The organism is Pseudohalocynthiibacter sp. F2068, assembly GCF_023015645.1.
Taxonomy (GTDB): domain Bacteria; phylum Pseudomonadota; class Alphaproteobacteria; order Rhodobacterales; family Rhodobacteraceae; genus Pseudohalocynthiibacter; species Pseudohalocynthiibacter aestuariivivens.
This window is the reverse complement of the sequence record NZ_JALKAK010000009.1, coordinates 1-56,174: the sequence shown is the minus strand read 5'-3', so window position 1 is coordinate 56,174 and position 56,174 is coordinate 1. Positions and strand designations below refer to the sequence as shown.

At 53.7% G+C, this 56,174-nt stretch carries 56 protein-coding genes and 3 tRNA genes (1 of these 59 running past the window's edge); 24 read left to right on the top strand and 35 right to left on the bottom strand.

The features are described 5' to 3' along the window. From MWU63_RS11760 to MWU63_RS11750, 3 genes are all read left to right on the top strand, one after another. Window positions 1-128, top strand: the 3' end of a protein-coding gene (locus MWU63_RS11760; protein WP_213890007.1) for an SCP2 sterol-binding domain-containing protein. The gene continues 160 nt to the left of window position 1, outside the view; the window shows 128 of its 288 coding nt (coding positions 161-288); the start codon falls outside the window, past its left edge; its stop codon occupies window positions 126-128. 3 nt (window positions 129-131) lie between these two features. Then, window positions 132-1,064: an alpha/beta hydrolase gene (locus MWU63_RS11755; RefSeq protein WP_213890014.1), complete on the top strand. Its 933-nt coding sequence runs from the start codon at window positions 132-134 to the stop codon at window positions 1,062-1,064. A gap of 95 nt (window positions 1,065-1,159) precedes the next feature. Further along, on the top strand, window positions 1,160-2,986 hold the full coding sequence (locus tag MWU63_RS11750) for a M3 family oligoendopeptidase (RefSeq protein WP_247077962.1): 1,827 nt from the start codon (window positions 1,160-1,162) through the stop codon (window positions 2,984-2,986). 89 nt (window positions 2,987-3,075) lie between these two features. On the opposite strand, the gene rpoH is transcribed toward MWU63_RS11750, so the two are convergent. After that, a complete protein-coding gene (rpoH, locus tag MWU63_RS11745; protein ID WP_247077961.1) occupies window positions 3,076-3,972 on the bottom strand; it encodes an RNA polymerase sigma factor RpoH in 897 nt (298 codons plus the stop codon). Between the two features lie 158 nt (window positions 3,973-4,130). Next, window positions 4,131-5,189: an RluA family pseudouridine synthase gene (locus MWU63_RS11740; RefSeq protein ID WP_213890017.1), complete on the bottom strand. Its 1,059-nt coding sequence runs from the start codon at window positions 5,187-5,189 to the stop codon at window positions 4,131-4,133. On the opposite strand from MWU63_RS11740, the gene MWU63_RS11735 reads away from it, so the two are divergent. Beyond that, window positions 5,188-5,499 (top strand): DUF6476 family protein, encoded by a 312-nt coding sequence (locus MWU63_RS11735; RefSeq protein ID WP_213890018.1) that lies wholly within the window; start codon window positions 5,188-5,190, stop codon window positions 5,497-5,499. The genes MWU63_RS11740 and MWU63_RS11735 overlap by 2 nt on opposite strands. Here MWU63_RS11735 and MWU63_RS11730 read toward each other — a convergent pair. The 3 genes from MWU63_RS11730 to MWU63_RS20480 all read right to left on the bottom strand — a co-directional run bounded on the left by MWU63_RS11730 (window position 5,496) and on the right by MWU63_RS20480 (window position 8,841). After that, complete coding sequence (locus tag MWU63_RS11730; RefSeq protein ID WP_246531743.1) at window positions 5,496-7,670, bottom strand: DEAD/DEAH box helicase; 2,175 nt, start codon at window positions 7,668-7,670, stop codon at window positions 5,496-5,498. The genes MWU63_RS11735 and MWU63_RS11730 overlap by 4 nt on opposite strands. Before the next feature lie 117 nt (window positions 7,671-7,787). Then, window positions 7,788-7,864 (bottom strand) — tRNA-His (locus MWU63_RS11725). 71 nt (window positions 7,865-7,935) lie between these two features. Further along, entirely contained in the window at window positions 7,936-8,841 is a 906-nt protein-coding gene (locus MWU63_RS20480) for a bifunctional helix-turn-helix transcriptional regulator/GNAT family N-acetyltransferase (protein WP_213890019.1), read from the bottom strand. A gap of 117 nt (window positions 8,842-8,958) precedes the next feature. Between MWU63_RS20480 and MWU63_RS11710 the strand changes: the two genes are divergently transcribed. Beyond that, on the top strand, window positions 8,959-9,144 hold the full coding sequence (locus MWU63_RS11710; protein WP_213890025.1) for a DUF6324 family protein: 186 nt from the start codon (window positions 8,959-8,961) through the stop codon (window positions 9,142-9,144). On the opposite strand, the gene MWU63_RS11705 is transcribed toward MWU63_RS11710, so the two are convergent. The 7 genes from MWU63_RS11705 to MWU63_RS11675 all read right to left on the bottom strand — a co-directional run bounded on the left by MWU63_RS11705 (window position 9,128) and on the right by MWU63_RS11675 (window position 13,968). Continuing rightward, the gene (locus tag MWU63_RS11705; protein ID WP_213890027.1) at window positions 9,128-9,577 is read right to left on the bottom strand and encodes an MmcB family DNA repair protein; all 450 of its coding nucleotides are present in this window, start codon (window positions 9,575-9,577) and stop codon (window positions 9,128-9,130) included. The two genes, MWU63_RS11710 and MWU63_RS11705, sit on opposite strands and share 17 nt — an antisense overlap. A gap of 342 nt (window positions 9,578-9,919) precedes the next feature. Beyond that, the gene (locus MWU63_RS11700; RefSeq protein ID WP_213890028.1) at window positions 9,920-10,234 is read right to left on the bottom strand and encodes a hypothetical protein; all 315 of its coding nucleotides are present in this window, start codon (window positions 10,232-10,234) and stop codon (window positions 9,920-9,922) included. A gap of 374 nt (window positions 10,235-10,608) precedes the next feature. Beyond that, a complete protein-coding gene (gene nusB / locus MWU63_RS11695; RefSeq protein ID WP_213890030.1) occupies window positions 10,609-11,079 on the bottom strand; it encodes a transcription antitermination factor NusB in 471 nt (156 codons plus the stop codon). Next, window positions 11,076-11,627, bottom strand: coding sequence for a 6,7-dimethyl-8-ribityllumazine synthase (locus tag MWU63_RS11690; protein ID WP_213890031.1), 552 nt, complete (start codon window positions 11,625-11,627; stop codon window positions 11,076-11,078). Before MWU63_RS11690 ends, nusB begins: the two co-directional genes overlap by 4 nt. A gap of 5 nt (window positions 11,628-11,632) precedes the next feature. Continuing rightward, window positions 11,633-12,742, bottom strand: a complete 1,110-nt coding sequence (gene ribB / locus MWU63_RS11685; RefSeq protein ID WP_213890032.1) for a 3,4-dihydroxy-2-butanone-4-phosphate synthase — start codon at window positions 12,740-12,742, stop codon at window positions 11,633-11,635. Window positions 12,743-12,784: 42 nt separating this feature from the next. Next, on the bottom strand, window positions 12,785-13,369 hold the full coding sequence (locus MWU63_RS11680; RefSeq protein ID WP_213890033.1) for a hypothetical protein: 585 nt from the start codon (window positions 13,367-13,369) through the stop codon (window positions 12,785-12,787). After that, on the bottom strand, window positions 13,366-13,968 hold the full coding sequence (locus MWU63_RS11675) for a riboflavin synthase (protein ID WP_213890036.1): 603 nt from the start codon (window positions 13,966-13,968) through the stop codon (window positions 13,366-13,368). Before MWU63_RS11675 ends, MWU63_RS11680 begins: the two co-directional genes overlap by 4 nt. A gap of 179 nt (window positions 13,969-14,147) precedes the next feature. Between MWU63_RS11675 and MWU63_RS11670 the strand changes: the two genes are divergently transcribed. From MWU63_RS11670 to MWU63_RS11660, 3 genes are all read left to right on the top strand, one after another. Beyond that, window positions 14,148-15,440, top strand: coding sequence for a capsular biosynthesis protein (locus MWU63_RS11670; protein WP_247078067.1), 1,293 nt, complete (start codon window positions 14,148-14,150; stop codon window positions 15,438-15,440). Window positions 15,441-15,532: 92 nt separating this feature from the next. Continuing rightward, a complete protein-coding gene (locus MWU63_RS11665) occupies window positions 15,533-16,663 on the top strand; it encodes a polysaccharide biosynthesis/export family protein (RefSeq protein ID WP_213890039.1) in 1,131 nt (376 codons plus the stop codon). A gap of 8 nt (window positions 16,664-16,671) precedes the next feature. Then, a complete protein-coding gene (locus tag MWU63_RS11660) occupies window positions 16,672-18,729 on the top strand; it encodes a capsular polysaccharide biosynthesis protein (RefSeq protein WP_247077959.1) in 2,058 nt (685 codons plus the stop codon). A gap of 2 nt (window positions 18,730-18,731) precedes the next feature. On the opposite strand, the gene ribD is transcribed toward MWU63_RS11660, so the two are convergent. The 15 genes from ribD to MWU63_RS11585 all read right to left on the bottom strand — a co-directional run bounded on the left by ribD (window position 18,732) and on the right by MWU63_RS11585 (window position 35,183). Beyond that, window positions 18,732-19,826 (bottom strand): bifunctional diaminohydroxyphosphoribosylaminopyrimidine deaminase/5-amino-6-(5-phosphoribosylamino)uracil reductase RibD, encoded by a 1,095-nt coding sequence (gene ribD / locus MWU63_RS11655; RefSeq protein ID WP_247077957.1) that lies wholly within the window; start codon window positions 19,824-19,826, stop codon window positions 18,732-18,734. Beyond that, on the bottom strand, window positions 19,823-20,290 hold the full coding sequence (gene nrdR / locus MWU63_RS11650; protein WP_213890041.1) for a transcriptional regulator NrdR: 468 nt from the start codon (window positions 20,288-20,290) through the stop codon (window positions 19,823-19,825). Before nrdR ends, ribD begins: the two co-directional genes overlap by 4 nt. 130 nt (window positions 20,291-20,420) lie before the next feature. Beyond that, window positions 20,421-22,004 carry an amidohydrolase gene (locus MWU63_RS11645; protein ID WP_213890042.1) on the bottom strand — a complete coding sequence of 528 codons (1,584 nt, stop codon included), beginning with the start codon at window positions 22,002-22,004 and terminating at the stop codon, window positions 20,421-20,423. 238 nt (window positions 22,005-22,242) lie between these two features. Beyond that, the gene (locus tag MWU63_RS11640; protein WP_247077955.1) at window positions 22,243-22,512 is read right to left on the bottom strand and encodes a hypothetical protein; all 270 of its coding nucleotides are present in this window, start codon (window positions 22,510-22,512) and stop codon (window positions 22,243-22,245) included. A 179-nt stretch (window positions 22,513-22,691) separates the two neighbouring features. Further along, window positions 22,692-24,677 carry an RNA polymerase sigma factor RpoD gene (rpoD, locus tag MWU63_RS11635; protein WP_213890044.1) on the bottom strand — a complete coding sequence of 662 codons (1,986 nt, stop codon included), beginning with the start codon at window positions 24,675-24,677 and terminating at the stop codon, window positions 22,692-22,694. Window positions 24,678-24,797: 120 nt separating this feature from the next. After that, window positions 24,798-26,750, bottom strand: coding sequence for a DNA primase (gene dnaG, locus MWU63_RS11630; RefSeq protein ID WP_247077953.1), 1,953 nt, complete (start codon window positions 26,748-26,750; stop codon window positions 24,798-24,800). Window positions 26,751-26,916: 166 nt separating this feature from the next. Then, window positions 26,917-27,462, bottom strand: a complete 546-nt coding sequence (locus MWU63_RS11625) for a sarcosine oxidase subunit gamma (RefSeq protein WP_213890048.1) — start codon at window positions 27,460-27,462, stop codon at window positions 26,917-26,919. Next, window positions 27,455-30,388: a sarcosine oxidase subunit alpha family protein gene (locus tag MWU63_RS11620; protein ID WP_247077951.1), complete on the bottom strand. Its 2,934-nt coding sequence runs from the start codon at window positions 30,386-30,388 to the stop codon at window positions 27,455-27,457. Before MWU63_RS11620 ends, MWU63_RS11625 begins: the two co-directional genes overlap by 8 nt. Beyond that, entirely contained in the window at window positions 30,385-30,660 is a 276-nt protein-coding gene (locus tag MWU63_RS11615; RefSeq protein ID WP_247077949.1) for a sarcosine oxidase subunit delta, read from the bottom strand. The genes MWU63_RS11620 and MWU63_RS11615 overlap by 4 nt, the downstream gene beginning before the upstream one ends. 63 nt (window positions 30,661-30,723) lie before the next feature. Then, entirely contained in the window at window positions 30,724-31,149 is a 426-nt protein-coding gene (locus tag MWU63_RS11610; RefSeq protein ID WP_213890053.1) for a hypothetical protein, read from the bottom strand. Then, complete coding sequence (locus tag MWU63_RS11605) at window positions 31,146-31,277, bottom strand: sarcosine oxidase subunit delta (RefSeq protein WP_213890055.1); 132 nt, start codon at window positions 31,275-31,277, stop codon at window positions 31,146-31,148. The genes MWU63_RS11610 and MWU63_RS11605 overlap by 4 nt, the downstream gene beginning before the upstream one ends. 16 nt (window positions 31,278-31,293) lie before the next feature. Beyond that, window positions 31,294-31,821 (bottom strand): hypothetical protein, encoded by a 528-nt coding sequence (locus tag MWU63_RS11600; protein WP_247077947.1) that lies wholly within the window; start codon window positions 31,819-31,821, stop codon window positions 31,294-31,296. After that, the gene (locus MWU63_RS11595; RefSeq protein ID WP_247077945.1) at window positions 31,799-33,052 is read right to left on the bottom strand and encodes a sarcosine oxidase subunit beta family protein; all 1,254 of its coding nucleotides are present in this window, start codon (window positions 33,050-33,052) and stop codon (window positions 31,799-31,801) included. The genes MWU63_RS11600 and MWU63_RS11595 overlap by 23 nt, the downstream gene beginning before the upstream one ends. Window positions 33,053-33,157: 105 nt before the next feature. Then, a complete protein-coding gene (locus tag MWU63_RS11590) occupies window positions 33,158-33,748 on the bottom strand; it encodes a DUF6151 family protein (RefSeq protein WP_213890060.1) in 591 nt (196 codons plus the stop codon). Between the two features lie 4 nt (window positions 33,749-33,752). Then, window positions 33,753-35,183 carry a Glu/Leu/Phe/Val dehydrogenase gene (locus MWU63_RS11585; RefSeq protein WP_213890062.1) on the bottom strand — a complete coding sequence of 477 codons (1,431 nt, stop codon included), beginning with the start codon at window positions 35,181-35,183 and terminating at the stop codon, window positions 33,753-33,755. 363 nt (window positions 35,184-35,546) lie between these two features. Here MWU63_RS11585 and MWU63_RS11580 point away from each other — a divergent pair, with 363 nt between their 5' ends. The 3 genes from MWU63_RS11580 to MWU63_RS11570 are packed head-to-tail and all read left to right on the top strand — an operon-like array spanning window position 35,547 to window position 38,205. Further along, window positions 35,547-37,067, top strand: coding sequence for a Tad domain-containing protein (locus MWU63_RS11580; RefSeq protein WP_246531755.1), 1,521 nt, complete (start codon window positions 35,547-35,549; stop codon window positions 37,065-37,067). Further along, window positions 37,064-37,600 (top strand): TadE/TadG family type IV pilus assembly protein, encoded by a 537-nt coding sequence (locus MWU63_RS11575; protein ID WP_213890063.1) that lies wholly within the window; start codon window positions 37,064-37,066, stop codon window positions 37,598-37,600. Before MWU63_RS11580 ends, MWU63_RS11575 begins: the two co-directional genes overlap by 4 nt. 8 nt (window positions 37,601-37,608) lie before the next feature. Then, entirely contained in the window at window positions 37,609-38,205 is a 597-nt protein-coding gene (locus MWU63_RS11570; protein WP_247077943.1) for a pilus assembly protein, read from the top strand. Here MWU63_RS11570 and MWU63_RS11565 read toward each other — a convergent pair. Continuing rightward, window positions 38,202-38,714, bottom strand: coding sequence for a hypothetical protein (locus MWU63_RS11565; RefSeq protein ID WP_213890065.1), 513 nt, complete (start codon window positions 38,712-38,714; stop codon window positions 38,202-38,204). The genes MWU63_RS11570 and MWU63_RS11565 overlap by 4 nt on opposite strands. 195 nt (window positions 38,715-38,909) lie before the next feature. Here MWU63_RS11565 and MWU63_RS11560 point away from each other — a divergent pair, with 195 nt between their 5' ends. Beyond that, window positions 38,910-39,062 carry a hypothetical protein gene (locus tag MWU63_RS11560; protein WP_213890066.1) on the top strand — a complete coding sequence of 51 codons (153 nt, stop codon included), beginning with the start codon at window positions 38,910-38,912 and terminating at the stop codon, window positions 39,060-39,062. 40 nt (window positions 39,063-39,102) lie between these two features. Here the strand turns inward: MWU63_RS11560 and MWU63_RS11555 are convergent, their stop codons facing one another. Next, window positions 39,103-39,876, bottom strand: a complete 774-nt coding sequence (locus MWU63_RS11555) for a hypothetical protein (protein ID WP_246531744.1) — start codon at window positions 39,874-39,876, stop codon at window positions 39,103-39,105. 68 nt (window positions 39,877-39,944) lie between these two features. Further along, a complete protein-coding gene (locus tag MWU63_RS11550; RefSeq protein ID WP_213890069.1) occupies window positions 39,945-40,916 on the bottom strand; it encodes an NAD(P)-dependent oxidoreductase in 972 nt (323 codons plus the stop codon). 136 nt (window positions 40,917-41,052) lie between these two features. Here MWU63_RS11550 and MWU63_RS11545 point away from each other — a divergent pair, with 136 nt between their 5' ends. Both MWU63_RS11545 and MWU63_RS11540 read left to right on the top strand, forming a co-directional pair. Continuing rightward, window positions 41,053-41,937 carry a LysR family transcriptional regulator gene (locus MWU63_RS11545; protein WP_213890070.1) on the top strand — a complete coding sequence of 295 codons (885 nt, stop codon included), beginning with the start codon at window positions 41,053-41,055 and terminating at the stop codon, window positions 41,935-41,937. A 112-nt stretch (window positions 41,938-42,049) separates the two neighbouring features. Beyond that, the gene (locus MWU63_RS11540; protein ID WP_213890072.1) at window positions 42,050-42,961 is read left to right on the top strand and encodes a pirin family protein; all 912 of its coding nucleotides are present in this window, start codon (window positions 42,050-42,052) and stop codon (window positions 42,959-42,961) included. A gap of 95 nt (window positions 42,962-43,056) precedes the next feature. Here MWU63_RS11540 and MWU63_RS11535 read toward each other — a convergent pair whose 3' ends face one another. Further along, a complete protein-coding gene (locus MWU63_RS11535) occupies window positions 43,057-43,644 on the bottom strand; it encodes a TetR/AcrR family transcriptional regulator (RefSeq protein WP_213890074.1) in 588 nt (195 codons plus the stop codon). A gap of 148 nt (window positions 43,645-43,792) precedes the next feature. On the opposite strand from MWU63_RS11535, the gene MWU63_RS11530 reads away from it, so the two are divergent. The 8 genes from MWU63_RS11530 to MWU63_RS11495 all read left to right on the top strand — a co-directional run bounded on the left by MWU63_RS11530 (window position 43,793) and on the right by MWU63_RS11495 (window position 51,656). Further along, window positions 43,793-44,062, top strand: a complete 270-nt coding sequence (locus tag MWU63_RS11530; RefSeq protein WP_213890078.1) for a hypothetical protein — start codon at window positions 43,793-43,795, stop codon at window positions 44,060-44,062. Between the two features lie 108 nt (window positions 44,063-44,170). Further along, window positions 44,171-45,457: a homoserine dehydrogenase gene (locus tag MWU63_RS11525; RefSeq protein ID WP_213890080.1), complete on the top strand. Its 1,287-nt coding sequence runs from the start codon at window positions 44,171-44,173 to the stop codon at window positions 45,455-45,457. 69 nt (window positions 45,458-45,526) lie between these two features. Then, entirely contained in the window at window positions 45,527-46,492 is a 966-nt protein-coding gene (gene glpX, locus MWU63_RS11520; protein WP_213890082.1) for a class II fructose-bisphosphatase, read from the top strand. A gap of 9 nt (window positions 46,493-46,501) precedes the next feature. Further along, window positions 46,502-47,065, top strand: coding sequence for a cysteine hydrolase family protein (locus MWU63_RS11515; RefSeq protein WP_247077941.1), 564 nt, complete (start codon window positions 46,502-46,504; stop codon window positions 47,063-47,065). Then, window positions 47,062-48,810, top strand: coding sequence for a single-stranded-DNA-specific exonuclease RecJ (recJ, locus tag MWU63_RS11510; protein ID WP_213890085.1), 1,749 nt, complete (start codon window positions 47,062-47,064; stop codon window positions 48,808-48,810). The genes MWU63_RS11515 and recJ overlap by 4 nt, the downstream gene beginning before the upstream one ends. 263 nt (window positions 48,811-49,073) lie before the next feature. Beyond that, window positions 49,074-49,148, top strand: a tRNA-Glu gene (locus MWU63_RS11505). 112 nt (window positions 49,149-49,260) lie between these two features. After that, a complete protein-coding gene (locus MWU63_RS11500) occupies window positions 49,261-50,553 on the top strand; it encodes an AMP-binding protein (protein ID WP_247077939.1) in 1,293 nt (430 codons plus the stop codon). After that, window positions 50,550-51,656, top strand: a complete 1,107-nt coding sequence (locus MWU63_RS11495) for a thiolase family protein (protein ID WP_213890089.1) — start codon at window positions 50,550-50,552, stop codon at window positions 51,654-51,656. The genes MWU63_RS11500 and MWU63_RS11495 overlap by 4 nt, the downstream gene beginning before the upstream one ends. Here MWU63_RS11495 and MWU63_RS11490 read toward each other — a convergent pair. Genes MWU63_RS11490 through MWU63_RS11475 form a run of 4 tightly spaced genes read right to left on the bottom strand, consistent with a single transcriptional unit; the run spans window position 51,653 to window position 54,265 of the window. Then, entirely contained in the window at window positions 51,653-52,336 is a 684-nt protein-coding gene (locus tag MWU63_RS11490) for a nitroreductase (RefSeq protein ID WP_247077937.1), read from the bottom strand. The two genes, MWU63_RS11495 and MWU63_RS11490, sit on opposite strands and share 4 nt — an antisense overlap. Next, a complete protein-coding gene (locus tag MWU63_RS11485) occupies window positions 52,333-52,878 on the bottom strand; it encodes a biotin transporter BioY (protein ID WP_213890095.1) in 546 nt (181 codons plus the stop codon). Before MWU63_RS11485 ends, MWU63_RS11490 begins: the two co-directional genes overlap by 4 nt. Window positions 52,879-52,896: 18 nt before the next feature. Beyond that, window positions 52,897-53,493: an energy-coupling factor transporter transmembrane protein EcfT gene (locus MWU63_RS11480; RefSeq protein ID WP_213890097.1), complete on the bottom strand. Its 597-nt coding sequence runs from the start codon at window positions 53,491-53,493 to the stop codon at window positions 52,897-52,899. Beyond that, window positions 53,468-54,265, bottom strand: a complete 798-nt coding sequence (locus MWU63_RS11475; protein WP_247077935.1) for an ABC transporter ATP-binding protein — start codon at window positions 54,263-54,265, stop codon at window positions 53,468-53,470. The genes MWU63_RS11480 and MWU63_RS11475 overlap by 26 nt, the downstream gene beginning before the upstream one ends. A 376-nt stretch (window positions 54,266-54,641) precedes the next feature. Here MWU63_RS11475 and MWU63_RS11470 point away from each other — a divergent pair. Both MWU63_RS11470 and MWU63_RS11465 read left to right on the top strand, forming a co-directional pair. Next, window positions 54,642-54,718: transfer RNA gene (locus tag MWU63_RS11470), tRNA-Met, on the top strand. 438 nt (window positions 54,719-55,156) lie between these two features. Continuing rightward, window positions 55,157-55,975, top strand: coding sequence for a DUF2189 domain-containing protein (locus MWU63_RS11465; protein WP_213890101.1), 819 nt, complete (start codon window positions 55,157-55,159; stop codon window positions 55,973-55,975). The last annotated feature ends 199 nt before the right edge of the window (window positions 55,976-56,174 follow it).

The window sequence follows — 56,174 nt, the reverse complement described above, 5'->3', positions numbered from 1 at the left end:
CCGACGCAGATACCTTCAAAGGTATTCTGGATGGTGACGTAAACCCAACCACCGCATTTATGACTGGCAAACTGAGCGTTGACGGCGATATGGGCCTTGCAATGCAGCTTGGCGCTGTGCTGAGCTAAGCGATGCAACCGGCCCCGCTTTACTCAGATGTCGCCGATGCACCGGATGGAGGCGCAGCCTACTGGCTGAACACTGTCGATGACGTACGTATTCGGATTGGGGTCTGGGACAAAGGCAACAAGGGTACAATTTTGCTGTTCCCGGGCCGGACGGAATACGTCGAGAAATACGGCCGGACCGCGCGTGACTTTGCCACGCGCGGCTATGCAATGCTATCTATCGACTGGCGTGGACAAGGCCTGGCCGACCGGTCGCTTGATGACCCGGCTACCGGCCATGTCGTTGAGTTCAAGGACTACCAGTATGACGTTGACGCTGTTGTTAAGGCTGCGCGCACCCTTGGTTTACCGGAACCCTACTACCTTGCCGCACACTCCATGGGAGGCTGCATTGGGCTTCGATCGCTAATCGAAGGCTTTGATGTCAAAGCAGCGATGTTCAGTGCGCCTATGTGGGGCATCCTCATGGGGCCACCTGTGCGACCCGCCGCCTGGGCTTTGTCCTGGGCGGGTGCGCAGCTTGGATTTGGGCACAAATACGCACCGGGCACGAGACCTGAAACCTATGTCTCGGCAGCACAGTATGAGAATAACCTGCTAACCACGGATGCTGACATGTATAAATACATGCAGGATCAGGTTGCGAAACACCCAGACCTCGCCCTCGGTGGGCCAAGCTTGCAATGGTTGTACGAAGCGCTGACTGAAACGCGCTCTCTGGGCTTGATGTCTGCACCCGATACACCGGTTTTGACGTTTCTTGGCAGCAACGAACGCATTGTAGATAGCAAGGCCGTACACCAAAGAATGGCAAACTGGCCATCAGGGCAGTTCGTAATTGTTGATGGCGCTGAACATGAGGTCATGATGGAAGGGCCGGAAACGAGACGGTCCATAACCGATCAAACCACCGCATTTTTTGCCGGAAACAGGTAAGTTTTCTCAAATTCTTAGTGACAATTCAGAATGGCGACTTGCACCCCCCCGGCAACGCGCCCTATCTCTGGTTCTGAAACATAGATGAGGTTCCAATGCGTTTTGATCTGCCCTGCCCCGTTTTTGATGCCAACGCCAGCCCGGCCAGCGGAAACCTGGGGAAGCTGCCTGAATGGGATCTCAGCGATCTTTACAAGGGTGAAGACGCTGTCGAACTGACGAACGATATGACCTGGCTGGAAAAAGCCTGTGCAGACTTCGCTGAGAGCTACGAAGGTAAACTGAACACGCTTAATGCTGATGGCCTGCTCGGATGCATCGAAGCCTACGAGAAGATTGAAATGATTGCCGGGCGCGTCATGTCTTTTGCGGGTCTACGCTATTACCAGCTTACAACGGACGGTGGGCGTGCGCAGTTCATGCAAAACTGTCAGGAAAAGATTACCGATTTCACCTCGAAGCTTGTGTTTTTCTCGCTTGAAATCAACAGGCTAGATGACAGCGCGCTTCAGGCTTTGTTTGACAAGAACGCCGCGCTTGCGCGGTACAAACCTATTTTCGACCGTTTGCGCAAGATGAAGCCTTACCAGCTTTCGGATGAGCTTGAAAAATTTTTGCACGATCAATCCAGCGTCGGGTCTTCGGCTTGGAACAAGCTGTTTGATGAAACCATTGCCGGCCTCACGTTCGAAATTGAAGGCGAAGAGCTGAACATCGAAGCAACGCTCAATTTCCTGACAGATCAGGATCGCAGCAAACGCGAGGCTGCGACACGTGAACTGGCGCGGGTATTTGGTGAAAACGTGAAACTTTTTGGCCGCGTCCACAACACATTAGCCAAGGAAAAAGAGATCGAAGACCGCTGGCGCGGCATGGAAACACCACAGACAGGGCGCCATCTGTCAAACCATGTGGAACCCGAGGTTGTCGAAGCCCTGCGCAATGCGGTTGTCGCCGCTTATCCAAAACTTTCGCACCGTTACTACGCGCTGAAAGCGAAATGGCTTGGGCTTGATAAAATGCAGGTCTGGGACAGGAACGCCCCCCTGCCCGTCGAAGACGAAAAGATCGTTGGCTGGGACGAGGCTGAGAAAACAGTGCTCGACGCCTATTCTGATTTTGCACCCGAAATGGCCGAAATCGCCAAGCCATTCTTTACCGACGGCTGGATTGATGCCGAAGTAAAACCCGGCAAAGCCCCCGGTGCCTTTGCACACCCGACCGTAACCAACGTGCATCCCTACGTGATGCTGAACTATCTTGGTAAACCGCGCGATGTGATGACGCTGGCGCATGAACTTGGGCACGGCGTACATCAGGTTCTTGCTGCAGATCAGGGCGAACTTCTGTCGTCAACGCCGCTTACTTTGGCTGAAACCGCAAGCGTTTTTGGCGAAATGCTGACCTTCCGCAAACTGCTGGCAGGCGCAAAAACCGACGGAGCGCGTAAAACGCTTTTGGCCGGCAAGGTCGAAGACATGATCAACACGGTGGTCCGCCAGATTGCGTTTTATGATTTTGAGTGCAAACTTCACGCTGCCCGTGCTGGTGGTGAACTGACGCCCGAAGATATCAACGCGCTCTGGATGTCTGTTCAGGCCGAAAGTCTGGGTCCTGTTTTCGAGTACATGGACGGCTATGAAACCTTCTGGAGCTATATTCCGCATTTTGTGCATTCGCCGTTTTACGTTTATGCCTATGCCTTTGGCGACGGCCTCGTGAATGCGCTTTATGCGGTTTACGAAGAAGGTGATGCAGACTTTCAGGAGAAGTATTTCAAGATGCTGAAAGCAGGTGGCTCCATGCATCACAAAGAACTGCTTGCACCCTTCGGTCTTGACGCCTCTGACCCGAAATTCTGGGAAAAGGGGCTCTCAATGATTTCAGGTATGATTGACGAGCTTGAAGCAATGGAAGGCTGAGACGCCAAAACCAAGAAGTTTCTCATTGCTATGCAAGATACAAAAAGCCCGGCCAGATGCTCTCAAAGCTTCCACTGGCCGGGCAATTTTTAGGTGCGTTCCAGAATACCCTTTGAGCGGGCCAATTCACGCATACGTTTTTGCAGCTTTTCAAAAGCGCGCACTTCGATCTGGCGAATACGTTCGCGGCTAACGTTATATTGGCCTGAAAGTTCTTCCAGCGTAAGCGGCTGGTCTTGCAGGCGGCGCTGCATAAGAATGTCACGCTCGCGCTCATTCAGCACATCCATGGCCTCTGACAACAGTTCGCGCCGAACTTCAAGCTCGTCTCGCGCCTCATAGTCACCTGCCTGATCAGCGTCTTCGTCTTCCAGCCAATCCTGCCATTGCATCGTGCCTTCGCCTTCAGAGCCGACTACAGCGTTCAATGACGCGTCCCCGCCCGACAGACGCCGGTTCATCGAGATGACCTCGTTTTCGGTCACATTCAGATCCGTCGCGATTCTGGTGAGGTGATCAGGCGTAAGATCCCCTTCTTCCAAAGCGCCGATACGGCTTTTGGCCTTGCGCAGATTGAAAAATAGCTTTTTCTGTGCCGATGTCGTCCCAAGCTTTACAAGTGACCAGGAGCGCAGCACATATTCCTGAATCGAGGCGCGAATCCACCACATCGCGTAAGTCGCGAGGCGAAAGCCTTTTTCCGGGTCAAAGCGTTTCACAGCCTGCATCAGGCCAACATTCGCCTCGGAAATCACTTCTGCTTGCGGCAACCCGTAGCCACGGTAACCCATCGCAATCTTTGCGGCCAAACGCAGGTGCGATGTGACGAGCCTGTGCGCGGCTTCACTATCTTCGCGTTCGACCCAGCTTTTGGCCAGCATGTATTCTTCTTCCGGCTCCAAAAGCGGGAATTTACGGATTTCCTGTAAATAGCGGTTCAAGCCTTGTTCCGGCGATGGTGCCGGTAGCGTTGTATAATTGCTCATTTTGCGGCCCCTATTCCTTCCTCTTGCCCTCATGTATAGGGCATTAACATAGCATTAACTAAGTATCCAAGCACTCGGTTTCAAGGTCGAAATCGTTACCAAACAAGATTACCACAAACTGTGAACACCAGATGTCAAATGCCAGTGATTGAAACGTATTATCGCGAAACTGTTACGGATGTTTCACCCCGCAATGAAGCGACCAACTGTTGCATATCATCCGGTAAAGGGGCTGAAAAGCGAAGCACTTCGCCTGTAACAGGATGCTTGAACCCCAAAGTCGCAGCATGCAGCGCCTGACGCGGAAAATGTTTGGCGGCCTCGGTTCCTGCTTCGCCCACGGCCTTCAGCGCCAGTTTGCGCCGCCCTCCGTAGGTTGGATCCCCTATAAGGCCATGCCCCGCATGCGCCATATGAACCCTGATCTGGTGCGTCCGACCTGTTTCCAGCCAGCATTCCACCAGAGACGCAACAGTCGGCGTACCAAAGGTTTCGACAATCCGCGCACGTGTAACCGCATGACGTCCACCTGAAAAAAGAACTGCCTGTTTCTGGCGATCATGTTTGTGACGCGCGAGCTGTGTTGTAATCCGCATGATGTTGCCAGTTTCAAAGCTAACGCCTTTTGTGCCACGCACACGCGGGTCCGCAGCGTCCGGTGCACCGTAAACAACCGCCAGATAGTGCCGTTCAACGCTATGTTTTTCAAACTGCTCAGCCAGCCCATGATGCGCCTTGTCTGATTTGGCAACGACGAGCAAACCAGAGGTATCTTTGTCGATCCTGTGTACGATTCCAGGGCGTTTAGACCCGCCAACGCCCGACAGCGTATCACCGCAATGCGCGAGCAGCGCATTTACCAGCGTACCCGATGGTGTTCCCGGTGCCGGATGAACGACCATGCCAACAGGTTTGTTCACAACAATAAGATCGTCATCTTCATAGACCACATCAAGCGCGATATCCTCGGGCTTCATGTGGGTTTCCTCCGCAATCGGAATTTCTATGGTAATCTCATCTCCTTCGGAAACCTTTGCCTTGGGGTCAGTCAATTTTTCACCACCCCGCGACACGGCACCCGCCCCGATCAGTTTCACCAGCCTTGAGCGCGAAAGCGACGCTTCCTCTGGCACGTCACGCGAAAGCGCCTTATCAAGGCGGGGCGGCGGATCAGCCGCAATCACGACCGTGATGATAGAAAGGGATGGCTTGGCCATGGACGATGCTCCGACACCGGAAGAGCTTCCGGCAAACCTGAAATTTCTGCGCCTGTTGGTGACCGTTCTGACCGGCACTATGATTGCGGGACTTGTAATCATCATCGCGTTGTTTGTCATCCGCTTCAGTGAGAAACCTGTAGCTCAGTCTGCACCACTACCAGAGGCAATCACTTTACCGGATGGCACCACAGCCACAGCCTTTACACAAGGGCGCGACTGGTATGCAGTCGTCACCGCAAGCGACGAAATCCTGATCTTTGATCGCACGTCTGGCACCTTGCGCCAGACGATCCGTATAGAACCCTAGTCGCGTGGTTTGATCTTGCTTTTTGGTTTTGATCCGCCTGCGCGCGCTTTTGATTTTGGCGCTTTGAACGACTTGCTGGGGTCGCTGTAGGCGCTTCCCTTACGCTTCGGTTTGCCAGGCGGTGTTCCGCCTGCATTTCCCGCAGGTTTAGGGCCCGATTTCGTAAAAGGCTTGCCCGCAGGTTTGTCACCAAAACCACCAGATTTCGCATCAGATTTTACGCCTGGCTTCCCACTGTACTTTGCGCCCGGGGTTTTTGAAACATGGCGTGCTTTGCGCGGCGCATTTTCTGCTGGCTCAGCTCTATTTGATGCCTCAGAACCCGGACGTCGCGGTGCTGCGTCGGCTGCGCCCCCAAATTTCGACTCCCATTGCTTTGCTGGCTTGGCACGGGGCTTGTCCGCATACGCAGGCCGTGGCGCGCGTTCTGCTTTCTCGGGTTTTCCGGGCTTTGTAAATTTACCGGGCTTAACCCGTTCTTCATTCGTTTTGTCACCACGAGGCTTGCCGAAAGGCTTCTTGTACCTTTCTTTTGGCGCTCCATCGCGAGGTTTAAAACTAGATTGACCCGCTGGCGGACCATCCATTTCCGTTACTTTGATGCCATCTTCCAGTTCGGCCTTCGGGCCAAGGGACCCAAAGAATTTTTCGGCGATGCTATGTTCCAACTCTACGCTGGTTTCATTCTGCTGCATCCGGATCGCACCAATATCGTCCTTGGTAATGTCTCCGGCACGGCACAGCATCGGTAAAATCCAGCGCGGCTCTGCACGCTGATCACGCCCGATCGAAAGCCTGATCCAGGTGCTTTTTGCAAATCCTTCACGCGCTTTGCGCTGTTCCGGCGCTGCGCCAAGATCGAGTGTTTGTAATTCTTCTGGCGCTGATCTGCGCGACTGATGCAATTGAACATAGGCCGTCGCAATCTGTTCCGGTGAAAACCGTTCCAGCAATTCTTTCGTCAAGGTGGTCAGTTCCAACTCTGAACTGGCCGCAGCAGCCATATCTGCAATCAAGCGTTCGTCATCCCGCGCGCTGACCTCGGCGGCGGTGGGCGGGTTTGCCCAAGAGGCGTTGATTTTGGCAAATTGCAGCAAGCGCTCTGCTTTCTTGCGCGCCCGGACGGGAACAATAATCGCGCTAACCCCTTTTTGGCCAGCGCGGCCAGTTCTGCCTGATCTGTGCAACAATGCTTCTTTGTTTTGCGGCAGGTCAGCGTGCACGACGAGCTCGAGCCCCGGCAGGTCGATCCCACGCGCCGCAACATCCGTTGCAATACAGACCTGAGCACGTCCGTCCCGCAAGGCTTGCAAGGCATGGCTGCGCTCTGTCTGGCTCAATTCTCCAGACAACGCGACGACAGTAAAACCGCGGTTGTTGAACCGCGCAGTCAAATGCGTCACCGCCGCTCGGGTTGCACAAAAAACGATGGCTGTTGGCGCATCATAGTAGCGCAGCACGTTAATAATGGCGTTTTCACGATCTTTATCCGTTGTCACCAGCGCGCGGTATTCAATATCGACATGCTGTTTCTGCTCTGCAGTTGTTGAAATACGCCGCGCATTGTTTTGATAGGTCTGCGCAAGTTGTGCGATTTGCTTTGGCACGGTTGCAGAAAACATCAATGTACGCCGGTCTTCCGGAGCCGCACCCAGAATAAACTCCAGGTCCTCGCGAAACCCGAGGTCAAGCATTTCGTCTGCTTCATCGAGAACCGCAGCGCGCAGCTCGCTCATATCAAGAGAGCCGCGTTCAATGTGGTCGCGCAAACGACCCGGCGTTCCAACGATAATATGTGCGCCCTTGTCGAGCATCCGCCTTTGCGTGCGCATGTCCATCCCACCGACACAAGAACCGATGCGTGCACCTGTTTCCGCAAACAACCACTGCAATTCACGTTCGACTTGCAAAGCCAGTTCGCGCGTCGGCGCAACGACCAGAGCCAGAGGAGCCCCTGCCCGCTCAAAACGTTCTTCTTCCCCCAGCAACGTTGGCGCCAGCGCAAACCCGAATGCAACTGTTTTGCCCGAACCCGTCTGAGCAGAGACCAGCAGGTCGCGCTCTTCGAGGTCTGGCTCCAAGATCGCTTCCTGTATCGGAGTCAACGCTGTGTATCCACGCGCGACCAGCGCTCGGGACAGCGGCGCGGGGATGCCTTCAAATTCAGTCATTTCGGGTCTTTCAGATACGGAAGCGGGTTTAGCCAGCAGGGAAGCGTGCCTCTTACGCCTGCCCGCCAAAGAAAGCAATGACCGTTCGGGTAGAGGCGATCTTTACAAGTTTGAGAATGGTACCACCTCCCCGGCTCGAACGGGGGACCTCTTGATCCACAATCAAGCGCTCTAACCTACTGAGCTAAGGCGGCACACGCCGTGATTTAGCGTTAGCTCTCTTTTAATGCAAGTGCCAGATTGAAGAACAAGCATATGAATTGCTTTATAACGCAATCTGCCAGTTCTGCGTGACGAGATCCCGACCAAAGGACCGTTCAGGTTTGCTGTCAATCAGTTCAAAGCCAAACTTGCGATAGAGGGCACAGGCGGCCTCGTGGCTTTCGTGCGTCCAGAGCACCATTTTCTCGTAGCCTTTGCCACGTGCATAACCCATGCACATGTCCAGCATTTTTTGCCCAAGGCCAAGACCGCGCGCCTGTGGCTCCAGAAAAAACAGCCGCAGTTTTGCGACTTTCCGGCTTTGACGGACGCAAAAAATAGAGCCAAGCCTTTGACCACCCTGCTCTGCGATCCAGGCTCTCTCACAATCAGGATCGTGATTTCGCATATACGCCGCCAAAATCTCAGCGACGAGCACCTCAAACTCCGCTTTAAACCCTTCTTCTTCGGCATAAAGCTCTGCGTGACGCATAATAATCCAGCCCACATCACCAGTTCTCAGATCGTGAAACTGGACATCGCATTGCTGTTGTTTCGTCAGTACGTTCTCTATCGTTGCCATCGCGCCCGTTAATGCGGACTGATCGTTTTCTGAAATCGGCCTTAACATGGTTTCAATTTCGCTGTTTGATCGATGTTGAAGCGTTGCAATCTTTTCGTACCCTGCAGGCGACATGGCCAAAAGCCATTGGCGTCGGTCTTTTTTCGACTGCGCCCTCTCAATCCAACCCTCTGTTTCCAGACGTTTTAAAATTCTACTCAGGTATCCCTCGTCTAAATTTAAGCTCTCTATCAACTGCCGTGCGGTCATTCCTTGGTTGTTTGAAATCTCGTACAGGACGCGAACTTCGCTCAGGCTGTGACCGCTGCCCAGATAACTCTTCTCAAGAAGACCCAGATGTCGTGTGTAAAACCTGTTGAATGCTCGAATTCGGGAAACAGTGTTCATCAATCCCTCCAGATTTAAGATCACGATTGCCAGTTTCCTTGCCTAAGTCAAGCTTTTGTCGTCTTGCCAGCCCTCACTCTTGGCGCTAGGTCGCACCTATAAAGAGGAGACACGCCTATGGGTATCGACAGCGAAAGCGACGCCGCCGCAAATCTTCAAATAGGACCTACATCACTTGGAATGGTCCGGATTTACATTGAGGCAGAAGGCGTCGAACTCCCGCTGGATTTTGATCCGGAAGAGGCGCTTGAGATCGCTGAGGAACTGCGCGTCGCTGCAGAGGCAGTCAAAGCACAGAAATAGCCGCAACGCCCGGATCACGGAAGTCGAGCAACCTCTGTGCTGCATGACGCGCGAACTTATGGGTCAATTGCCTGCGCCTCGGGGCTGCTAGTTTCTCTTCCGGTCCCATGCGAATGATTTCTGCGTCATAAGCGTCAGCAATCAAAAGCCCGGTTTCATCTGGCAGCAACTCTGTCGGAAACGCCTCATCTACGGCCCAAAAATATCGATCACACCAATCAAGATATCCCTGCCATTTTTGATCGGTCTGAAAATCAGCGCGGCTCGATTTACACTCAACCACCCAAATTTCACCTTTCGGACCCAGCGCCATAATATCAACGCGCAAACCCCGTTCCGGGACAAATTCTTCTATTGAAACAAAGTTATGCTGCCGCAGGTGCCGACACACACCGCGCGCAAGCAATTGACCAGGCTTAAGCGTCTCAATCATAGAAAAAACATGAACAATAGGGGAACATTAAGCAAGTTGTTTTTCAAAACACGTCGACGGACTCATTTCAAACGCCACATTGCGAAACCCAAAAACAATTCACCGCGACGCTTTTGTAAAATAAGCAAGCATGACCTTGCCCCGCAGCTCCGACACCCATAGATAGGGGATCGGCGGGTTCTGCCCTTCTCGTATCCTGAGGTCAAATTCCAGTGGCCTTAAGCAACTCCGAGGGAGCTGGCTCTGTTCAGATCCTGGTCCGATTACCCGGCGCCCACCTGTAAAACCAGGTCCTCGGGAATTAGCTTACCTCAACGGCTGCGGCGGGCCCGCCACTCACGTCTACCAAGGTTTTGATTTTACCTCAGCCTGAACCCTGATCGGGCCGCCAATTGGGCGTTTAATACGCATCCGGGTTCCGCCAGACGGGGTATCATCAGACGACATTCGCATAATCGCCCAACCAAATTGCACACCTGCAAAAACGATTCCGTTGAACACGAACAGCATAACAACCGCAACCAAACCCATAGAACTGGTTGAGATCAGGTGCCAAAGATTGCCAACATTACTTACTAACAGCAACGCAACGAATACCGCTGAAAGCAAGAATCCAATCAAGACGTGAATGATGTAAAGACGAACAAGCTTAGGCATAGCACCCTCTCCAAAGCACGCGCTCCCCTAAAGATATTGGAATCAAAACCAAAATAAACGTGCTTATTGGTCGCAGCGCACCACTGGGGCCTAAATAACTGTCCTGCCAAAAATAATCAAAATCGAGGTGTGTTCCGCACCGTTTTTGTTTTCGCCCTTTGGGTGATATTAGCCTCCGGCGGGGATATTTATGGGAAAAAGAAACAATTCAGGCACATTTCTTTATCCTCTAAATATCTTCGCGCGAAACGCAAACCGCACGAAGTGCCAAAAGATTTGGCGCGTTTGCACGCCTCAATTTGAAAGTAGCGCTATATAAAAAATAAAAAACCTGTTTGGCTCTGCCGTCAGAAAAACTTCAGTACGCCATCTGTTTAAAACGCGTCGGATTTCGCTTCACGCGCCATATGGTCCAGAACAGCGTTCACAAATTTGGGCTCTCTCCCGTCTGGATGAAACGCCTTGGCAATATCGACAAATTCGTTAATCACAACTTTCGGAGGTGCGGCGCCTTCGCAAAGCTCGGCGCCAGCCGCGCGAAACAGCGCGCGCAGGGTTGGATCAATCCGCGCGATTGGCCATTTGGCGACCAAAGCGCGGTCTGTCATTTGATCGATCCTTGACTGATGCGTGACTGCGTCTTCAATCAGCTTACGAAACAGCTTCACATCGCCTTCGGCCATTTCAACGTCTTCAAAGATTTCCCCAAACCGGAAATCTTCAAATTCGCGACGTACATCATCAACGCTGCTATCGGACTGTTCCATCTGAAACAGCGCCTGTACGGCATAGTATCGTGCTGCGGCGCGCATCTGCCGCCTTTGAGTGCCGCGGTCTTGAGTCATACTTTTTTAGGCCTGCTTTGTTCATCGGCTATCCGAAAGCTGTCTGGTGAAGGTTTAAAACCCACATCCTTGCTTTGGCGACCCCATTTGCGACAAAGCGCAACGAGATGCAAGGCTGCCGCCGCCGCCCCGCCCCCTTTATTCTGATCTTTGACATCGGCGCGCACGTCGGCCTGCTTGCGGTTTTCAACCGTCAGTATGCCATTTCCGATGCAAACACCTTGCAGCCCCATCAATTGCAAAGCGCGTGAACTGTCGTTGCAAACGGTATCATAGTGCGTGGTTTCGCCTCGAATGACACATCCGAGCGCAACAAACCCATCATAATTTGAAAGTCGTTCGGCAAGGCCGATTGCCGTTGGAACTTCAAGCGCGCCGGGCACTTCCACAATATCCCAGCCTGCGCCCACAGCTTCAATTTCCGCTTTTGCACCGGCAACCAGATTATCGGCGATGTCTTTGTAGTAGGGTGCCACGACGATCAGCAGTTTGACGGGTTTGTCAAAACTTGGTCGCTCAAGGATGTAATGCTGCTCTGCAGTGGCCATCAGTTTTACTCCTTGCTGCCATCACCGGTGATGGGATGCGTCCCCACAATTTCCAGGTCATAGGCTTCAAGACCAATCACTTTCGGCATGGGTGAATCACTAAGCAAAATGATTTTCCGCAAACCCATGGTCGACATGATCTGCGCACCAAGCCCTGTGTGGCGCAGGGTGCGCGGGGTTGCGGCTTCGTCAAGATGCAACTTGGGTTGCGCCTCGCGGAACAGGATTACGGCACCACGCCCAGCCTCTGCAATACGTTCCATTGCCAGCGCCATTTCATCGGGCGCGCTTGGGCCAAGCCCAAGAACATCTTCAAGCACTTTCAGCGCGTGCGTTCGCACCAGAACCGGCTCCGGTGTTGTGATGTCACCCTTGGACAACACGACATGCTCTGTTCCTTCAACCTGATCTGTGAAGACCCGCAACTCCCATTCTCCACCATAAGCCGATGTAACGTCGCGCCGCACAGTTTCGCGAACGAGGTTGTCGTGACGCAACCGATAGGCAATCAGATCGCTGATCGTTCCGATCTTAAGGCCGTGTTGTTTCGCGTAGCCGACTAAATCTGGCAACCGGGCCATGCTCCCGTCTTCGTTCATGATTTCACAGATCACGCCAGAGGGATTAAGACCCGCGAGCCTGCTTACATCTACTGCTGCTTCCGTATGTCCCGCGCGTACAAGAACCCCGCCATCGCGCGCGCGCAACGGGAAGACATGACCAGGTGTTGCAATATCCGCACCTGTTTTTGCTTCATCGATTGCAACGGCGACCGTGTGCGCCCGGTCATGCGCGGATATGCCGGTGGTTACACCTTCGCGCGCTTCAATCGAGATTGTAAAAGCGGTCTCATGACGCGAAGAATTGTAAGACGCCATCAAAGGCAGACCCAACGCGTCAATCCTCTCACCCGTCAGCGTCAGACAGACAAGCCCGCGCCCGTGTTTTGCCATGAAATTAATAGCCTCTGGCGTCGCCTTTTCTGCAGGAACCACCAGATCACCTTCGTTTTCGCGATCTTCATGATCGACCAGAATAAACATACGCCCGTTTCTGGCGTCTTCGATGATATCTTCTATTGGAGAAATATGGTCGCTGTAGTTGCCTTCGGCCATCCGCTTTAACTTTCTATCTCGTAGTGCCCGCTGGGCAGATTATCAGTTTGTTCTGTCGCCAAAGAAAATTTCAGCAGGCAGATAGGAACCAAGCTTACCTGCAACAGTCCATTCGCGTTCCCAGCTTGTGTCTCCGACCATGACAACTGCGGCACCGGGTAACTTCATCGGATCAAGCACGGCGCGTACGCCCGACTTAACCTCAGCCCAGCCGTCTGTGAACCGAGGTGCCGATTTTACATCATCCAGAACAATGCCATGGTCCTGTAATATCCGCGCCTTTGTGATCTCTGGCTGAAGGGGCTTGGAAACAAGCAGTAACTTACCGCATTTCTGAACAGCTTTCAGCCTGGCTTCCCGGTCTTCCGGCAAAGCTTCGTTCGTCTTAAATATACGCAAAGAATTCGAGGAAAACAGAAACGCGATAACATCCCGGCCCGAGGCAGAGCGAAGCGACGCGTAGGTTTTATATTCCAGCCCAAGTTGTTTCGCTCGCTTCACGCGCATTCGGATCACTTCGAGCGGCAATTGCGGTAGCAACTCACGGCGTGCTTTTTTCCAGCAATGTGCGCGCCAGCCCTGACCTTTCTCGATCGTGGGACCGTTGTTGTGACCAATCAGGTTCATGCAGCGTTCCATTCCCGAAGCCTTGAAACATAGCGGGCAAGCGTATCAATTTCGAGATTGATCATATCACCGACCGAAACATCACCCCATGTTGTCGCAATTTTAGTGTGTGGAATGAAGTTCACACCGAAGTTTACACCCTCTACTTCGTTCACGGTCAGGGAGGTGCCGTTTAACGCAACCGATCCTTTAGGTGCAATAAAACCTGCAAGTTCCGTGGGTGAGCGGAACATCACACGTGTACTGTCCCCTTCGTCAGTCATCGATGTAATCTCAGCAACACCGTCCACATGCCCCGAAACAATATGACCGCCGAGTTCATCACCAACTTTCAAGGCGCGTTCCAGGTTGAGGCGCTTGCCGATTGTCCAGCTTTTTATATTGGTTTTTGACACGCTTTCCGCAGAAATTTCGGCATCAAACCAGTTTTGAGGTTTCGTCCCCAATTCAATAACAGTCAGACAAACACCATCACATGCAATAGACGCGCCGATGTTGATCCCGCTGATATCGTAGCTGGTGCCGATCCGTGCACGCAAATCACCGCGCTGTTCCAGTTCCAGAATACGTCCGATATCTGTAATAATGCCGGTAAACATATTGGCCCTCTCTGCCCTCTGACCTAGTCCATTGACCTAGCCTTTGCACTGCATGTGCGCAAGCCTTGTACACCACAGAAAATAACGACTTGTTAACTATTTTCGCCTTACTTTGGCCCCTCTCACAGAACAAAAAGTACTGTAGCCCGGCACGATTGATATGATAGCAAAATGACATGATGGGTAAAATTACCGGATCCAACCGAACATTCCTGTTTTTACAGGGACCCCACGGGCCCTTTTTCTATCGGCTGGGCAATATGCTGCGCGCCGCAGGGGCAGACGTGTGGCGTGTCGGGTTCAACGCTGGCGACAAGGCGTTCTGGTTTGACAAAAAAAGCTTCATTCCTTTTCAAAGCACACAATCGGAATGGCCCACGCACTTTGATGCGCTGATTGAAGAAAAAAACATAACAGACATAGTGCTTTACGGGGATACACGCCCAATTCACGCTGAGGCTATCAAACGTGCCAAATCAGCTGACCTGACGGTTCATGTTTTTGAAGAGGGGTACTTAAGGCCCTATTGGGTGACCTATGAACGGGACGGGATAAATGGCCATTCGCGCCTGATGAATATCAACGTCAAAGAAATGCAAACTGCGTTGGCTGACAATGATCTTGATGTTCACGAGGTCCCTGCCCACTGGGGTGATATGCGCCAGCACGTGTTTTACGGTGCGCTCTACCATTGGTTTGTCATGTTCCGAAACGGTGCCTACCAAAATTTCCGCCCCCACAGGGCGCTTTCCGTCACCAAGGAATTTCAGTTTTATTTGCTCAGCCTTCTGTTAATGCCTTGGCACGCAGTCAAACGTATTCTGGCAACTCGGCGCATTAAACAGGGTGGTTTTCCTTATCATCTTGCGCTGCTTCAACTGGAACATGACAGTAGTTTTCAAAACCATAGCCCGTTTGACTCAAATTCTGAGTTCATTGACCTGACCATAGAAGGGTTCGCCAAGGGTGCCCCCCGTCATCATCACCTTGTTTTCAAGGCGCATCCTCTTGAAGACGGACGCGCACCACAACGCCGGACCATCAAGAAAGACGCGTCGAAATACGGTGTATCAGACAGGGTACACTACGTACGTGGCGGAAAACTCGCCCGGCTGCTGGACCACGCCCGAAGTGCTGTCACAGTAAACTCGACCGCTGCGCAACAGGTTCTATGGCGCGGGCTACCGATCAAAGTTTTTGGCAGTGCTGTCTACGCCAAACCAGAATTTGTATCTCACCAAGCGCTTGATGCATTCTTCTCTGATCCAAATGGCCCCGATGCACGCGCATATAAAGACTATCGCAAATACCTGCTACAAACATCACAAGTACCCGGTGGTTTTTATTCGGCGCGTGGGCGACGACAACTGCTGCGTCAGGTGGTTGATATGATGCTGGAACACAATGATCCCTACGATGCACTCGATTCTGGCAACGCGACTCCACGGCAACAGTTTCGATTGGTGACGTAAACTTGAAAAAGGCCGAACTAGCTTTTCATACGAGATTCTCGTAGTTTGCACGAAAAGTTGAGGCAGAATTTTATAATAAGGAGCGCAGGGCAGTGAAAATCACGTCTTCGCGGTGGGCTAAAAGTGTGGCCCTTATCACGCTTGTTGCCACAGTATCTTCGTGCGGGTTGCCCCGTTCGGGCCCGAATAAACGCGAGATTTATAGCAGCTCGATACAACAGCAGGGTGATGCCTTTGTCATTTCTGTGAACGACAGGGTAACGCGCGCAACCGCCGTAACACCATCGCTCGGCTTCTCGGATGCATTCAAGAACGCAAGACTTGTTGGGTCCGATACGATCCGCCCGGGCGACCGTTTGGGTCTTAGCTTCTGGGAAAACGTGGACGACGGTATCTTAACAACCGCAGGTGTTCCCGCATCATTGGAAGAGGTACAGGTCGATAGCGCCGGGTTTATCTTTGTACCCTACGCCGGACGCATACGGGCCGCTGACAATACGCCAGAGGCACTGCGCCGTCTGATCACGTCGAAACTTGATACCCAGACACCAGACCCGCAGGTCATGGTCCGCCGGTTGGCGGGTGACGGGGCAACGGTTTCTATCGTTGGGGGGGTCGCTGGCCAAGGCGTTTACCCGATCGAGCGACCAACAAGAACGCTATCTTCAATGCTTGCGCGGGCGGGCGGCATTGCAATCCAACCCGAAATTGCATTGATCAAGGTCAGCCGCGGCGATGTTATGGGCCAAATTTGGTTTGAAGATCTTTACAGTAACCCTGAGTTGGATATTGCGCTGCGCCCCGGTGACCGTATTTTGGTCGAACAGGATACACGTTCGTTTACCGCGCTTGGCGCAACCGGTGCGCAAAGCCGCGTAAACTTCCAACGTCAAAATATGTCTGCGATTGAAGCTATCGCTCAGGTCGGCGGCCTGCAAAGCGGAATTGCTGATCCGACCGGTGTTTTTGTGTTCAGAAATGAGCCCGCAGAAATCGCCAATATCGTCCTCGGACGCGACGACTTGGTTGGTGCGCAACGGGTTATCTATGTGCTTGATTTAACGGAACCTTCGGGCATGTTTATGGCACGGGATTTTTCAATCCGGGATGGCGATACCGTCTATGTTACAGAAGCGCCGTTCGTACAGTGGAGCAAAACCCTCGGGTCGATCACCGGCTCACTCACAGCTGTGGAATCGGTAAGCTCTCTGGCTGAAAACTAAGCCGGTTCATGCAAGCGAAAAACGATACAGAAGTCGCTGAGGAGATCTCTCCTCAGCGATTGCTCGTTTACAACGGTGGCTTCCTCACGCAAGGGCGTGTCCGTCGCATTCTGGAACTCTCGGGCTACAAGATTCGTGTAGGGCGCCCAAAAAACGGCGACATGATTGGTGTCTGGGGGAAAAGCCCTACTTCGCCGCGCGGTGAAAAAGTTGCTGCAGAGCAGGAAACGCCAATACTGCGTGTTGAAGATGCGCTTTTGCGCTCGGTCCACCCGGGGCGATCCGGCAGTGCACCGATTGGTCTTCATCTCGACAAACGCGGGGTTTATTTTGACAGCGCGCACCCCAGTGACCTTGAACATTTGCTGACAACGCATGCGCTTGATGATACAGCACTTCTTAATAGGGCCCGCGCCGCAATCGCGCGCCTTCGTGACGCCCATCTATCCAAATACAATGCGTTTGATCCGTCTCTTCCTGTACCCGAGCCAGGTTACGTCCTTGTCATCGACCAAACAAAAGATGACGCTTCAATCACGTACGGTGCGGCAAACGAAGCAATGTTCCGCGAAATGTTGGTTTTTGCACAGGCGGAGAACCCGGCCTCGCGCATTGTCATCAAAACCCATCCGGACACTCAGGCAGGGCACCGAGAAGGGCATTTCAACACGGCCGACGCGCGTGGCCGGGTTTCGCTGCTCAGCAACGCTGTATCGCCCTGGAAACTGCTGGAAGGTGCGGTTGCTGTCTATACAGTCACCTCACAACTCGGATTTGAGGCAATATTTGCGGGTCACAAACCGCGTGTCTTTGGCCAGCCGTTTTATTCCGGCTGGGGCCTTACACAAGACGAAAACCCGGTTGCCCGCCGTGAACGCAAGCTTTCGCGTGCGCAACTGTTTGCTGCAACGATGATCCTCTATCCCACCTGGTACGACCCTTACCATGACCGGCTTTGCGACCTTGAAGGTGCAATGAACGCCTTAGGCGCAGAGGCACGCGCATGGCGCGAAGATAACGCTGGATATGTCGCGGTCGGCATGCGCCTTTGGAAGCGCAAGTCGCTGCAGGCCTTTTTTGGCCAGACGCGGAAACTTCGGTTTGAAGATAGGCCAAACCGCGCAGCAGAACGTGCGCGCGCCGAAGGCCGAAACATGTTGGTCTGGGCCGGCAAGGAAACATTCGAACTGGTAAATGCCGCAAACGAATTACCTGTAGCGCGCATTGAAGACGGCTTTCTTCGTTCCAAAGGGTTGGGAGCAGAGCTTGTTCCGCCGCTTTCACTGGTTGTCGATGATCTGGGTATTTACTATGACCCGGAACGCGAGAGCCGTCTGGAGAAGATGATCGCAGCGCGGGCCGAATTGGAAAGTGGCGCTGAAAGTCGGATAACTGATATTCTACAACGCATTAGGCGTTCTGGAATTTCGAAGTACAACCTAAAATCCGATAGCTCTTTGAACCTTCCGGAAGGCGCCTTTATTCTGGTTCCAGGCCAGGTTGAAGATGACGCGTCGATCATAAAGGGATGTGATGACGTTAAAAGCAATCTCGAACTGCTGGAAGCGGTACGAGAGGCGAATCCTGATGCCACGATCCTGTACAAACCACACCCCGACGTCATGGCGGGTCTGCGAAAGGGGGCAATCCCTGAGATCGAGGCATTAAGACATGCGGATCAGGTTATGTCAGACACGGACCCTATCGCCCTGATCGAGGCGTGCAACAGAGTCTGGACAATGACGTCATTACTGGGTTTTGAGGCACTATTACGCGGAAAACCAGTGACTTGCCTCGGTGCGCCGTTTTATGCGGGCTGGGGTTTGACACAGGATTTTGGCCCAGTTCCGGCAAGACGAAATGTAAGAGTTTCTTTGGAAGCTTTGGCCTATGCCGCGCTTATTGACTATCCGCGGTATCATGACCCGGTCACAAATCGCCCCTGCCCGATCGAGGTTATTCTTGATCGGCTGGAAACCGGAGAGTTGCCAAATCATGGCCCCTTAAATCGTACGCTTTCAAAGCTGCAGGGGCTTTTCTCCAGTTACGCGTATTTATGGCGATAGCCTCAGGATCGCGTCCAGTGATGCAGGATGTCAGAGCCAACTGAACGAACGGAGAGCAGCCTGAAACGGCGCGCTTCGGAAAGCCGGGCAAGGCCCAAAGCCCCAATCGAGGGCTGGCCTTCAGCGCCGATTGTCACGCCCGCGCCAAAGCCAATCAGATCATCAACGAGATCAGCGCTCAGAAGCGATGCAGCAAGCGCGCCACCGCCTTCACAAAAAACCCGCGTAAGACCCTGTTCCGCCAGAGCCTGCAAAATAGATGCAGCATCAAGCTGCCCGGAAACCGTTTTACAGACCAAGGTTTTCGCACCAATCCCTTGCCAGGCAGAAACCAGAGATGAATCGGCTTCGGGTCCATGACAAATCCAGACCGGAACTTCTTTTGCCGTGCTGGCAAGTTGACTGGAAAGCGGCAAGTCGAGCCTGCGCGACGCGACAACACGAACAGGCTGGCGCGTAACGCCGAGTCCACGCACCGTCAGCGACGGGTCATCCGCCCGTGCAGTACCTGCCCCAACCATCACCGCATCGTGCCGTGCACGCATCGCATGAACGGCACGGCGCGCATCCGGCCCTGTGATCCATTTGCTTTCCCCTGTCGCGGTTGCAATACGCCCATCAAAACTGCTGGCAAGCTTCAGCGTCAGCAATGGCCGGTTTTGTTCGACGCGTAAAAGAAAGCCACGGTTTAGGCCTTCCGCTTCGGCGTGCATCACACCCGTTGCAACTTCAATACCAGCTTGGCGAAGCTTTTCGTGCCCCTGCCCTGCAACACGCGGGTCGGGATCTTCAAGCGCACTTACGACACACGCGATACCGGCCGCAACCAATGCCTCCGCACAAGGCGGTGTATTTCCATGATGCGCGCAGGGTTCGAGCGACACATAGGCAGTTGCGCCCTTCGCCAGCGATCCGGCCTGTTCAAGAGCAATCGTTTCGGCATGGGGCCTGCCAGAGGGTTGTGTCCACCCGCGGCCTGCGATGCGACCCTCTTTAACGATCACGCAGCCCACAGCGGGGTTTGGCCAAACCTGGCCCAGCCCTCGCGACGCCAGCCCAAGGGCCAGCGCCATATAGCGTTTGTCAGACGTGGTCACTCTTCCGAGGGGCTTGGCGGGCGCAATTCGCTGACAAATTTGTCAAAGTCGTCCGCCGCCTGGAAGTTTTTGTAAACACTGGCAAATCTGACGTAGGCCACCGTGTCTATCCGCGCCAGAGATTCCATCACGATTTCACCGATGGTGCCCGAAGGAATATCGGTCTCGCCCATGCTTTCAAGCCGCCGCACAATGCCAGATATCATCTGATCCATGCGTTCCGGTTCAACCGGGCGTTTTTGCAAGGCGATCCTGATGGAACGCTCCAGCTTGTCACGATCAAAGTCTTCCCTGCGTCCATTGGTTTTGATCACCACCAAGTCCCGCAACTGAACGCGTTCATAGGTCGTAAACCGCCCACCGCAGGCCGGACAGAACCGGCGCCTTCGAATGGCGACATGATCCTCAGCTGGGCGTGAATCTTTAACTTGCGTATCTACATTTCCACAAAATGGGCAACGCATAGCCTCTCCCTTGGTGCCTATCCCCGGTTATCCACAGGCACTATAGGACCTACGCAAGGTTTTGGGTAGAGGCAAATGTGACCCCCAACATACGCCCGACAAATTTCACACAATCGGCTGTTCTGTCTGATCACACAGGCCCACCGGCTGAAGGTATACACCAGTCGCGCCCGCGCGCCGTGGTAACATACTCGGGCCAGTGAAAATGAATTGGCGGCTCATAATCGCAAAGCGGCGGACTCCAGTTTTCGCCGCCAACTCCGCCGCCGGTTCGGGTTTCAAATTCTTCCCAGGCAGTATCACGCGCAGATTTATCTTCCAGCAACCGAAGGGCCGAAACGGCGAGCGTTTTAGACGCTGCCTGTACCATGGGGTCAATGGTTACCGAAATACCCCCCAACGCATTCATCGCCCAACTTGGATAGGCAGCTCCTGCAGGTGCTTTCAGGGCTGGCCGCGCAATGTAGAACCGTGCGGTAGGTGTGTGCCATGTTATGTCCGTATAGTCATCGGAAGTTGAGTTTTTCTGTTTTGGTGCAAGGTCTTGGCGTAAAATCCGTTCTGCCTCTTGCGGGTCGATCAGTTGATGACACGCCTCGATCAAAGGCGCCTCCATAGGTTCGAATCCACAGGCAGATTGAACCGCGCGCGCGGCATCTAATCCGGCGTCATCCCACTTTGGCGCACCAACGGCTTGTATCGCCTCCCAAACCAATGATGCCATGGCGTGGTTCGCCAAACCGGGACGAGATTTGCAAACCCAGTGCCGCTCGACCCGGCAACCTGTCATTGCTGCGGCGGCCTCGGCATTTCGGTCAAGTGCGGCGGTCACCTGTTCTGCCATGGCAACCGTGGGAACGCGCATCATATACTGGATGTCAGCCATCAAAGCAGGAAGATTGTCAGCGGTCGCCTGCCCTGTGCTGAGGATAGCCTCTGAAATCGACCAGCCCCCCTGATGCGGCAGCATGGAATCGCGCAAAAAACGACTGTTTGAATACATCGCAACCAAAGCGTCGTTGGCACCCGGTGCGCGCACATCGGAATGTGATTGTGGGATCGGCGCGCCATCGCCCATGCCCCAGCGTTCGGGTTCATCGCAAATAAATCGATAAATCATTGAATACGCCGCGCCACAATGTGTGTCCCAGCGCACTGTGTTACACATCGGCAGCATGTAAAACGGATGAAACGACAACATCGCCGCCAACCCGTCATAATAGCCTCTGGCCGCGTGAATTGGCTTTGACCCCCGCACTTTTTCCGCTGGCTCGCCCGTGAACCGTAACCCCCCCTTAATACCATGATGTTCCATCGCTGCTTTTGTCGCCAAAAGTCCGCCAAGGCCTGACATCCCAAGGGCAGAATGCGGGTCAGTGTGGCCACCAGCAGCAAACCCCAGCCCCGTTCGTGGCGCGCGTTCGGGTTTCGCCGCCTGGCAATTCCCGGGCACTGCGTCATATTCAGCGTACATTCCGATGACTGGCCCATCGCCATTCTGCCATTCTGCGCAAAACGCAGTTGGCATGCCGCCAGATCCTGCCTCTACGCTGAACCCTTCGGCGCGTAGTTTTTCAACATACCAGTCTGCTGATTGATATTCGCGCCAGGCTGTTTCAGCGAAGTCAAAGATTTTGGCCGTCCAGCCAGACAAATCCGATGCGTGTTCTGCAACCCAACGCGTTGCAAAATTCTGTGCCATGCTAAGTGCCATCAGCGCTCCTTTTCCTAGAACCAAAGCTGAACAAGCATGTGTCATCTGTCAAACAGTTGATCCGGTGTGCAGCGGAAAACGCCTGCAAGGGTTGTCACAAAATGTTCGATATTAAAAATATTTAACGAAATATGAGGATTCGACAACATTAGAGGAAACAATTAATTAATTGTTTATTAGCCATAAATGAAAAATCTTTCGAAAAACTGTTTCTCGCTAATGTTCATTTTTGGAATGTTTAAATTTGCAAAACAGCATCACGGTTTTCCGATCCGATCGTCCCAACCCAACTATCATAAGTTCCAGACGCGGGATTTCGCAGAACGATCTGCGCATCAATATCACTGGCGCTGTCGTCGTCCCAATGCCAGTTTCCCGCTGCGGTGTTGACTGAAAGTCCTAAGTCACACGCGCTGGCCGCATGAACCCCGCCAGCGCGCAACTTGTAACGGCGTTCTAAAAAAAATGCGCCGCGTTCCCAAAATTCTGTTCTCCGTTCAAACACCATTCCTCATAAAGAGGTAAGGCTAAGGTAGTCGAACTGAAATTGATCGGAAAAAGAGCAAGTCTGACGCATGTAGGCACCTCCTGTTGTACGAACAGGTTCAGCCTAACAAGCGATATGTAACCTGAAAATCTCGAATTCTGCTAATTTCCAGGCAGTGGCAACGCTGCTGCCTGCGTATTTTACTGATCAAGAAAACTGCGAAGCTTGCGTGATCTGCTTGGGTGTTTCAGTTTGCGAAGCGCCTTGGCTTCGATCTGACGAATACGTTCGCGCGTAACGCTGAACTGCTGACCAACTTCTTCAAGCGTGTGGTCCGTGTTCATTCCGATCCCAAACCGCATCCGCAAAACACGTTCTTCCCTTGGGGTAAGGCTGGCAAGAACACGTGTCGTTGTTTCTTTCAGATTTTCCTGAATTGCGGAATCAAGCGGCAGAACCGCATTCTTGTCCTCAATAAAATCGCCAAGCTGACTGTCTTCTTCATCGCCAATTGGCGTTTCAAGAGAAATCGGCTCTTTGGCGATTTTCATAACCTTGCGCACTTTTTCAAGCGGCATCTGAAGTTTTTCAGCCAGTTCTTCCGGCGTTGGCTCACGGCCAATCTCGTGCAACATCTGGCGTCCTGTGCGCACCAGTTTGTTGATGGTTTCAATCATATGTACTGGAATTCGGATTGTGCGTGCCTGGTCGGCGATCGACCGGGTAATCGCCTGACGGATCCACCATGTTGCATATGTGCTGAATTTATAGCCGCGGCGATATTCAAACTTATCCACCGCTTTCATCAGGCCGATGTTACCTTCCTGAATAAGATCAAGAAATTGCAGGCCGCGGTTCGTGTATTTTTTAGCAATAGAGATAACAAGGCGCAGGTTCGCTTCGACCATTTCTTTCTTGGCCTGACGCGCTTCTTTTTCGCCCTTCTGAACTTGCTGAACGATGCGACGGAACTCTGAGATATCAAGACCGACATACTGCCCAACCTGTGCCATATCTGCACGAAGTTCCTCAATTTTTGGTGTCGAGCGTTCGACCAGCGCCTGCCAGCCACGTCCAGCCTTTTCGCTCATCCGCTCAAGCCAGGTCGGATCCAACTCGTGGCCCCGATAGGCTTCAACAAATTCGCGACGGTTGATACGAGCCTGATCTGCCAGTTTCACCATGTTCGAATCGATCGACATGATTTTGCGGTTAATACCGTACAACTGGTCGATCAGCGCTTCGATCCGGTTGTTATGCAGATGCAGTTCGTTCACAAGCTCCACAATTTCGGCCCGCAGCTTTTGGTACGTGTCTTCTTCGCCGGTAGAAAAGCTTTCGTCTTCGTTCAACGTCGCCGAGATCCGAACGTCCTGCATATCAGACAGTTTGGCATAGTCGCGCGCAATAAGGTCCAGCGTTTCCAAGACACGTGGTTTCAACGCGGCTTCCATCGCAGCGAGCGACATGTTTGCCTGTTCATCCTCGTCGTCATCGTCTTCAGCGATAATCGGGTTACCGTCGGCGTCTAACTCCGGCGTTTCTTCTTTTTGCGCAGGCGCGGCTGCACCAACGGTTAACGGGGAAACAACTGGCTCTTCTTCTTCGTCCTCTTCGCCCATCGTGTTGCCGAAAGTCGTCTCAAGGTCGATCACGTCGCGCAATAAAATTTCTTCGTTCAGAAGCTCGTCGCGCCAGATCGTAATCGCTTGAAATGTAAGGGGGCTTTCGCAAAGCCCCAGGATCATCGTGTTGCGTCCGGCTTCTATCCGTTTCGCAATTGCAATCTCGCCTTCACGCGAAAGCAGTTCGACCGAACCCATTTCACGCAAATACATGCGCACGGGATCATCCGTGCGATCCAGCTTTTCGCTTTCAGCAGTCGCAACAACAACGTCGCGTGCGCTGCTGGTCTCAACCAGATCGGTTGAACCTTTTTCTTCTTCCTCGGCTTCGTCGTCTTCAATAATATTGATGCCCATTTCTGAAAGCATCGACATCACATCTTCAATTTGTTCCGAAGAAACCTGTTCTGGTGGCAGAACCTGATTAAGCTGATCGTAGGTGATGTAGCCACGCTCGCGCGCTTCGGCAATCATCTTTTTGACAGCGCTCTGGCTCATATCGAGCCCCTGTTCGGTGTCCTGATCTTCCTGCTTACGGTCGTCGGTATCTTTGGCGGCCATTCAATGTTCCTCGCGAAGGCGGGCTGATTCGGAAATCGGCGTTAACCCGAATCAATCGTGTGATTCGGTGATTCGCAACCCGTTTAAACTGTTTTCTTTACTTCTTCCTCATCAAACCGTTTAATTTTGGCGGTCTTTTTTCTTGGAAAACGTAATTGTTGAGAAGATATCGTCCCTGCGTTTCAGTTCGTCTTTGTTCATGGACAACCCGTTTGGGGCCGTCTCATATTCTGCTTTGTCCTCCGTCTCAGCACGTTCCGCCCTGTTGCGGGCTTCGGCGGCCTGACCAATCCTCCAGGTCAAACCCTCATCGGCAAGGCCGGTCAAATCCTGCATAGCTTCGGAAATTTCGCGCCGGATGCCACGTTGTGCATCAAGTTTCGCAAGTTCCTCGGCTATACAATGAACGGCAATTTCAACATCGCCCGGATTACGCACTGTTGGAGCAAGTTTGACATGGCGCGCATTAAACAGGTTTTCAAGGGCCTCCCGCCCCGCATCTTCCGCTATATTTTCACGAAAATTCTCTGCCGGTGCACCAAGATGACTCAAGAGTGCATTGCGGAGCGCGTTGTGATCCGGGTTCGAAAGCTCCAGCCGTTCCAAAGCAGTCTCGAACTGGCCTATAATAGAAGGATGTAAAAGCAACGTCGCAAGAACCACTGCCTCGCGCAGATGTTCTTCAACCTGATTTCCTGCAGCCAGAAGAGAGTTTTTTGTGCTTGGTGAAGGTGTGGCGATTTGGCGTTTGTTCCAATCCCCTTTTTTGAAAGCCGTTTTACGGCGCTGTGTTCCGAACAGGTCCCATCGCATCTGCTTGATCGCTTCGCCATAGTGGTTCCGGATTGACGGGTCCTGAATTTTGCGGATCGCATCGCGCAGGCTCTTATCAAGCGCAGCTTTGCGTTCCGGGCTATCGAATATCTTTCCTTCGGTTTCACGTTGCCACAAAAGCTGAACCATCGGCTGAGCCTGATCCAACAGTTTTTGCATCGCGCCGGGCCCTTGCGCACGAAGAATATCATCAGGGTCCTGCCCTTCCGGCATCAGAGCAAACCGAAGCGACAGACCAACCTCAAGCATGGGAAGTGCTATATCTATCAGACGCATAGCAGCCCGCAGCCCGGCGTTGTCGCCATCAAGCGCAATAATGGGTTCCGGTGAAATACGCCACATTAGCCGGAGTTGATCTTCGGTGATGGCTGTTCCAAGGGGGGCAACTGTCGCTCCAAATCCAGCCTCAGAAAGGGCAATGACATCCATATACCCTTCGGCCACGATCAGCGGCTGGCCCTTGCCTGCAGCCTCACGCGCGGGGCCGTGATTGTAGAGGCTGCGGCCCTTATCGAACAGCGCTGTTTCGGGTGAATTAAGATACTTTGCGCGCGCATTCGGGTCTAACGACCGACCGCCGAGCGCGATAGCACGCCCTCGCGCATCGCGGATCGGAAAGATGATACGGCCACGAAAACGGTCATAGGGCGCACCACCATCATCAGGTTTCGCAGCGAGCCCCGCGTCGATGATCAGTTCCGGATCAACGCCCTTCCCGGTCAGATGCTGAAACACGCCCTGTCGAATTTCCGCTGCAAAACCAATATCATAACGGGCTTGCGCCGCTTCATTCAAACCACGGCGATCAAGGTAGTCGCGGGCGTCAGCTGCGGCGGAAGTCTTCAGTTGCAGGCGATAGTATTGAACAGCCTGTTCCATGACCTCGGCCAACTGGCTGCGTTTGTCGGCCTTTTGTTGCGCTTGCGGATCAGGGGCGGGCATTTGCATGCCAGATTCCCGCGCAAGAATTTCAATGGCTTCCATAAAGCCCACATTTTCGGTTTCGCGCACAAAGGAAATTGCGTCACCCTTGGCGTGGCACCCAAAGCAATAGTAGAATCCCTTTCGGTCATCTACATGAAAAGAAGCACTTTTTTCCTGGTGGAAGGGGCATGGCGCCCACATGTCGCCTTTGCCCTGGTTGGACTTGCGCGCATCCCACATAACCTTGCGGCCCACCACCTGCGAGAGCGATGTTCGTGTGCGGAGTTCGTCAATGAAACCGGGAGGCAGACTCATGGACGCAGTATCAGGCCAGAGAGACGATCTGTCCAGATGGCGACGACACCAGAGGTGTCATTTGAGCGGTGTTTTACGCGAAACTTGCAAATCTTGTAAGTTCAAAAGCGGCCCATTTTAAAAACTTACACCTTTTTCCCGCGCGATCAGCCGTGAAATAGCGCGCTCATTCGCGCGCCGCGACAGATTTCATGGCAATGGTCAGATCATGCACAGCGGTCACAGCAAAAGACCGCATCACCATGATGTCAAAACTGTTCGCTCCGCTGCGCGTCACCGACATCATCATGTGCAGCAAAGTGGTGCGGGCGGTGTGACCGCGTTTGAAGACCGTGGCGCGCAAATCGATGGGTGCAAGACGCGCCAGCACATCTTCGGCCCCTGTCCCATGAAGACGCATAACAACCCATCCATCGCTTTGGTCGGTCAATGCGGCGTATTGAGAAAGGTCTGCAGGCGCGTCCGGCCCAAGAACAAAAACCTGTCCCTGCCCCATCCAGACAGCGCGCGCGCCGTCCTTTCCGGTTGCGCGGTTTGGGCCGGGCATAGTCATTCCACAAGCCGCCTTGAGCGCAGCAGAAGCCGCTTTTTCCTGCCCCTTGAACGGTGCGACCGACGTCACGCATGCAGGTAGAATCTCGGTCAGGGTCATTGTTCCTGCAGTTACCGGCAACAAACCTTCGGCTGGGGTTTTAGCAATCAATTCAGCCACGGGTTTTCTCCCCTTCCTTGTCAAGGAACACCGGATGGCAAACCTCGCACTGAACCTCGAGCCTGCGAAGATGATCCACCATCATTATTGTCTCGCCATGACGTGCAGGGCCGTTTTTCAGAAATGCGAGACCAAGATTGCTGTCCAGCGTCGGAGAGTAACAGACAGAGGTCACATATCCCTGATCGTTCACCCGTACGGCTTCGTCATTCGGGTTAAACAGATGTGCGCCTGCCACGAGTTGTTTCACCTCGCCAATGGGTTTGATCCCGACAAGCCGCTCGCGTTCTGGATCAACCAATCCGGGGCGGGCTGCGGCAGGTTTGCCGATGCAATCTTTCTTGGCGGAAACCATGCGTTCCATACCGATGTCAAAAGCCGTCACGCGTCCGTGAATTTCGGCATGCGTTATGAACCCTTTTTCGATGCGCAGTACGTTCAGCGCTTCCATACCGTAAGCGCCACCGCCCAGCGCCTCGGCCCGCGCAAGCAGATCGCGGAACAGCGCATCGCCATAGCGCGCTGGCACGGCGATTTCATAGGCATGTTCACCCGAAAACGAAATCCTGAACAGGCGGGCATCAACACCCAAAAGCGTGACCGGACCGCAGGCCATGAACGGCCAGCTTTCATTTTCGATTGGTGCATCAAGAATGGTGTTCAGCAATTTGCGCGACTTTGGCCCCGCAACGGCGAATTGCGCCCATTGTTCAGTCACTGAAATGAACCGCACGTTCATATCCAGGCAAAGACATTGATGCACGTATTCCAGATGCCGCATCACTGGCCCGGCGGCGGCTGTTGTCGTTGTCATCAGGTAATGGTGTTCCCCAAGACGCGCTGTTGTGCCGTCATCCATCACATAGCCGTCTTCGCGCAACATCAGGCCATACCGCGTGCGACCCACCTTAAGCGTGCTGAAGGTATTGGTATAAACAAAGTCCAGAAATGCCGCTGCATCAGGCCCCTGAATATCAATTTTGCCAAGGGTTGAAACATCCGCAATGCCAACGCTTTCGCGCACCATTTCGACCTCGCGGTCGCAGGATTGGCGCCATGTGGTTTCACAGGGACGCGGAAAGTAGGATGGACGATACCAAAGGCCCGCCTCGATCATCGGCGCAGCACGTTCAACGGTGGCAGCATGGGACGTCATAAACCGTTCCGGTGCAAAGCCCTTGCCGCGACCACCGGCCCCCATTGCCGCGATTGATACCGGGGTGAAAGGCGGGCGGAAGGTCGTTGTTCCCGTTTCGGGAATTGCGCGGCCTGTCGCGTCCGCCAGCACCGCAAGCGCCCCAACGTTCGAGTTTTTGCCCTGATCGGTGGCCATGCCTTGCGTCGTGTAGCGTTTCATATGCTCGACCGAGGCAAAGTTTTCGGCTGCGGCCTGTTTCACGTCCTTGGTGGTCACATCATTCTGAAAATCGAGCCATGCGCGGCCCTTACCAGCGACCTGCCAGAGCGGGGTAATGTTGTAGGCAGCGTCTTCGGCCTTTGGCAGCGGTATGGATGGGGTTTTAATGCCCAGCGCATCCAAGGCTTTTTTCGCGCGGAACAGCCCTGACTTAAGCGCCCCTTTTGTTGAAAATACACCAGCCGCAGCCCCGGCAACATCAAGGCCCGGGACCATGTTCGGCGTTGGAACAAAAGCGGCGATACTGTCGTTCCAGATTGGACGGCCATTCATATGGCAGGTCAGGTGAAGCGTGGGGTTCCAGCCACCCGACATTGCCAGACAATCGGTCTTGAGCGTCTCTGTTCCTGATGCTGTGCGAATTTGAACCTCGCTCAGGCCAAGGCGGCCTTTGGTGTCCACCACCTCGGCACCCGTGTAAACGGGGAAATCACCGCTGACGTCAGCATCTGGTCGGCTGTCGATCAGTGCTGCAACCTTTACACCCGCCGCCGCCAGGTCATGCGCGGTACGATGTGCATCATCGTTGTTGCCAAAGACCGCAACCTCGCGTCCCGGCACAACACCCCAGCGGTTGAGGTAAGCCCTGACGGCACTGGCGGTCATGATACCGGGACGGTCGTTCATCGGAAAGGCAATGGGACGCTCTATAGCGCCGGCGCAAAGCACCGCCTGTTTCGCAACGATCCGCCAGAAACATTCAAGCGGCGCATCTGCGTGTGGTGCGGCAAGATGGTTTGAGACCTGTTCAAGCGCGCCGTAGGTGCCCTGATCATAGGCACCAGTGACTGCCGTGCGGTGCATCAGGCGAACGTTATCCATTGCTTCCAGTTCAGCAATTACTTCGTCCACCCAAATATGCCCGGGCTTTTCATCCAGCGTGTAGGTCTCGGTCAGCAAGCGCCCGCCAAAGCGGCTGTCTTCCTCGGCCAGAATTACATCAGCGCCAGCGCGCGCAGCCGCCAGCGCCGCGATCAGACCAGAGGGGCCAGAGCCGATAACCAATATGTCACAAAAGGCAAAAGCCTTTTCGCATCGGTCATCATCGTGTTTGCCTGAAAGCGCACCAAGCCCCGCTGCGCGGCGGATGAAAGGCTCATAAACCTTTTCCCAAAAGCTGCGCGGCCACATGAAAGTTTTATAATAAAACCCTGCTGACAGGAAATTCGTGAATGCGTCATTTACTGACAGAATATCCGTTTTCAGGGACGGCCAATTGTTCTGGCTGCGCGCAACAAGACCTTCGAAAATGTCCTGCGTGGTGGCGCGGGTGTTTGGGCTCTGGCTAGGACCTTCGCCCACGGTCATCAGGGCGTTTGGTTCTTCTGACCCTGCGGTCAGAATGCCACGCGGACGGTGGTACTTGAAACTGCGCCCAGTCAAACGCACGTCATTGGCCAGCAGGGCCGAGGCGATCGTATCGCCTTCAAAGCCAGTGTATCGTTGGCCATCAAAGCTGAACCCAACACGCGTGTCACGGTTGATCAGGCCTTTCCCCTCGACCCTCATTTTGCAGCCCCCCGCTTGATGTCAGAGGCAAGTGCCGTTGACAACACCTCGTGCGTCACCGTGTTACGGGTCACGACCAGCCATGCCGAACAACCGCTTTCATGATACCAGAGGTCACGGGTCACACCGGCCAGGTTGTCGCGGTTGTGGATGTAATCATCCCACGCCACGTCACCCGCGTCCGGGGTCGGACGGTCAAGCGCGATGGCATCCCCGACATAATAGAATTCGCGTCTGTCGCGTTCTCCGCAAAGCGGACATTTAAGCCGCATCGTTGCCTCCACTAAACAGTACAAAACCCAACACGGTTGCCCCGAACATCGACAGAAAAACCTCTAGCATTGGTCCACCTCAAACCGCGCAGTTTCAGTTCTATCTGTGTCCGTAACAACAGTGCGATAGACAACCCCGCGTCGAACGAATGCCGCTCCAATCCAACTCGAACAGACCTCCTTTTGGTAGTCGGGAGCAAAAAGAGCCAACATCTCAGTGCTATTTGTCTTGGCAAATTGTTCTAATTCCGGATCAGTCAATCTGATTTCCCGCACTACTGCAGCACCATCTGCATACAACCGCACTTCCGTCCCGGGGCCGTAGTTAGGAACGTCCTGTGTGTTTGCAAATTCAACGATTTCACTGGCCATTTCCTCCGGCGAAGGTTGGTCGGAGGCATGCGCCGTTGTCGCCACATTGCTTCCTGTAATCGCAATGAGCATGGTCAGTGTCCTGACCTGTTGCTTGGTTTTATCAAAGATACTCAATCCACCCACATCCCTTGAATGCAAATCATGTTGGCTTTTCCGGCAGATTGGTCCAGCGCACTGGCATCCCCGACATAGTAAAACTCGCGTCTGTCGCGTTCCCCGTAAAGTGGGCATTTTATACGCATTTCAGCCTCTTAATGCTCAGTGCCGCAGGTCGTCACAGCGTGCGTCGTTAACTTGGTTCAATCGGTAGGTCACTGATTTACCCTGATATTCTGTCAGGTCGGTTGCACCACCACATTCGTCATAGTCGCCAACCATCAGATAATCAGTGCGAAACTCCAGTTTCCCGCCACTGTTGCGGCTGATTTGCATGCCACCACCGTCGCATTCTACAAAACAAGCAGGGGCTTGTTTGCCGTTGCCTGCATCGCAGATCAAAAACTGATCCAGCGTTTCGCCACCCAATCCTTCTGCGCGAACATGCCCCTGATTGGCCAGAAGCACCTGCATCCGGGCGTGAAGATATGTGGAATCGTCAAAGGTCTCTTCGGTAAACAAGACGCGGATACTTTCAACAACCTGTGCGGGCTGACCCGACAGATGCGCCTTTGTATAGTTCCGTTCAAAACACCCCATCGGCATGTCCATAGCCGCGATTGGGGTTGCAACAAGGCTGCCTAAAAGCACAGCCACTGCCGTCTTTTTAATGAAGATTGTGTTGAGCACCGGTCCCCTCCTCGTCCATAAGGCCAACACCGGTTCGGAACCGGTCAAGGCGGAATTTCGCTGCGGCCTCATGGTGGGTATCGGTCGCCATAAGATGCGCGAATGAATAGCCAGACCCCGGCACAGCCTTGAACCCACCGTAGCACCAGCCACAGTCGATAAAGAGCCCCTTGGTGTCTGTCTTGTCGATGATGGGGGAGCCATCAGGCGTCATATCCATGATACCGCCCCAGCTGCGCAGAAGTTTTGCCTTGCCGATCATCGGCATCAGGGTCATTCCAGCCTCCATCACATGTTCAACCATCGGCAGATTGCCACGTGCCGCGTAAGAGGCGTAAAAATCCAGATCACCCCCAAAGACCAGCCCACCCTTGTCAGACTGGCTGATGTAGAAGTGACCCATCCCAAAGCTTACAACATGGTCGATGCAGGGCTTTAGCCCTTCTGTCACAAAGGCCTGCAGAACATGACTTTCAATAGGCAAGCGCATCCCGGCCAAGGCCGCAACCTGACCAGATCGGCCGGCCACAACAATCCCGACCTTTTTGGCGCAGATCGCTCCGCGAGTTGTTTGCACACCTTTCACAGCACCGTTTTCAATGTCGATGCCCGTTACTTCGCAGTTCTGAATGATATCAACACCGCGCTGGTCCGCACCGCGTGCATAACCCCAGGCCACCGCGTCATGGCGTGCAGTTCCTGCGCGTTTCTGCAGTAATCCGCCATAGATCGGAAACCGCGCCTGTTCATAGTCAAGATAAGGCAGCAAACGTTGCACATCCTCGCGCGACAGCAGCTCTACGTCATCGCCCTGATTTCGGATCGCATTGCCCCGGCGCACGGCAGCATCGCGCTGACCATCGGAATGGAACAATGCAATCTGTCCGCGCTGAGAGTGCATGACATTGTAGTTTAGGTCTTTCTCCAACCCCTCCCACAGTTTCAGCGAATGACTGTAGAACTCAGAATTGCCGGGCAGGAAGTAATTGGCGCGCACGATGGTCGTGTTCCGGCCAACGTTGCCACCGCCAATGTAACCTTTTTCCAAAACGGCGATGTTTGTCATGCCGTGGTTCTTTGCAAGGTAGTAAGCTGTCGACAGGCCGTGACCACCGCCGCCGATGATAATGGCGTCATATTCTGACTTTGGTTCAGGGTTGCGCCAGTGAGGGGTCCAGCCTTTGTTGCCAGACAAACCTTCTTTTATCACCCGCAGGCCGGAAAACCGCATTTCTTACTCCATAGTCAGACGAGACGATAGAACCAAGTCCACAGACAATGTGCAATGCGTCTCCGCTCGCAACTTGGCATTTTCCGACAGGACTTGTCGCTTCTGTTATTTCGGTGTGGCTGCGCGCCGTTCTTCCAGCGTCAGCACATATGGCGTAACGATGGGATTTCGATTTGCGTCAAAGAAAAAATTCTCGGTTCTGCCGCGTAACTTCGCGCCGAGATTACGACGGACAAATCCCCAAATCGCGCGTCGCATGCCAAAATCTTTCAGGTTTTCAGGTGGATCAATTGCACCACCAGTATTTACCACTGCAACAAGCGGTCCGAATGCTTCGGCGTTTTTTTCACACGCTCTTACGTGGACGCCCACAAAGGCCAGTTTCGCTGAGGCCAGCGTGTTGAAAAGCGGGGAGTTGCAGCAAGAGGCGTACCAACGCATGAGACCCTTGGGTGACAGGCGCATACAGGCGAGCTTTTCAGCGCCCTCTGTCAGTTCTATTTCGGCAGGAATCGTCTGATAGATTTCTGTACCGCCATGCTCGTCCAGCACCTCCGCCGCACCAAGATGATGCGCCGCCGCCTGACAGTCGCAGCAATAGCATTTTACATGGCTGCCCGTCGTTGGAGAAACAGAATGCAACACCCCTTTCAGAGTGCCGCATCTGCAAGAAAACGCCAGATCGACTCCGGCCATGGAATCAGAGCCCTTTGGCGCGGTAACTGGTGGCAACCTTGTCAATCGCAACCAGATAGGCTGCAACGCGCAGGTCGGTAACATCATTGCGGCCATGCCAGACTTCGCGCATCGACTGGTAAGCAAACCGCATGGTGTCATCCAGACCAGAGCGCACGAGTTCCAGCTCATCCGCACCGCGCAGGTACTTTTCCTTGAAATCCGGGGACAACTGCCATCCAAGATTCTTGTCACCAGAAAGGCGTTCAAGCTCATCCACAACAAGCTGGTGACGGCCCTCTTCCTGACGGCGCTGCATCCGGCCAAACCGGATGTGGCTGAGGTTTTTGACCCATTCGAAATAGGACACGGTCACACCGCCAGCGTTTGCATACATATCCGGGATAATCACCGTCCCTTTGTTCCGCAGAATCTCGTCAGCACCTGATGTGATCGGGCCGTTTGCAGCCTCGATTATCAAAGGGGCTTTAACGCGATCAGCGTTGGTAAGGTTAATCACGCCCTCAAGAGCCGCAGGGATAAGAATGTCGCAATCCTCTTCAAGCAGCAGTGCACCGTTTTTAACGTATTTGCAGTCCGGCACATCCTTGACACCACCATGTTTGGCGAGCCAAGCCTGAACTGCATCAATATCAAACCCCTTTTCATCAAAAATGCCGCCATCGCGTTCGATGATACCGATGATCTTGGCGCCGTCTTCCTGGGACAGAAACTTGGCAGCATGGTAACCCACATTACCAAGGCCCTGAACGATGATCCGTTTCCCGTCCAGTTTCCCGTCAAGTCCGGCTTTCGCAATATCTTCAGGATGGCGAAAGAATTCTTTCAGAGCATATTGAACGCCGCGACCGGTTGCTTCAACTCGGCCCGCGATACCACCTGCATGTGGGGGCTTGCCTGTTACGCAGGCCCTGGCATTGATGTCTGTGGTGTTCATCCGCGCGTATTGGTCGGCGATCCATGCCATCTCGCGCTCGCCCGTTCCCATGTCCGGAGCAGGCACGTTCTGGCTCGGGTTGATCAGGTCACGCTTGATCAATTCGTATGCGAACCGACGGGTAATAAGCTCCAGTTCGTGTTCATCATATTCGCGCGGATCAATACGCAGGCCGCCTTTGGAGCCGCCAAATGGGGCCTCAACCAACGCACATTTATAGCTCATCAGTGCTGCCAGCGCTTCAACTTCGTCCTGGTTAACACCCATTGCATAGCGGATGCCGCCTTTCACAGGTTCCATATGTTCAGAATGAACAGAACGATACCCTGTAAAGGTTTGCAACTGGCCACGAAGGCGCACGCCGAACCGAACGGTATAAGTTGCGTTACAAACACGAATTTTTTCTTCAAGACCCGGTGGGAGATCCATTAAGGCAACAGCCCTGTTAAACATTATATCTACTGATTCACGAAAACTGGGCTCTTGGATGCCGGTCATTTCTCTCTCCAAATCCTGCAGTCGCGAGAATCGCTCGCAACTTTCTGGGTCCTGCGACATTATGACGAATTGGTTAACGTGTCTCACGCGAATCGAATGATTCTGCTGCTTTTTGCCCCTTAAATGGACTGTTAATTGATCTCAAAACGTGAACAACGTGGCTAAATTAGCCTTATTGTGGCGAGATGCGAAACAAAACGGCCAAGAGTGATGCAAAAAAGCCCAAGTTTTCCTGGCGTTTTTCAATTCGGACCCATCTTTGCCCAAATCTTGCCACAACCTTAAAGCCTTATGTCCGGGCACTCATTTAAGTGCGAGGGGTTTCGAGGTCGTTTACAGCGACATCAAGAGAGGTATGTGACGATGCGTTCTGTTCAGTTCGATCACGGTATAGATGCTGCAAAGAAAATGGAAAGCACCCAAGGGTCCTTTCTGTCAAAAGCGGCGAAATTCCACCGAGATGAAAATGGCTCTCTCATCATCTTCTCACTCTTTATTTTCGTATTGATGCTCATGGTAGGCGGCATGGCCGTTGATATGATGCGCTACGAAAACACCCGAACGAAACTTCAGAACACGCTGGACCGCTCCATTCTGGCTGCGGCAGACCTTGACCAGACACTGGACCCTCAGTCTGTTGTTGAAGACTACTTCGACAAAGCCGGCATGCGGGATTATCTGCTTTCCGTAACCGTTGATCAGGGTCTGAACTACCGCACCGTAAGCGCGCTCGCCGCGACTGACGTCAGAACGCTGTTTATGCCAATTCGTCAAAGCGGCGCCACTGGTGGTGAAGACCGGATGGGCCAGTTTCTTGACATGATGGGCGACACGCCCCTGCATGCACTTGCCGGGGGTGCCGCTGAAGAGCGCGTATCAAACGTGGAAATTTCACTTGTGGTGGATATTTCCGGCTCAATGGGGCGAAACAACAAGATTTACAACCTGCGGGTTGCGGCAAAGGAATTTGTCGACACGGTTATTCGTGAAGAGGCCGAAGACCTGATTTCGCTTTCCATTATCCCCTACACGGCGCATGTGAATGCGGGTCCTGCCATCTTTAACCAGATACAGCGGACATCCATCCCGAACCATAATTATTCTCATTGTATCGATTTTATTGAATCTGATTTTGATGAAACCGGGCTGGACTTCGGCACGGACGCCAATGGAAATTACAATCGGTACTATAAGCAAATGCAGCACTTTGAGTGGAGCAGCAGCTCATATCAACCGATCCGCAACCCCGGCTGCCCGATGCAGACTTATGAGCGTATCGTTCCGCTTAGCCAGGACGTGACCGCAATGCACAACACGATTGATAACTATCGTGCGCGCGCGAATACGGCGATCCATATTGGTATGAAATGGGGTTCCATTTTGCTGGATCCTTCAACACGGCCAATCGTTCAGGAACTTGCAAACCAAGGCATCGTGGATAGCGCATTTTCAACGCGCCCCGCGGCCTGGGATGACGATGAAACCATGAAAGTTGTGGTTCTGATGACCGATGGTGAGAACGTGAACACCAACCGGATCGAAGACTGGGCCTATAACTCAGAAAGCGAATACATCCACTGGAACAACTACACTTTGTGGTACTACCTCTATCGGAATGTGAGCTATTCGTACCGCAATCGGTACTACGACACGGTCTATACGGCGTCCCAGGCGGACACGATGCTCGACAACATTTGCGACGCTGCAAAAGCCCAGGACATCACTGTGTTCACGATTGGCTTTGAAGTCAGCAACCACGGTGCCGACGTGATGCGCAGCTGTGCGTCAACCGTAAGCCACTTCTTCCGGGTCGAAGGCACAGAGATTTCGCAAGCCTTCAATGCGATTGCGCGTCAAATTAACCAGTTGAGACTTACACAATGAATTTGTTCACGCGTTTAATCCGCCGTTTCAGGCGCTCGGAAAAAGGCAACGCGACAATCGAGTTCGTGCTTGTCTTTCCGATATTCATCTACATTTTCATGTCGGCCTTTGAATCAGGCCTTTTGGCGGTTCGCCACGTGATGCTTGAGCGTGCTCTGGATCTGACGGTTCGCGACCTGCGCCTTGGGAATCTGACTGGTCCAACACATGACGAATTGAAAACGCTTATCTGTAACCGCGCGACGATCCTTCCGGATTGTATGAACGCGTTGCAGCTTGAGTTGCGCCCTGTAAGTACGACAACCTGGTCGCCGCTTGGGTCCAACGCAACCTGCGTTGACCGTTCCGGCACCATCACCCCTGTTGTCGCGTTTGATGGTGGCGGGGACAACGAGATGATGCTCGTGCGGGCCTGTGCAATTTTTGACCCAATCTTCACGGGGAACGGAATGGGTTTTCACATGCGCGTCGACCACACTGGTGGTTATGCGCTGGTGTCGACCTCTGCCTTTGTAAATGAACCGAGGTCGTGAGTAGTATTATGTTGAAATATATCAAATCCCGTCTTGGTCATTTTCTGTCAGAAACACGCGCCAGTATTTCTATAGAAGCTGTTATCGTGCTGCCAATGCTCGCGTGGGCATATGTCGGGATGTATCTGTACTTCGACGCCTTCCGAACACAAAATACGAACCTGAAAGCCGCTTATACGCTTGGCGATATGCTTTCGCGGGAAACAGACCCGATCAATCCGGATTATCTGAATGGCCTGCAAACAGTGTTTGACTACCTGACGAACACCGGCCGTCCAACCTGGATACGCGTGACCGTTGTAACATGGGACAATGTTGATGAAGAGTTCGACGTAAACTGGTCACAGGCAACTGCTGGGCAACCTTCGTGGACAGACGGCACAATTGCAGACATTGAAGACCAAATTCCAGCCATGAGCAACGGTGACACAGCCATCATCGTTGAAACCAACATGGACTATGTCCCGATAACTGGCCTTGTGGATGACGTTCAGACGTCGACAATGGACTTTAGGCAATTTGCGCTCGGGATTCCGGCATTTACGATGCACAATCTGGTCATCACCAGCCCACGTTTTGCGCCGCAACTATTGTGGGAAAGTTAAAGTTCTTCTTTAGCTTCTAACTTTTGAATCGTCAGAGCTGTCAGAATTTCAGCCATAGATTTGCCTTGTGATGCTGAGGTTACCCCACCAACGCCGACACGTCGCCCGATACGCCACCACAACCCTGTCGCCCAGACACGTTCCATTGGCTTGTTTAGTTTCAACATGAAACCATTTGAAGGTTTAAAGGCAAACACCCCGCGATCAATGGTTACTATGTCGTCTACATAGGCAAGCACCCTGCCCGAACTTTCGCGCAGTTCTGTCTGAGTAAGCTCAAGCTCGAGCGAGGTCGCGCGCCGCAGCTTTTCAGCGACAAAAAGCACGGTAGTCCCCAAAGCCAAAAGGAACACCTGCCAGCCAAAATTCGCGGGCGGTTTATCAAAAGCAATGTAAATCAACATGGTGCCAAGGACGATTAGAACGCCCATCGCAAAGTACCTGCGCATCGGTGAAACGCTGACAGTCGCCAGGATTTCTTCGGGGTCTTTAGTGTCGTTCTGAGGCATGCGCTGGTTCCTTTTCAGGGCTCAATACCTTGCACGGATAGAAAGGTCGAGAATGGAGTTCGCTTCCTCATTTGCAAACATAAGGAATGCGGGTTCATCAAGCCATTGAACCAAAATCTTCTCTGCTTGTGAAATTTAAATTCTTTCGACAATTTTTGTTGCTGTTAGATTTCCGCTGCTGCCTGAGGAGCATTTATGGATCATCGCACGTTTCTAACCACCCTTACTGTCGAACAAAGGCAGTCACTGACGCAAAAATCCGATATGAAGGGATTTTTGCACCTTGCGCTTCATTGGAAGCTTTCAGGGCCACGCGAAAAGGAACAGGACCTTCGCCCTAAAAGCTAAAGTTGCTCGTTTTCAATTCTACCCACACAGAGTTGTTTCACTAATCCACATAGTCATCAGCCCTTAGGCTCGCGCGTTCCAGATGGATCGGCAACACACGCCCATAAAGTTGCCGCGTGCGTTCCGGGCTGCCGCACATGCCTTCCTGTTCAACATAGGAAAAAATCGCAACATGACGCGGCCGGTTGCCCGACAATGGCGCGACCCTGTGCAGGGAATAACGCCCGCGGAAAAGCTGAAGATCCCCCGGTTCCAGATTGAGCGTGTGGATATTTTCAGATGTCCCGTCGAGAACCCGCGACACCTCTTCAATATTCTCGCCGTTCTTGCGGATCATTGGCGCATATTCAAAAGCCCCACCTTGTTCGGCATTTTGCAAAGCTAACGTGACGGTGAAATTATTGGTGTCAAAATGCCAGGGAAAGCCGTTTCCTTCGCCCGCCGTATTCACGATTACATCTGCAAGTGGGTCGGCATACCGGAAAAAGCGGTCTTCTTGCTCATCCAGACACAGGCGAATGAAATCATCAAACCCCGGAAAATCATAGATCTGACGCAGCGCGCCATTGGGTGCGAAGTTGTCCGCAGGTATGAAAGCATTGGATCGTTCATAAAACTGCCGCGCCGGGTGGTCGGCTGGCAGCGTTTCGTCATCCTGCGTGAAATAGATGTTGGTACTGTTGTAAGAGCGATGCGCCTTGTCCGCGACGCTGTCCGCCTCGGCGACAGCAGCTTTAAGACCAGCGTCGGTTAGGAAGCCCCTGACCACTGCACATCCGTCTTTCGCTAGGTCCCTTCGAACCTTTTCCACCATCGATGCAAAGGACTCTTTATTTTGTTTATCAATCGGATAGCGATCTAAATTTATGTAATCTCCCCCGCTCATTCCGCAGCCAACCTGTTTGCCTTCGGGTTCACCTCATATCCCGGTTCTTCCGGTTCATCATCTAACATCTCGGCGGGGAATCCCGGCGCGCGGATATCAAGGCCGGTTGCTTCTTCCAGACGGCGAATGATGTCGTCTGACTGCGCGCGGTCGCCGTAGCGTTTCATGCCATCCTTGAAGATGTCGATCATCAGCGGGCTGATCTCGAGCGGTATTTTCGCCCGGTCTGCAATTTCCTGAAACAACCCGATATCTTTCAAAACCAGATCCATCGTAAAGGAAATATCGCGAGAACCGTTCAGAATAACCTGGCTTTCCGTTTCATGCACAAAACTGGTGCCAGAAGAAATCTTGATCGCCTCATAGGTTGTATTAAGGTCCATGCCGGCTGCTTTCGACACGACCAGTGCTTCGCAACAGGTCAGCAGATTTGCTGTGGCAAGGTAGTTGGTCATGACCTTCAGGATACTGGCACTGCCAAGTTCACCCGTGTGCAGAATCCGCCGCCCCATGGTTGTCAGGAATGGCAGGATGCGTTCAAAAGTTGGCCGGTCACAGCCCGCAAAAATCGAAATATTACCGGTATCTGCCCTGTGGCACCCGCCCGAAACCGGGCAGTCAACCGCAGCGCCGCCTGCGGCAATGACCTTGGCTCCTAGGCGCGTGACCTCTGCCTCATCCGTCGTGGACATTTCCATCCAGATTTTACCGGGACCCATGTTTTCCAGAATACCGTTTTCGCCTTCCATAACGGCTGCTGATGCTGCTGGGCTTGGCAGGCACGTGATCACCGCGTCACAATCCGCCATCATCTGCGCCGGGGTTTTCCCGCGTTTTGCACCCTTTTCGACAAATTTTTGCATCAGGTCCTCGTTCAGATCGAGCACCGTCAGATCAACGCCATTGCGAAGCAAACTTCCGGAAAGTTTACCACCAACATTTCCAAGACCGATAAATCCAACTTTCATGAAGCATTCCCTTTTATGCGCCGCGCGCGATACCGTGTTCAGCTCAGGATAAGCACGGGGCTTGCCAAGAATAAAACGAATAATATAACGTTCTGTCCTAAAGTATTTTTGTGACACAGGGGGGGGGTAAACCCACATGGCATCTCTTCCTAATCTCGTTTGGCTGCGTGCATTCGAATGTGCCGCCCGGCGGCACAGCTTTACCGCTGCCGCAGAAGAACTGGGACTTACGCAGGCTGCTGTCAGCCATCAGGTACGCTCGCTTGAGAAAACCTTTGGTGTCGCACTGTTCATCCGCCGCTCACGCACGCTGGAGCTTACAGAGATCGGGCACGCCTACTATCCGTCCATTGCACAGGCGCTTAGTGATATCGCTTATTCAACACGCGGCTTGCTGGGCCCGTCAGAGGCGAAAACCGTAACCCTGCGTGCGCCTATATCCACCTCTGTCCTCTGGATCGCCCCGCGTCTGGGGGCGCTCCGGCATGCCAACCCGAACATCAACATTCGGCTGATCTCGGCAATCTGGGCCGATTCCGCAACCGAGGAAGACATCGATATAGACATCCGGCTGGGCCCAAGAAGCTGGTTCGGTGCCAGTGCGCAACTGCTATCTGAAGAAGTCATGATCCCGGTTTGCGCACCCGAAGATTGTGCAAGCATTAAAACAATTCCCGATCTGTTGGCACGGGAATTGATCCATATACACGGATATCAGGATCATTGGCTTCGATTCTTTCAAATGCAGGGATTAGAGACACAGGCGCTCCGACAGGGTTTGTTCGTCGACACCTCTCTGGCCGCAATCGAGCTGATCATGGCAGGATCCGGCGTTGCAATGATCATGAAGCGTTACGCGCGGGACCATCTGATGGCAGGCAGGCTGGCCCAGCCGCTCGACATAGAAATCCCAATGGCACAAGGGCACTTTCTGATGCCGTCAAAAGACGATGCTGCCCTCAGCCCCGAAACAAGCCAGTTGCGCGACTGGACCATTCGTCTCTTCACCCAGACACCATGATATGTGCGGTAGAAGACGCTATGCGCTCTAATCTGCTAAGTTATGCGCGCTCACGCACAGTGAAATCTAGGGGGCCATGTATTATGTTCACCATTGAAAGGAGGGCCCGATCATGTCCCTACGACCCGTAACATCACTTTCATCTGCGCAGCCTACACTCGAAGGGGCTGGCGTCCACCTTCATCGCGCTTTCGGGTTTCAAAACCCTGACCAGTTAGACCCGTTCCTGTTGTTTGATGACTTTCGCAATGACCGCCCCGAGGATTTTCTGGCCGGGTTCCCCTGGCACCCGCATCGTGGCATCGAAACCATAACTTACGTATTGAATGGCACTGTGGAACATGGTGATTCACTGGGGAACGAAGGCACACTTGGCGCGGGTGACGTCCAGTGGATGACAGCAGGTTCCGGCATCATGCATCAGGAAATGCCCAAGGGAAACGCATCCGGGCAGATGCATGGCTTTCAGCTCTGGGCGAACCTGCCAAGCAGCCTCAAGATGACAGCGCCCCGATATCAGGATGTCACCTCGGCAGATATTCCAGAGGTAATCGATGATGATGGCACAAAGGTGCGGGTCATCGTTGGGTCCTTCTGGGGTAAAACCGGCCCGGTTGATGGTATCGCCGCTGATCCGCAGTACCTTGATATCTCTGTACCCCCGGGCGTGAAAAAGACCTTCCCGATAGATACTTACAGACAAGCCTTCGCTTACATTTTCGCAGGGAGCGGCGCCTTTGTCGACGCGTCACGCCCGCGTGGTGTGTTGCTCGAAAAGGAAGTGTTTGGTCAGGAACTCAACATACGCGACATGTCTGGTAACCGGACGTTGGTGCAGTTTGGCACGGGTGACGAAGTCACCGTTCAGGCAGGGCCTGACGGTGTAAGGTTCCTGCTGATTTCAGGCGCCCCAATAGAGGAACCTGTCGCCTGGCATGGGCCGATCGTCATGAACACACGGGAAGAACTGCAAATAGCGTTTGCCGACCTTCGAAACGGAACGTTCATTCAACCCGCGCATTAGTTTCTTTTTCCCAAAAATATCCCCGCCGGAGGCAAAAATCTTTTAGAATGCATGCCTTTGGCGGCGAACGCGCAAATCCTGGAAAAATACCCCCCTCAGGTGCCGACAGCCTTGCGCACCATATCCCAGTAAATCCCTTCCACCGTATCCCTGTTCAGCCGCCCACCTTCTTTGAACCAGGTATTGACCCCGGTGAGCATTGCAATCACTGCCAGTGCTGCAAGCTTGGTATCGGGAAGTTCGAAATCGCCCGCTTCCTGACCATCCCGCAAGATCGTCTCGAGCGCGTTTTCGTAACGCTTTCTCAACGCTTCAATCTCTGTGAAATTCTCAGGCGTAAGGTTTCGCAACTCCATATACGCAATAAAAACAGCATCATATCGACTGATATTAAAACGAATATGGAACCGGACAAATGCCTCCAGACGCTCAATTGGCGTTTTGCCTTTTTCTGCCTCGCTCCAAGCCTCAAGCAGTTCCTCCATATGGCCTTTCATAAGGTCAAACAGCAGCGTTTGTTTGTCGGGCGTGTAAAGATACAGCGCACCCGCCTGCACGCCTACTTCGGTTGCGATCTGACGCATCGAGACGGCGGCAAACCCGTGCCGCGCAAATAGGTTCTGCGCGGCCTCGCGAACCCGTGGGCCGGTGATCTCAGAATGTGAACCTGTTTTGCGTGCCATGAGACATGATTATCTGAACACGCGTTCATTTCAAAGATGCGTTTTAACTTTTTACGACTTCTTCTTTTTTACACCACGACGTCGCGTGGCTTGTTCACTCCGTTCCCGCTGTCTATGCTGCCGCCACCTGACACCCGGAGCTTTTAGAATGCCTCGCTTTTCTGCTGTTCACCTTTGCGTTCTGCTGCTGATTGCGGGCTGCACACAGTTTCCAGACGTTGATTCAGCTCTAAGCGATCAGGCACTGGCCGCAGATTACCCTACCCTTGCCCCGATGGATCAGGTCTTGGCAGACGCTGGCTCTACCGAAATTGACGACGAGTCCATTGAAGAGGTTGAAGCGCGGGCAGAAAGCTTGCGGGCACGCGCCGATGCGCTGCGGGGGCAGGAACTGGATGACACCGCAGCACAGAACTGACGGAAGCCACAGAAAAGCATCAATAAGACTGTTTCTCCCGGTTCAGATTGCATGGCTCAGGGAATCCCGATAACAGACCTGCGAAACTTAAACTGACGGAGAATACCCATGTCCGAACCCTTGCGCCTTGGCATTGCTGGTCTGGGAACCGTCGGAGCCGGCGTTGTGAAAATTATTCAGCGCAACAAAGCTTTACTTGAGGCCCGCACCGGGCGCGAAATTGTGATCAGCGCCGTCTCTGCGCGGTCACGCGACAAGGACCGTGGCGTCAACCTGTCCCGCTTTGACTGGGAGGATGATCCGGTCGCTCTGGCCAAGCGCGATGATGTCGATGTTTTTGTCGAGTTGATGGGCGGCTCGGACGGCCCAGCGAAAGCCGCAACCGAAGCTGCGATCAATGCCGGAAAAGACGTTGTGACTGCAAACAAGGCAATGCTCGCCATTCATGGTCAGGCTTTGGCGGAAGCCGCAGAGGCGAACTGCCGCGTGATCCGCTTTGAGGCCGCTGTTGCCGGGGGTATCCCGATTGTCAAAGCGCTGACCGAAGGGCTTGCCGCCAATCAGGTTACACGGATCATGGGTGTGATGAATGGCACCTGTAATTACATTCTGACGCGGATGGAAAATGCCAAACTTCCTTATGAAGAGGTTTTCGAAGAGGCCAATGCGCTTGGTTATCTCGAGGCGGACCCGACACTGGATGTCGGGGGTATCGACGCGGGGCACAAACTCGCCCTGCTGGCTGCTATCGCTTTTGGCACCAAAGTGAATTTCGACGCGATGGAACTTGAGGGGATAGAGCGCGTTTCAATTGAAGATATCGAAGCCGCCGCTGACATGGGGTATCGGATCAAACTGCTGGGCGTTGCACAGATGACAGGACGCGGCCTTGAAAGCCGGATGTCGCCCTGCCTCGTGCCTGCCGAATCTCCGCTTGGACAGCTTGAGAATGCAACCAATATGGTCGTGGTGGAAGGTGACAGCGTTGGACAGGTTGTTCTGCGCGGTGCTGGTGCTGGTGAAGGCCCGACCGCAAGCGCCGTGATGGGCGATGTTCTGGATATTGCACGTGGCATCCGCGTTTCCACATTTGGCCAGCCCGCACAGAGCCTTGTTACTGCGAAGCCTGCCAAGGCGAACTCCGCCGCGCCTTATTATTTGCGGATGCATCTGCATGACAAACCCGGCGCCTTGGCTAAGATCGCAACGGTCCTTGGTGAATCCAGCATTTCAATCGACAGGATGCGCCAATACGGCCACGCAGACGCCGCTGCACCAGTGTTGATCGTCACGCATAAAACCACACGCGATGCACTTGACCGCGCGCTGTCAGGGTTTGCAGCGACAGGGGTGCTTGCCTCTGATCCGGTCGCAATCCGGATTGAAACGGTCTAGCGTCAAACACCACACCGGGCTATTGAGAGTTAAGCTTAGTAGATTTGCGTATTGAATTAGGAAAACTGAATGACCAACGAGGTAGAATTTCACGATCGCATGCTGTCGCTGGGCCTTGCCCGGGTTTCGGAAGCTGCGGCTTTGGCATCGGCCCGCCTGATTGGCCGGGGCGACGAAAAAGCCGCAGACCAGGCAGCTGTCGATGCAATGCGCACGCAGCTGAACATGCTTGATATCAATGGTGTTGTCGTCATTGGTGAAGGCGAGCGTGACGAAGCACCAATGCTGTACATCGGCGAAGAAGTTGGCCGTGGTGGTGGCCCGGGTGTCGATATCGCGCTTGATCCGCTCGAAGGCACGACGCTTACGGCGAAAGATATGCCAAACGCGCTGGCCGTCATTGCGATGGGTCCACGCGGCTCAATGTTGCATGCGCCCGATGTTTACATGGAAAAACTGGCAATCGGTCCAGGTTTTGTCACGGACACCGTTACGCTTGACATGTCACCAAGCGAGCGTGTCGAAGCGCTGGCAGCGGCCAAGGGCGGAAGCTGCGAGGACATCACTGTTTGCATTCTGGAACGCCCCCGCCACGAAGATCTGGTTTCAGAAATCCGTGCGACCGGTGCGGCAATCCGGCTGATCACGGATGGCGACGTTGCAGGTGTTATGCATTGCGCCGAAGCAGATATCACTGGCATTGACATGTATATGGGCTCTGGCGGCGCACCTGAGGGTGTATTGGCTGCAGCGGCTTTGAAATGCATGGGCGGTCAAATCTATGGCCGCTTGCTGTTTAGAAATGACGATGAAAAAGGCCGCGCAGCCAAGGCTGGCATCACCGACCTGAACCGTGTTTACACGCGGGACGATATGGTAACGCAAGATGTTATCTTTGCCGCGACCGGTGTTACAGACGGATCACTCGTTTCCGGTATCAAACGCGAAGTTGGATATCTGACCGCTGAAACCATTTTGATGCGCTCAAAAACCGGTTCGGTTCGGCGGATGATTTACCGCCACCCGACTGATTAGGGGTCAGGCATGACTGACACCCTTATCCTGATTGATATTCAGGTCGGATTCGACAGCCCTGTCTGGGGCAAGCGAAACAACATGAACGCCGAAACGAATGCCGCGAGGCTGCTGAATCATTGGCGCGCGCAGGGTTGGCCTGTGATCCATGTCTGCCATTCCAGTGAAACACCGGGAAGCCCGTTGGCCCCCGGCCAGCCGGGTCATGCCTTCAAGCCAGAGGTAACACCGTTACCCGGCGAAACAATCATTGAGAAATCTGTAAATTCGGCCTTTATCAGGACGGACCTGCTGGACCGCCTGCAAAAGAATGGTGCGCAGAAACTGGTTATCTGCGGACTGACCACGCCGCATTGCGTTTCGACAACGTCACGAATGGCTGCAAACTATGGGTTTGAGGTTGTGCTCGTTGAAGATGCCTGTGCGGCGTTTTCCAGCAATGCCGATATGTCGTGGAAGCCGGGGGCAACACCGCTTGACCCGCAACTGGTGCATGACAGCGCCGTCGCCCACTTACACGGCGAATTCGTAACCGCGTGGCAGACAGTGTCGTTTCTCGAACGTGTTTCATGACAGGGTTTCTTGGCGTCAGTTCCTCTGCAACCGGGCGCAAGTGGATTGGGCCAAGCGCTGAAGATGATCGTCTCTCAGAAGCCATGCAGCAAGCCACTGATCTGCCAATGCCGCTATGCCGTCTTCTGGTGCGTCGTGGCGTAAACGCAGAAGACGCGGCTGCCTTTCTGGAGCCGCAACTTAGGGATCTGTTACCAGATCCACGCAGCCTGAAAGATATGGAGCGCGCCGCAGCCCGTTTTCTGCAGGCCGCAAAGTCCGGCGAGAAGATCGCGGTGTTCGCAGACTATGACGTTGATGGCGGCAGTTCAGCCGCATTGTTGTTGTGCTGGCTTCGGGCAATGGGCCGGGATGCCACGCTTTACGTGCCAGACCGGATTGACGAAGGCTATGGCCCCAACGTTTCGGCAATGCAGGCCTTGGCAAAGGATCATGATCTGATTGTCTGCGTTGATTGCGGCACACTATCGTTTGAACCGATAGAGGCCGCAGCGGGAACAGATGTTCTGGTGCTGGACCACCACCTTGGCAGCGAAACGCTGCCAGCTGCCTATGCCGTCGTGAACCCGAACCGTCAGGACGAAGACGGCACCTCAAGCCATCTTTGCGCGGCGGGTGTCGTGTTCTTGATGCTGGTAGAAGTGAACCGCCAATTGCGTGAAAACGGCGCGACCGGACCTGACTTGATGGCAATGCTTGATCTCGTGGCACTGGCAACGGTTGCGGATGTTGCGCCACTCATCGGGGTGAACCGCGCGCTGGTGCGTCAGGGGCTTAAAGTCATGGCACGACGCAAACGCCCCGGCCTTGTCGCGCTGGCCGATGTTGCCCGTATGAACAGCGCACCCAGCGCCTATCACCTCGGGTTCCTGCTTGGCCCCCGTGTGAATGCAGGTGGTCGTATTGGCAAAGCGGATCTGGGCGCACGGCTGCTCGCGACTGACAATCTGGCAGAAGCGCATTCCATCGCCGAACGGTTGGACCAGCTAAATGCAGAACGCCGGGAAATTGAAAACCGGGTGCGGGAAGTTGCCATGGCGCAGGCCGAAGAACGTGGGGTAGAGGCACCGCTTGTCTGGGCCGCTGGTGAAGGTTGGCACCCCGGTATCGTCGGTATTGTTGCAGCACGCCTGAAAGAGGCCACCAACCGCCCCGCTGTCGTGATTGGCCTTGATGGGGAGGAAGGCAAAGGCTCTGGCCGGTCCGTTGCCGGAATTGACCTTGGCGCTGCCATCCAATGGCTCGTGTCCGAGGGGCTTTTGCTGAAAGGCGGCGGGCATAAGATGGCTGCTGGCCTTAGTGTGGCGCGCGACAAGCTGGAACCTGCCATGGAGCGCCTGTCAGAGCTTTTGGCGCGGCAAGGTGCCGGGGACGCAGGACCCGCTGACCTGAAGCTCGACGGCGTTCTGATGCCCGGCGCCGCAACACCTGAACTGATCGAAATGATTGACGGGGCCGGACCATTCGGGGCCAGCGCCCCTGCCCCGCGCTTTGCCTTTCCTGACCAAAAAATCCTCTTTTCCAAACGTGTTGGAGAAACGCATCTGAAGCTCAGCTTTGGTGACGGGCTGGGTGCCCGGATTGATGCTATCTGCTTTGGTGCATTTGATGGCCCGCTTGGCCCACTGCTGGAAAAACACAACGGTGCGCGTTTCCACCTGACCGGACGCCTGGAGATCAACACATGGGGTGGCCGGCAAAGTGTTCAGCTAAGACTCGAAGACGCGGCAGTCTCTGCAAATTGATCAGCGCGAGAGTGCGTTTCGTTTTATTCCGGTTCCGTGGCGTCGTGCCTACAAACATACTTTGAAGAATCAGATTGCTATTCATTTTGTACAAAAGCGCCTGCGGATCGACGCCATTTCACTAAACCAAAACGAAATGCCAAAGCAGTAGGCCGAAGTTTCCAAACCAAGACAAAATAAAAACCGTTCCGCACCCTAAGATTTTGCAATTTTTCACTTGTGTCTATCAACACCACTCGCTAAATACGCGCTCACTAAACGGTGCTCCCTTCGTCTATCGGTTAGGACGCCAGGTTTTCAACCTGGAAAGAGGGGTTCGATTCCCCTAGGGAGTACCAATAGTTTCCCCGCGCCCTTCAAGAAATGCAATGCAGGCCAGCCTGTATTTCTTTAGCAGTGCATCTGTCTTGCTCTTTCGCTAGATAGAAATGAACTTGGGTAAATTCGCAAATGACAGTAATTGCCTCCGATGTTTCAACGTCCTTCACCTGGCATGACCAGGCGCGGATTGTTGCGCCGGATGGTTCCAAACCTTCTGATCCTGCATCTGAGGCAATTTCCAGCGCGTCGTCAGAAGTTTGCCTGATCTCAGACGCTGACCCTGTGACGGCCATTCACCAGATCTTTCGGGCCTGTGAGGAAGGCGCGGAATTCAGTGTTGTTACGGAAGTAATGGCAGGGAAAAAATCAAAGGCGCGTACTGACGATGATGCAACGCCCTATTTTCAATGCATGAGTTCCGGCACAACAGGACAACCCAAGAACATTCGCCGAACCCATCTGTCGTGGATCAGAAGTTTTGAAATCAACGCGGCGAGCTTTAATTTAACCCCTACAGACAGCTATGGCATTCTGGGGCGTCTCAGCCATTCACTTGCGCTTTATAGCGTCATGGAGGCCGCGCATATCGGTGCGGATATACATATACTGGCGCAACTGCGCCCGGATCGACAGATCAAGGCGCTGGCGGCAAAGGAAACCACCGTTCTCTACGCGACCCCAACCCAGTTGCGCTTGCTTTTTTCCGCTGAAAAATTGCTTCGTCCGCAGGTCCTGCCCGCTGTCAGGTTTATTTTCTGTGGCGGCGGCAACCTTGATCAGGCAACCCGCGAAAACGCGGCTGCGCTTTTTCCCAATGCCGCTTTGCACGAATTTTATGGCGCGTCAGAAACAAGCTTTATCACGATCGCGGATGTCGAAACTCCGGTGGGATCTGTTGGCAAGGCTTACCCCGGCGTGACCGTGGAAATCCGGCAAAAGGAAATGGCCTTGAAGAACGGAGTCGGAGAGGTCTGGGTAAAAAGCCCCTTTCTTTTTGATGGGTATGGACAAGGCGACAGTGAAGACACCGTTTGGCAGGACGGGTTCCTGTCCGTCGGCGAAATGGGTTGGCTCGATGACATGGGCAACCTGTTCATTGCGGGGCGTAAAAACAGGATGGTGACGATTGCAGATCAAAATGCCTTCCCCGAAGAAATCGAGAAGTTCTTACTTTCAGACCCGGCTGTTCCGCATTGCTGCGTGCTGCCGCGCCCCGATGCAAAACGTGGAAATGTCTTTGTTGCAATCGTCGCAGGAAACGAAAATGCCGAAACGCGTGACCGCTTGATTAGGCTTTGCCGCCAGAACCTCGGCCCCCTTAAGGCCCCGCGTAAAATCATCTTTCTGCCAGATTTTCCGCTCTTGTCTTCGGGCAAACCGGATCTCCCTTCAATTCGCAAAATTGTGGGAGGCACGCTATGACAAGTTCTTTTGTCATAGCGGCGTATAGAACACCTGTCGCACCGCGTGGCGGCAAGCTGTCTCGTCTTTTGCCGCACGAACTTGCCGCCCCCACGATCAGGGCGTGCCTTTCAAATGCAGGCCTTGATGCAAGCAACGTGGACGAATTGATTGCCGGAAATGCGCTTGGCGCGGGTGGCAACCCGGCGCGGCTCGTTGCGTTGGCGGCGGGCCTGCCAGAAACCGTTGCGGGGCTTAGCATTGACCGACAGTGCTGTGGGGGGCTTGATGCGCTGTTGCTGGCCGATGCGATGATCAAGACCGGACAGGCCGAGATCGTGGTCGCAGGCGGCGTGGAAAGCTATTCACGCAGGCCGCTTCGCTATGCAACCTCATTTGATGGCACGCCACCCCTGCCCTATGACCAGCCAGCCTTTTCGCCGTGGCCCAACCGTGACCCGGATATGGCAGAGGCTGCTGAGGCGCTTGCCCAAAAACTCGGGATTTCGAAGCAACGACAAGACACATGGGCGATAGAAAGTCACAAGAAAGCGCTGGCAGCAGGCCCACGCCTCAGCGCCGAGATTGTCGCGCATAGCGCGCTTGATCATGATGCCTACACACGAAACCTGACCCAAGGTCTTTGCGACCGCGCAAAAGTTATCAGTGGTAGCGTCACTACCGCCAATACATCTGTTGCGGCGGATGCGGCAGCCTTTTGCCTTATCGTCTCAGAAGACATAGCCGCAAAAATCAATGGCCCCAGAATGCGGATCATGAATGGCGCAACGCTGGGTGCGGCACCAGAACTTCCCGGGCTTGCACCTGTTGCGGCCATCAATTCCGCGCTGGCAAAGGCAAACTTCAAACCTTCAGATATAAGTGTTACCGAGATTATGGAGGCCTACGCCGCGCAGGCGATTGCCTGTGTGGAGCAAGCCGGGATAAACGAAGATGTAACCAACCTCGGTGGCGGATCACTGGCCCGGGGGCATCCGATAGGTGCGTCGGGTGCAATCCTGGCAGTGCGCGTGTTCCACGAACTGACTGCGCGCAACGGCATCGGGCTGGCCGCGATTGCAGCAGCTGGCGGATTGGGCACGGCAGTGTTGTTTGAGGCTTAGGTGTCAAACCCGCGAAAGCTCGTGAAAATATTCAGTTCGTCGCGTTCCGTGCGCACCGTGTTTACCTTGGCATCTTCATCGGTTCGGCCCAGCGCAACACCACAGACGACAAGTTCGTCGTCAGGCAGGTCGAGTGTTTGTTGCACCACGTCCGCATAATTCGCGAGCGCGCCAATTCCGCTCGTGCCATATCCAAGATCTTCAGCAGCAAGGAATAACGCCATCAGCGACATGCCAAGATCCATGAAACACCCCTTGCCCATATCTTTCTGGATGGTGACGACAATACCGACAGGCGCGTCAAAGAACCTGTAGTTCTTGTCAAACTGTGCCTTACGCCCTGCGATATCGCGGCGTTCGATCCCCAAAGCATGATAAAGCGCGTAACCCGCCGTCCTTTGGCGGGCCTTCAGGTCTGCTGGCATCGGCTGCGGGAAATAGGAATACTGCGCGACCATCGGTCGTTTTTCGGCGACGGCCAAAGCCAAGGCACCTTTCAGCCCTTCAAACGGCGCACCAGTAAGAACGTGAAACCGCCCCGGCTGAAGGTTGGCACCACTTGGTGCACGCCGTGCCGCGCAAAGAATTCGCGTGACTGCATCGCGCGGAACCGGCGTGTCATGATATCCCCTGACAGAGCGCCGCTGCCACAACAATTGCTCTGTCTTTGTCTCAGTCATGTACGCGACAAAACGCTGTTGGGACGCGCCTTGGCAAGCGCGGCTGTAAGCATGCCTGCGATTGCGGCTTTAAGGACATCCCCAGGAATAAATGCCGCTACCAGTACAGTCGCCTCGTTAATTGATTTATCCAACGTAATCGACATGCCAATGACACCAAATACGTAAAGAACAACAATTCCGCCCAACGCCGCGGCGATACCCGCCACAAGCGTCAGCGGGGCGCTTCGCCATTTTTCAACGATCAGACCAGTGACAAAGGCCGCAATCGGGAAACCAATCAGAAATCCTGCTGTCGGAGAAACGAAAAGCCCGAGACCGCCGCGTCCACCTGCCAATAGCGGCAAACCAAGCGCAACAAGCAGCAAGAACAAAAGAACTGCAAGTGCACCCCGCTTAGAGCCCAAAACCGTACCGCACAACATCACACCAAGGCTTTGCGCTGTTATCGGAACACCAAATGCCAGAGTGATTTTCGGGATAAGCCCAAGTGCCGCGATAAGAGCCGCAAAAAGGGCGATCATTACCAGATTTCTTTCCATTTCTCTTCCCTTTTTATCCTATATTCCACCGCGCGCGCGAAGCGCCTCGGCCACATGTTCCGCATCATCGATTGCCAACAGAGTAAAGGGCATGATGATTTGCCACTTTGGCTTTTTTGGCGATCTTGCGCGCCAGGCAAATGTCAAATCGCGACCCTTCTGTGCCAACACCGGCGTGAACCTGACGACAAGCGCGATCGCTATCTCAAGGGGCCGTGTTTTCAAACCCAAAACCCGCAGTGGCGACAGCAGCATTTTCACAACCTCAACCATATCCGACAGGCGCGTGGTCATCGTGACCAGATTGGCGAGCCCGACAGCAGTGAGCAGCCGGAGCGCGATAACTGTCCCTTCAACCGGAGTGCCAGTTATCGCGTGCCAGATAACAATAACAGCCAGAAACGGCCAAAGGAACACCAACCGCTTGCAACCAGCTTTGAGGAAAACATATCCCGGAACCGAGTATAGACCAATACACGCCGCAAACGCGGCCAAATGAAGAAACACGTTTTCCAATGAAAACAAAACCATCGTCGCAACACATAACAGCCCAAGCTTCAGGCCTGCGGGCCATGAATGCCACGGTGTTTTAACCGGAGACGTGAGAGATATCATCACTTGCTCCAATCTGCTCCATCCGATTTGTGAACGCTGTCAGAACCGCTTTGGCAGCCCCGTCCATTTCTACAGCTCCCTTCTCAAGCCAGATAACACGCTGATAGGCGCGCAAAATCTCTGGGTCGTGTGTGATATGGATAAGCGTTGCTGAGGTCTGATCAAGATATCGGCCAAGCTGGCGCGTGGTCGGGATATCAAGCCCGGCAAAAGGCTCATCCAGAATAATGACCTTAGGCTTCATCGCAAGCACCGAAATCAGGCACACCAACTGCCGCTGCCCCTGCGAAAGCTGCTGTATCGCGACATCGGCCCAATGTGTTTTCCCGAAAGATTGCAAGACCCTGTGGGCCTCGGCCGCAGCGTCTGTTTTCGACAATCCCAGCTGAAGTAGGCCAAAACCAACTTCTTCTTCGACGGTGGGAAAGATGATCTGGTGATCTGGGTTCTGAAACAGGATACCGAGAGTGCGAACCGCAGCTTTGCGGTCTTTTGCAAGATCAAAACCACAGACCCTGACAACGCCAGAGGTTGGTTCAATGAGCCCGGCAAGCACCCTTACCAGCGTGGTTTTCCCCGAACCGTTTCGCCCAACAATTCCGATACGATCTTCGTCTGCTAAGAACGAAATATTGTGCAGAATTTCAGCACCATCGACGGCATAGGTCAGATCCGAAATCTCAACAACAGATGTTGCGCCTTCAGTTCCCAATCTTTCAACCCTGCCCTCAAACATCGGTCCGCACCACTCTGGTATAGCGCCAATCATCATGTCACGCGACGCATGGCAGCAGAATATAAAAAATGCAACAGGGGTTTGCCAGACTGCAATCTAGGAATTTAACAGTTTGTATGGGCTTCAGCCACGTTTCAGGATGAATGAATTCAGAGAGCCGCTGGACACTATGGTCCGCCTTCTAAGCCTTTCATTTAAGAAATGGCTGATGAAACAGACGTCAGCTTTGCTTAGCCGACAGTCTTGGGCACAAGTTTTGGAATGCCGTTTGCGACGCAGGTAAGCGGTTTAATTTTTCCTTTGCGAGCAGACGTGCTCGGGCCCGCCTGACCTTGAGTTGCCATCTAGCGCCGCAAAGTGCATTTCTCTCTTGACGGCCTCGCACCCCTCGCCTACATCGGGCCTCGTTTCTGGCGGAGTAGCTCAGGTGGTTAGAGCAGCGGAATCATAATCCGCGTGTCGGGGGTTCAAGTCCCTCCTCCGCTACCAGAATTCCTTATATTTAACAAAATGTTATGAATATTTTGACTTTCCTTCGGGTAGCAGAAATTCTTTTCGGGTGCCGTTTGGGTGCCATTTAGACAAATGAAGACCTCCTAGCCGAGTTCTGCAATCACAGTAGATGTAGAAACTTCGTGCCACTTCATCGATCGGGGTTCAGCAACAAGGCTGTCTTAACTCGGCCCACAGCAGTCATTCATCACGACCGTTCGAGCCGCGTTGCAGCTTCACCGAAGCGGTCGTTGATCTACAGCGCAGCACAATGAAGTACTGGGACCGCACTTCGGGACTTAGCTGGCATACTCCTCCCCTTGCCCTTATGCCTCCCCTGATACAAACTCGTATGTGGAGAAGGGATATCTGTTTCACTGCTGGGTCTGTTGGCAAACGGACCAGCGCGTTGCCGTGCATAGGGAGGAGTGTGTTATGGCATCCAAGACCGCAGGTTCTACGCCACCGGACAATCTGACGCCTCAGCAGCCGACCATGCCCGAGGTTAACAAGGTGACTGCGGGTGATATTACCGCGTCGCTGAAGGCCGGGTTTTCCGACTTTCTGGCGCGTCCCTTCATGAGCGGCTTCTTCGGCCTGTTCTATGCGATTTTCGGAATCCTATTTATTTGGACTCTGGTCTGGCTTGGCAAGATCTGGATGATCATTCCCGCCGTTGTAGGCTTTCCGTTAGTCGCGCCTTTCGCCGCCGCAGGGCTATATGAAATGTCCCGCCGATTACAGAAGGGAGAGAGTTTCGGCTGGATTGAAATCCTCACCGTCGTGGCCAATCAACGCAAGCGCGAAATGGGCTGGATGGCCTTTGTCACCCTGTTCATTTTTTGGGTGTGGGCATACCAAGTTCGGCTTTGGCTGGCGATCATCCTGCAGGATTCATCCTTCTCGGATTTTGACGAGTTTTTGAACATCGTTTTCTTCACACCGCAGGGCTGGACCTTCCTTGCAATTGGCACCTGCGCAGGCGCAATTCTGTCGGCTGCATTGTTCACTGTGACGGTCGTCGCCATGCCCATGCTGCTTGACCGAGAAATGGATTTCATTTCCGCGATGCTCACGTCCGTTTGCGTTGTTAAGGAGAACCCGGTGGTCATGCTCACCTGGGCGGCGATCATCACGGTCACGATGCTGCTGTCGCTTGTTCCGGCGTTTCTGGGCCTGATCTTCTCTCTGCCCATCCTTGGCCACACCACATGGCATCTCTATCAGCGGGCAGTGTCATCAGCGGAGGGGTGATCTATCCAGTCATCACCTTGAGTAGCTGCGCGTTTCTTTCATCCGCAGGGAGAGACCGGCCCATTGCGGACGTTCGTGTTGAGTGCAGCGAACGGCGGGTGTGAGCTGTGGTTTCAACTGATCGCCGCAACACATGCTTCAAATTTCTCTGCTGGCGTTTGGTATTGCAAGGTCTTTCGAGGTCGCTCGTTGAGTTGAC

Coding starts and splice junctions, on each gene's coding strand:
- MWU63_RS11530 (WP_213890078.1), top strand. CDS start 43,793: ATGCCTCGCTTTTCTGCTGTTCACCTTTGCGTTCTGCTGCTGATTGCG.
- recJ (WP_213890085.1), top strand. CDS start 47,062: ATGACAGGGTTTCTTGGCGTCAGTTCCTCTGCAACCGGGCGCAAGTGG.
- MWU63_RS11535 (WP_213890074.1), bottom strand. CDS start 43,644: ATGGCACGCAAAACAGGTTCACATTCTGAGATCACCGGCCCACGGGTT.
- MWU63_RS11670 (WP_247078067.1), top strand. CDS start 14,148: ATGGGTAAAATTACCGGATCCAACCGAACATTCCTGTTTTTACAGGGA.
- MWU63_RS11570 (WP_247077943.1), top strand. CDS start 37,609: ATGTTGAAATATATCAAATCCCGTCTTGGTCATTTTCTGTCAGAAACA.
- MWU63_RS11605 (WP_213890055.1), bottom strand. CDS start 31,277: ATGCGTATAAAATGCCCACTTTACGGGGAACGCGACAGACGCGAGTTT.
- MWU63_RS11690 (WP_213890031.1), bottom strand. CDS start 11,627: ATGGCCACTGCAGAGCAGCATTACATCCTTGAGCGACCAAGTTTTGAC.
- MWU63_RS11580 (WP_246531755.1), top strand. CDS start 35,547: ATGCGTTCTGTTCAGTTCGATCACGGTATAGATGCTGCAAAGAAAATG.
- MWU63_RS11680 (WP_213890033.1), bottom strand. CDS start 13,369: ATGAACCTGATTGGTCACAACAACGGTCCCACGATCGAGAAAGGTCAG.
- MWU63_RS11560 (WP_213890066.1), top strand. CDS start 38,910: ATGGATCATCGCACGTTTCTAACCACCCTTACTGTCGAACAAAGGCAG.
- MWU63_RS20480 (WP_213890019.1), bottom strand. CDS start 8,841: ATGAACACTGTTTCCCGAATTCGAGCATTCAACAGGTTTTACACACGA.
- glpX (WP_213890082.1), top strand. CDS start 45,527: ATGACCAACGAGGTAGAATTTCACGATCGCATGCTGTCGCTGGGCCTT.
- MWU63_RS11490 (WP_247077937.1), bottom strand. CDS start 52,336: ATGACTGAGACAAAGACAGAGCAATTGTTGTGGCAGCGGCGCTCTGTC.
- MWU63_RS11640 (WP_247077955.1), bottom strand. CDS start 22,512: ATGGTGTTTGAACGGAGAACAGAATTTTGGGAACGCGGCGCATTTTTT.
- dnaG (WP_247077953.1), bottom strand. CDS start 26,750: ATGAGTCTGCCTCCCGGTTTCATTGACGAACTCCGCACACGAACATCG.
- rpoD (WP_213890044.1), bottom strand. CDS start 24,677: ATGGCCGCCAAAGATACCGACGACCGTAAGCAGGAAGATCAGGACACC.
- MWU63_RS11705 (WP_213890027.1), bottom strand. CDS start 9,577: ATGATTGAGACGCTTAAGCCTGGTCAATTGCTTGCGCGCGGTGTGTGT.
- MWU63_RS11615 (WP_247077949.1), bottom strand. CDS start 30,660: ATGCGGCTTAAATGTCCGCTTTGCGGAGAACGCGACAGACGCGAATTC.
- MWU63_RS11565 (WP_213890065.1), bottom strand. CDS start 38,714: ATGCCTCAGAACGACACTAAAGACCCCGAAGAAATCCTGGCGACTGTC.
- MWU63_RS11740 (WP_213890017.1), bottom strand. CDS start 5,189: ATGGCCAAGCCATCCCTTTCTATCATCACGGTCGTGATTGCGGCTGAT.
- MWU63_RS11525 (WP_213890080.1), top strand. CDS start 44,171: ATGTCCGAACCCTTGCGCCTTGGCATTGCTGGTCTGGGAACCGTCGGA.
- MWU63_RS11750 (WP_247077962.1), top strand. CDS start 1,160: ATGCGTTTTGATCTGCCCTGCCCCGTTTTTGATGCCAACGCCAGCCCG.
- MWU63_RS11645 (WP_213890042.1), bottom strand. CDS start 22,004: ATGGCACTTAGCATGGCACAGAATTTTGCAACGCGTTGGGTTGCAGAA.
- MWU63_RS11500 (WP_247077939.1), top strand. CDS start 49,261: ATGACAGTAATTGCCTCCGATGTTTCAACGTCCTTCACCTGGCATGAC.
- MWU63_RS11480 (WP_213890097.1), bottom strand. CDS start 53,493: ATGATATCTCTCACGTCTCCGGTTAAAACACCGTGGCATTCATGGCCC.
- MWU63_RS11590 (WP_213890060.1), bottom strand. CDS start 33,748: ATGGCCGGAGTCGATCTGGCGTTTTCTTGCAGATGCGGCACTCTGAAA.
- ribB (WP_213890032.1), bottom strand. CDS start 12,742: ATGGCCGAAGGCAACTACAGCGACCATATTTCTCCAATAGAAGATATC.
- rpoH (WP_247077961.1), bottom strand. CDS start 3,972: ATGAGCAATTATACAACGCTACCGGCACCATCGCCGGAACAAGGCTTG.
- MWU63_RS11585 (WP_213890062.1), bottom strand. CDS start 35,183: ATGACCGGCATCCAAGAGCCCAGTTTTCGTGAATCAGTAGATATAATG.
- MWU63_RS11730 (WP_246531743.1), bottom strand. CDS start 7,670: ATGACTGAATTTGAAGGCATCCCCGCGCCGCTGTCCCGAGCGCTGGTC.
- MWU63_RS11700 (WP_213890028.1), bottom strand. CDS start 10,234: ATGCCTAAGCTTGTTCGTCTTTACATCATTCACGTCTTGATTGGATTC.
- MWU63_RS11495 (WP_213890089.1), top strand. CDS start 50,550: ATGACAAGTTCTTTTGTCATAGCGGCGTATAGAACACCTGTCGCACCG.
- MWU63_RS11620 (WP_247077951.1), bottom strand. CDS start 30,388: ATGAGGGTCGAGGGGAAAGGCCTGATCAACCGTGACACGCGTGTTGGG.
- MWU63_RS11515 (WP_247077941.1), top strand. CDS start 46,502: ATGACTGACACCCTTATCCTGATTGATATTCAGGTCGGATTCGACAGC.
- nusB (WP_213890030.1), bottom strand. CDS start 11,079: ATGACTCAAGACCGCGGCACTCAAAGGCGGCAGATGCGCGCCGCAGCA.
- MWU63_RS11555 (WP_246531744.1), bottom strand. CDS start 39,876: ATGGTGGAAAAGGTTCGAAGGGACCTAGCGAAAGACGGATGTGCAGTG.
- MWU63_RS11595 (WP_247077945.1), bottom strand. CDS start 33,052: ATGCGGTTTTCCGGCCTGCGGGTGATAAAAGAAGGTTTGTCTGGCAAC.
- MWU63_RS11475 (WP_247077935.1), bottom strand. CDS start 54,265: ATGATGATTGGCGCTATACCAGAGTGGTGCGGACCGATGTTTGAGGGC.
- MWU63_RS11660 (WP_247077959.1), top strand. CDS start 16,672: ATGCAAGCGAAAAACGATACAGAAGTCGCTGAGGAGATCTCTCCTCAG.
- MWU63_RS11540 (WP_213890072.1), top strand. CDS start 42,050: ATGTCCCTACGACCCGTAACATCACTTTCATCTGCGCAGCCTACACTC.
- MWU63_RS11710 (WP_213890025.1), top strand. CDS start 8,959: ATGGGTATCGACAGCGAAAGCGACGCCGCCGCAAATCTTCAAATAGGA.
- MWU63_RS11675 (WP_213890036.1), bottom strand. CDS start 13,968: ATGTTTACCGGCATTATTACAGATATCGGACGTATTCTGGAACTGGAA.
- MWU63_RS11545 (WP_213890070.1), top strand. CDS start 41,053: ATGGCATCTCTTCCTAATCTCGTTTGGCTGCGTGCATTCGAATGTGCC.
- MWU63_RS11575 (WP_213890063.1), top strand. CDS start 37,064: ATGAATTTGTTCACGCGTTTAATCCGCCGTTTCAGGCGCTCGGAAAAA.
- MWU63_RS11550 (WP_213890069.1), bottom strand. CDS start 40,916: ATGAAAGTTGGATTTATCGGTCTTGGAAATGTTGGTGGTAAACTTTCC.
- nrdR (WP_213890041.1), bottom strand. CDS start 20,290: ATGCGTTGCCCATTTTGTGGAAATGTAGATACGCAAGTTAAAGATTCA.
- MWU63_RS11735 (WP_213890018.1), top strand. CDS start 5,188: ATGGACGATGCTCCGACACCGGAAGAGCTTCCGGCAAACCTGAAATTT.
- MWU63_RS11485 (WP_213890095.1), bottom strand. CDS start 52,878: ATGGAAAGAAATCTGGTAATGATCGCCCTTTTTGCGGCTCTTATCGCG.
- MWU63_RS11465 (WP_213890101.1), top strand. CDS start 55,157: ATGGCATCCAAGACCGCAGGTTCTACGCCACCGGACAATCTGACGCCT.
- MWU63_RS11755 (WP_213890014.1), top strand. CDS start 132: ATGCAACCGGCCCCGCTTTACTCAGATGTCGCCGATGCACCGGATGGA.